Below are 57,671 nucleotides of genomic sequence, written 5' to 3'. Positions count from 1 at the left end.
GACACGAAGCGGGTTACCCAAATCTTTATCTTAGAGAATTTCAAAGACCCCAGCTGCACCCATCCCACCCCCAACGCACATAGTTACGACGACGCGTTTCGCCCCGCGACGCTTACCTTCGATCAAGGCATGCCCTGCAAGACGTTGCCCGCTTACACCATACGGATGCCCAACGGCGATTGCGCCGCCATCGACATTAAGCCGGTCAGCAGGGATGCCCAGTCGGTCTCGACAGTAAAGCACTTGCACCGCAAACGCCTCATTAAGCTCCCACAGGTCAATGTCATCAACAGACAAACCCAGACGTTTGAGAACCTTCGGCACCGCGAACACCGGACCGATGCCCATCTCAGCGGGCTCACAACCTGCAACAGCGAACCCCAAGAAGCGACCGAGCGGCTCAAGGCCATGACTGCTCGCGTACGATTCAGAAGTTACCACGCACGCGCCGGCGCCATCCGAAAACTGGCTGGCGTTGCCCGCACTGACCAAACCCCCAGGAAGAGCCGAACGGATACCGGCAATGCCTTCTTTTGTGGTCCCTTCACGCAAACCCTCATCCTGCGAACTCGTGACGACCTTGGTACGGAAGCCAAGCTTAGGGTCGGCAACGCCCATTCGGACAGTGATGGGGGCAATCTCCGCCTCAAAACGTCCAGCAGCCTGCGCAGCGCACGCTCTTTGCTGACTTGCTGCGCCATATTCGTCCATTGCATCACGACTGATGCCATAGCGACGCGCAACTTCCTCCGCTGTCTGGAGCATCGACCAGTAGATCTCAGGCTTCATCTTAGCCAAGTCCGGATCCATCAGCATGTGACTGTTCGACTCATTCTGAACGCACGAAATGCTCTCGACCCCTCCAGCGACATAGACGTCACCTTCGCCTGCCACAATTCTTTGTGATGCAAGAGCAATCGACTGCAAACCCGATGAGCAGAAGCGATTGACTGTCATCCCTGCAACCGATACCGGGAGGCCCGCCTTCAGCGCAACCTGTCGTGCAACGTTGAAACCCGTGGTGCCTTCGGGAGCGGAGCATCCCATCAGGACGTCTTCTACGTCCTCACCGGGAACACCTGCTCGCTTCAGTGCCTCTGAAACGACATGGCCACCGAGTGTTGCACCGTGAGTCATGTTAAATGCGCCCTTCCAGCTTTTGGTCAGAGGCGTTCTTGCCGTGGATACGATGACTGCGTTTGTCATGAGTAGTTCTCGACGTTGTCTGCGTTAAGGATTAAACGAGTTGGCGACGTTCGCCGATGAGCCGCTCAATCAGCGGCGAAGGCGTCCAGAATTCACGGTCAACGCGAACGCTGTTTTGCAGTGCCTTCATGGTTTGCGCTACCTGATAAAGTCCCCGTTCGTTCGCATACTGCATCGGGCCACCGCGCCACGCCGGGAATCCATAGCCGGTGAGGTAAACCACATCAATGTCTCCAGAGCGAGATGCAATACCCTCTTCAAGAATCTTGGCGCCTTCGTTAACCAAAGCCAGTATCAGTCGGTCAACGATCTCCTGATTGGTTACTTTACGCGGCGTGATACCGTGCTTTTCACGGTGCTCTTTGAGCATTTTTTCGACAGCAGGGCTCGCAACGGGAGCGCGTTTTCCGGGAACGTAGTCGTACCAACCCGCGTCGACCTTCTGACCATATCGTCCCGCCTCGTACAGAAGATCCGGGAATTTGCTATAGACCAGTTCTGGACGCTCAACCGCCCGACGCTGACGAATCGCAAAGCCGATATCATTGCCCGCCATGTCACTCATTGCGAACGGGCCCATTGCCATCCCGAACTCGACCAACGCGCGATCGACCTGCTGAGGAGTTGCACCCTCCTCCACAAGGAAATACGCCTGACGGATATACTCTTCGACCATCCGGTTTCCGATGAAGCCGTCGCACACACCCGAGACCACAGCCGCCTTGCGAATACGTCGCGAGAACGCCATTACTGTCGCAAGCACTTCAGCGCTGGTTTCCGCTCCGCGGACCACCTCGAGCAGTCGCATCACATTTGCCGGGCTGAAGAAATGCATACCAACAACGTCTTCGGGTCGCTTCGTAAATCCCGCGATCTGATCGAGGTTCATCGTTGACGTATTGCTGGCGAGAATCGCCCCCTTATGCATCACTTCGTCAAGTTTCTCGAAAACTGCCTGCTTGACCGACATCTCTTCAAAAACTGCTTCGATGACGAGGTCACATTCTGCAAGGTCTTTGTAGTCGAGCGTCGTCTTCAGCGCTCCGAGGCGCTTCTCTATAGACGCTGCATCAATCCGCTTCTTCTTCAACTGTCCATCATAGTGCGAGCGGAGTGACTCGACTGCGCGCTCCACTTGGGCAGCCGCCGTCTCGAGAAGAGTCACAGGCAAGCCAGCGTCGAGCAAGCAGATGGCGATGCCGCGCCCCATCGTGCCGCCGCCAATGACCGCAACCGAGCGGATGTCTCGGGTCGCAGTGCCGTCGGGAACCCCAGGAATCTTCGAGGCTGCACGTTCGGCCAGAAACGCATGGCGTAGCGCTCGGCCTTCTGGAGATTCGACCAGATGCATGAACAGTTCCCGCTCGCGCGCAAGCCCCTTATCGATGGGAGTCGTTGAAGACGCTTCGACTGCCTCGATACACGCCTTCGGAGCCGGCAGTTTTTGAACCGACGCGGGCAGCATGTTGCGAACGAATTGGAAGTAGCCGGCGCCCTTTTCATGCGAGCTCTGACGGTCACGGAGCAGCGGGTGTCCGCCTGGCGCTACGCGCTTGGCTACAGTCCTGGCAAATGCAAGCGCCTCTGCCTCGAGGGACTCTTTCGATTCCGCAACCACATCGATAAGCGCTTGTTCTGGAATCGCAGCGAGGGTTTGACTCTTGACGCTCTTGCCGTCCAGGATCATATTCAGCGCGTTTTCAACGCCAATCGCGCGTGGCATCCGCTGCGTGCCGCCCGCTCCAGGCAGCAAACCAAGATTGATCTCGGGGAAGGCCATCGCACAATCGGGCGCTACCACACGATAGTTGCAGCCGAGGGCTAACTCAAGCCCGCCGCCCATGCAAACCGAGTGGATCGCAGCAACCACCGGTTTGCCGGACTTTTCCAGATTCTCAATGACGGTCCAGAGATTCGGTTCGGTAACGGCGTCCGGTGTGCCAAATTCTCGAATATCCGCACCACCGCTGAATCCGCGGGCATTACCCTGCAAGACAATTGCGCTAACGGCAGGATCAGCGCTGGCCTTCATTAAGCCCTCGACAACTCCCTGTCGGACCGATAGAGATAGCCCATTTACCGGCGGGTTATCCATGGAAATAATGGCAACGTCGTTGTCCACTCGATAAGTTGCGGTCATACGCTTCTAGGCTCCTAAAATTACACAACTAGACTATATGGTCTAGTTTAATTGGTCAAGAACGAAACCAGAACCTCTTAAATTATCCGGGTTAACCCAATACGGTGAACCGTCAACCCTGTTTACTGCGGCCTAACAGGGGCGGTCGTGCTGGATTCGTTGGAGCGAAGTGTCCCGGCACCGGCAGTCTGAAAAGCCTTGCACTGTCGAGCGGAAATGCATTTGGTCTTCAACAAATCAATCTCTCAACACCGCGGACCGCGTCGCCTGTTTCAGTACGAGGTGATGTTCCAGGCCATTTCTCCTGCGTCGCAACATCTGAGGCGATGCACATGAGATTGTGAGCGGCATCCGATTAGACTATTCAGTCTAGCAATGTCTGACTCAACTATGCAATAGGGGAAAGTAACCTGTTTTGCGCTCGCGCGGTTACGTCTAGACTGCTTGGTCCATACATCTAGTGCGGCGCCCTTTAGTGTGCGAACACTTATCGCGTTTGATAGCTCACCCAATCGCAACCTTGCAGCGCAACAAACTCGCGGTACCCACCCGTCGTTCCGCTATAACGCAAAGCCAGCCGCTGAAAGGTGCGTGTTTTCTCCCGCGGAGCAAATTCGTTTTACCAATGGAAACGATGAGAATGCGCCTTTCGAGTACCGAAACAACTTCGCCTACCCGTCGAAAATCAGCCCTTCAGGGATCTTTACTCTCAATGATCTGAAAATTGACTCAACGGGATGATCGAGGCAAATGTTGAGATACAACCAAATCGAGAAAAGAACAAAATTGACAAGCTGGCCACCGTCGCCCTGATGATGTCGGTCCGCCAGATTGGCGTAGCGATCGACTCGAAAAATCGAATGGTCACCAGCGCGTAGGATCGCGGAAAAATTTCCTTTCAACCGGCTCGTTTCATCGTACGCGCCGGATCAGTTCGCCTTCGGTCGTTTCATGCAACCTCACTCATACCGTCACTCCCATAGACGAAGTGTCTTTCACTCCCCGATACATGTGTCTGGTATGAAGGTGATCGGTATCGTGGTTTCCTAAGCGTACATACGAACTGTGATGGTGATGCGCACCTTCGCGCTTTCCCTGTTTGACTTCGCGTTCTAGACCATATAGTCTAGTTCAATCAGAATCGTGCTCGATTTCAATCGGCATACGAACCGGAGACGAACCCTTGAAGAACGCAGAGACTGGTGGTTCCACAAAGATCACAAAATTGAACAAGAAATCCGATTGGACTCTTTGCACAGCGCTGGAGACAGCAGCCCATCTCCACGGTCAGGAGCCCGCATTATCTTGGACATCGCAGTCTAAGCGGCATACGATCAACTGGACGGAGTACCGAAACCGCATCCTGCAGACAGCTAGCTCGATTATTGATTCTGGAGGCCAATTCGGAGAGACAGTTGCGATCCTTGGGGGCAATTTCCCGGAGCATCTCGTCATAGATCTCGCAACAATTCATTGCGGCATGGTTTCACTAAGTCTGTATCCGACTTTGGCTCCTGAGCAGATGGAGCAAATCCTGTCAGACAGTAAAGTACGAATCATTTTCGTCGAGGGCGTTCAGGCCCTCCAGCGTGTAGCAGCTTTGGATACGGTGAAGCAACAAAAGCCGATTCTTGTGTTGGTTCCGCTTGAGGGCGAGGTTGCTGTAGATCCCCGATGTGAATTTATCGAATGGGATCGATTCGTCGCACCGCGAAAAAATGATGCAGATCTCAAAACGCGTGTTGCTGAGCGCGTGTCATCGATCACTACCAATACCCCCGCGATCTACATTTACACGTCGGGGACGACCGGGAAATCAAAAGGAGTCGCTCTTACCCACGCCAACCTTCTAGGCGAAGGTGAGATGATGGTGGATGCAATTGGTCTCGATGGCAACTTCAGATACGTTTGCTATTTGCCACTTGCTCACATCGGTGAACGCCTTCCGGCGCTCTACATGGCGATTCTCTTGTGTGGTCACGTCTCATTCTGCCCGACACAGCCACAACTCGTTCCGAGCGCACGAGAACATCGCCCTACCTTCTTTTTCGGAGTTCCACGCGTTTGGGAGAAACTTCGGAGCGCAATCGAGCAAAGTATCAATGCCATGAGCCAGGATGCTCGCGCGCATCTGACGGCTGCGCAGAAACAGCTTGACGAAAGTAGAAACGCGACACACGACCCAAAATCAACGCTCGAATCTCGCCCGGCCGCAATTACTGACTTGTTAAAGCAATTCGGGCTGGACCAGCTAAGAGTCGCCGTCGCATCGGCCGCCCCCCTTCATCCCGAAGTCTCCCGATTCTTCAGCTCCGTCGGGCTCGACATCCTTCAGATGTATGGCCTGACCGAGACGTGCGGTCCGGCCATAAGTGAACGTCCAGGCAAAACGAAATTCGGATCGGTGGGCACCGTAATGCTCGGTGCGGAGATGAAACTCGATACTGACGGCGAGATCCTGATTAAAAGTCCAGGAAACTGTGCTGGATATCGCAATTCCGCTCAGGCTACCGCTGACCTCTTTACATCCGACGGCTGGCTCCGCACGGGAGACATCGGAATGATTGATGACGAAGGTTTCCTGTTTGTCACGGACCGAAAGAAAGAACTCATCGTTTCGTCGGCCGGGAAAAAGATTGCTCCCACTGCTGTAGAGTCTCTCCTTGTGGGCCGCTCATTTATCAGTCAGGCACTCGCGTTCGGTGATGATAGGTCCTACGTCGTCGCCCTACTGGTCCCAGATATCGCCAAACTCACCCAGTTTTCTAAAAAACATGGTCTTGCCACGGAGTCCGTCGCTGACCTGATCGAGCATCCGGTGATATTGCAGGAATTGCAAGCGACCATTGACATAGCGAACTCGCATTTGTCACGCCCGGAACAAATCAAGAAATTTAAGCTTCTGGCCAACGAATGGGACAGCAAGACGGGAGAGCTGACACCCACGTTTAAACTGCGCCGCAAGGTTATTCACGAAAAATACGCCGCACAAATTGATCAACTTTATGAGGAATCATGACGCGCGGCGGAAGTTCAACTTTCCGTCGTTCGATTCGAATTCGCTCCAAAAATTATCATCCAGATATGACAGTTAACGATTTCCAGTTCACCACGGTGCCTTCAATCGTGATGGCATCCGGCGCCTCAAGTCGGCTTGGCGAGTTGTTAACCACGCGATATTCGATAAAGAATGTCTGCGTAGTAACGGACAAATTCCTTGCGAGCAGCGGCTTGCTCAAGCCCATGCTCGACGATCTGGAGAAACACGGCCTTGCGTCGATCGTTATCGACGACGTGATTGCCGATCCGCCGGACCATGTCGTCCTGTCCGCAGCGCAGCGCGCGAAGGACGGAGGTGCCGAGCTTGTTTTGGGAATCGGTGGCGGATCATCAATGGACGTCGCAAAGCTCGTTGCCGTTCTTGCGGTTTCGACGCAGCCGCTACATGAAATGTACGGCGTTAATAACGTCATGGGCCCCCGGCTTCCTCTCGTTCTCGCGCCAACGACGTCCGGGACTGGATCTGAGGTCACGGCTGTCTCCATTGTAACCACGGGCGAGACAACCAAGAGTGGTATCGTCTCCCCGCGGTTGGTGGCCGATATTGCCCTGCTCGATGCTGACCTGACATTTGGACTCCCCCGAGACATCACTGCGGCGACTGGGATTGATGCGATGGTCCACGCGATTGAAGCGTACACTTCCGCCAGATTGAAGAATCCGGTGTCGGACCTCTATGCGAAGAAGGCGTTGAAGTTGTTGTCGTCATCGTTACTCACCGCATGTAACGATGGCTCAAACCGTGCAGCCCGCGAATCTATGATGTTAGGTTCGACGATGGCAGGCCTTGCATTTTCCAACGCTCCAGTCGCTGCTGTCCATGCCTTGGCATATCCGCTAGGAGGACATTTCCACGTTCCTCATGGACTTTCCAACGCCCTCGTACTGATGCATGTACTGCGTTTCAATGCGCCGAAGGCCGCGCATCTCTACGCAGAACTGGCGGAAGATGTACTCGAGTCGGCCGCTATTTCCGGCATGACGATCCCCGAACGGTGCGATGCATTCATCGAACAACTCGATACGTTGATTCGACAGACTGGCCTGCCCACCATGTTGAGACACGTGGGAGTCGGGGTGCAAGATTTGCCTCGATTAGCAGCCGATGCGATGCTTCAGCAAAGACTCCTTATCAATAATCCTCGTGAAGTGACAGAGGCAGATGCACTGAGAATCTATCAAGATGCGCTATAGGACTCTGTGAATCCGATCTGATGACTACTAGGCGCACGATAATCGCGTAATTTGTCTCAACGAGCAGGTGCTCAACGAAGCGTCAGTCACTATGACGCTTTCAGTTTTATTCTGTATGCGGACACATATACGATGAACAAACCTATCCTTGTCTCGCGCTCAGACTACCGCTACTTCCAGTCCATAACTACACGCTGGATGGACAACGATGTATACGGTCATGTCAACAACGTGGTCTATTACAGCTACTTCGACACTGTTGTGAACGAGTATCTTATTCGTGCCGGGCTTCTGGACATCGAAGAGAGCAGCATTATTGGACTTGTGGTCGCAACACAATGCAACTACTTTGCGTCGTTGAAATATCCGCAGCGCGTGGAGGGTGGACTTCGGGTAGCACATCTCGGTTCCTCGAGCGTGCGATACGAAATTGGTCTTTTTTCCGACGGCGAAACGGAGCCAGTTGCACAGGGACAGCTAGTACACGTCTACGTGGATAGAGAATCCCGCCGCCCGGTCGAGTTGTCTGGCGCGATGCGCAGCGCGCTCACCGAACTCGTCGTAACAACCAGCTAAATCATACCAGGCGCCGCAACCTTGAAGTGCCGCGCCTGTATGATTCTGACGAATACTCCCCTCTATCGTACAAACGATTCATCGTCTTGTGTCAACATCGAGGCGAGCGATTCGCCGTTGACTGCAGCACTGAACAGGAAGCCCTGAGCGACCTTGCAGCCGTTCTCGATCAGAAATTCGCGATGTGCTTCAGACTCGACTCCTTCCGCGAGGACCTCAAACTTGAGCGAGTGGGCGATGCTGATAATTGCCCGAGCGAGCGCCTCGGACTCTTCGTTGAGTCCGATTTCCCTTACAAATGCTCGATCGATTTTGATCCGGTCAACACTAAAGCAGGTCAGATAGCTAAGGCTGGAGTATCCCGTTCCGAAGTCATCAATCGCAATTTTTACACCCAGCTCTCTAATCTCACGCAACGTTCTGGCAACATCGTCCGGGTTCCGCATCAGCGCCCCTTCCGTCACTTCGAGCTCCAGTCGATCAGCTGGAAGTCCTGTTCGCGCCAACGTATCTCTGACGATGGCAACAACGTCTGAGCGTTCCAGTTGAACTGGTGACACATTCACTGACATGCGGATCTGCGGCAGACCCATGTTAATCCACACCTTCGCCTGCCGGCAAGCCGTTTCCAGCACCCATTCACCTATGGTGCCAATCAGTCCAGTTTCCTCGGCGACTGGGATGAATGTAGATGGTGAAACCATTCCCAATTCATCATCCTCCCACCGAATCAAGGCTTCAACGCCGATGATTCTCCCGCTCAGCATGTCGATCTGAGGCTGATAAGCAAGCTGAAGGTGTTGACCCTTAACCGCTTTCCGGAGCTGTGTCGAAAGGCGCAATCTTTCCGCTGCGGCGAGATTTTGCGCGGCCTGAAAATGCTGATATCCGTTCCGACCGTTGGCCTTTACGACATACATGGCCGTGTCGGCGTTCCTAATCAGAGTATCGGCGTCTGGGCCGTCTTGCGGATATGTGCTTACACCAATGCTGACTTCTACGTAAAGTTCGTGCTCATCCAATCTGAATGGTTCAGACATCGCGTATACAATCTTTTTGAGCAAAATATTCACCGATTCTTCTTCAGAATCCTGGACAACTACGATAAATTCGTCTCCACCATAACGAACGATAAGATCGGTCGAGGGGATAAGACGCTGAAGGCGCCTTGCCACTTGCAACAGCAATGCATCACCGATCCGATGTCCAAGAGAATCGTTGACCTCTTTAAACCTATCAAGGTCGAGGAAAAGCAGCGATACGCGCTTGCCCGATTGCTTAGCGTCTGAAATGGCTGCGCTGAGTCGTTCTTCCAGCTGCGTGCGATTGGGAAGTTTCGTCAACGAATCGTATCGGGCCTGATGTTCGAGCTTACGTTGATATTCGAGCAGTGAGCTGACATCAGTCACGACTCCAACATGGTGACTTACTGTGCCCTCATCATCTCGAACTGGGGCCATGAGCACGTTAATCCAGAAGCGCTCCCCATTTCGCCGGGCGCATAGCAGAGTTGCATTTGCCTCGGAGTTCCTGTGTAGGGCTGTTTGTATAGCCGTCCACTTTTCCGGTTCGTTGGCCAAGGAAAAAAGATCAAGGTAGTTCAGACCGACAACATCTTCTCGCGCGTATCCGGTGATGCGTTCAAAAGCCTGATTTACGAATGTGACGACATGCAGATCATCCTGACGCTCCAGAATCACGATTCCGTTAACACTCGCTTCTAGCGCTCGCCCCCGGATACGCAATTCAATCTCTGCACTTCGCCGCGCAGTAATGTCTTCGTATGCCCGAAGTACTCCGATAAGATTTCCATCGTGGTCTTCAAGCGGCAGCTTGGTCTCGGAAATCCATACATTTCGTCCGTCTGCCGAAATCGCAGCGCGTTCGAAGTGTCGTCGGGTGATCTCGCCATTCATCACCTCGACGTCTTCTTGTTGAACCAGCGCTGCGTCATCTCCCCATTTTAGATCGTAGTCTGAGAGCCCGATCAGCGAGTCCTTCGAAGCAAGGCCCGCATCGTTCGCATAAACTTCGTTGCCGCCCACGTATCGATGACTTGCGTCCTTCCATGCGATCCCTTGAGGTACATGGTCGAGAACGTATTCCAGAGTTTGCTTGGATTTAAACAGCTCTGCACGTGCATGGTCTGCGGACCGAAGTGCAGCTCGCAATCGTCCCGCGATGCGTGCGTTGCGATAGATCAACGCCAGGAGCAAAGCCGCTGCAGTCAGAGCAGAAATAAGTGACACTCGCGACAGCCACTGGGCTTGACGTGATGCCTCATTCATGGTTGCGTCAACCGAGGCATCCGTCTGCATCCTGACGTCGACAACCTGCGCCATAACACTGTAAAAGTAGGCATCCAATGCGCTCAACTGCTCGTCGCCAAAGCTGATATTTCGGTTGCTCTTTGAGAGACGAGCGCCGAGCGCGTCCGTACGTTTCGCAAGCTGCTCGAGCATCGCATCCAGCTGGTCGAACTTGGAGATGCACGATGTTCCCAGCTGACACGCGCGTCGAGCGTCTTCAGTAAGATTCTGCAAATCTTTTAGAGGGAGTACATGCACAGATCGTCTATAAAATGGCGTCGTTCCAATGAGCGCGTAGAGGTCACCGTGCTCGTCCAGTGCAACACGCTGTAACTGGTCGAGGTCGCGTTTCAACCTTCCCGACGATCGGATCGCCCCTAGCACCGCTTCCTGTTCTTCCGTTTGCTGCATCGCTAGGGTTGCGCTGGTCGCTATGGCAGCGAATATCGACATCACTGCTATAACAGTGAGGACTTTTCTCAGCGTGGAATCTGGTGATCCCTTAGGCTTATCCGCCGATTTTGTCTCCGGAATATCGCTTCTGCAAAACCAGTTAAGACCGAGCTTCAACATACATTCCCCGAGACCCTCCGCGATCCGATGGGACACAGAGGTCGACTCACAAAAGCATTGTTGTCGCAAATAGCAGCGCGGATTTGGAGGGTAGCTTGCACCGCTTTCTAAATAGCCAGACGATTATGGCCGAAGGCGGAAGCCTAAAGACCCTTTTTTCTGAATCACAGTTATACAACGTTCAATGAGCTATCCGGAAGCCCCCAATTGCATTTGATAGTTGTTCAGTTTGCAACTGAAGGGCCGAAGCGGCGGCCGCCGATTGTTCGACAAGTGCGGCATTTTGCTGAACCATCTCGTCAAGCTGCGCGACCGCACGGTTGACCTCCTGAATTCCACGAGTCTGTTCGCCTGCGGCATTAGCAATCTCTGACATGATGGTCGTAACTCCAGAGACACGCCCGACAATATCGGTCATTGTGTCTCCAGCCTCAGCGACTAAAGCTGCTCCAGCTGAGATGCTCTCGACGCTTGATCCAATCAGCTCTTTGATCTCCTTGGCAGCCTGCGCGCTACGCTGCGCAAGTGAACGGACTTCGCCAGCTACGACGGCGAACCCCCTGCCGTCTTCACCGGCTCTAGCTGCCTCGACCGCAGCGTTAAGTGCGAGTATGTTTGTCTGGAAGGCAATCCCTTCAATCACGCCAATGATTTCACTCATTCGCTCGGAGTCGCCTTCGATTTTTCTCATGGTCGCCACTACATCCTCGACGACAGCACCACCTCGGGATGCCGCGGCAGCAGTCGTCCCTGCATTGTCGTTTGCTTGATGCGCGGCAGCGGCGGACTGCGCAACGGTCGCGGTAATCTGTTCGATTGCGGCAGCAGTCTGCTCAAGGCTCGCCGCTGCCGATTCGGTACGCCGGGACAGATCCTGGTTGCCGGCTGCGATCTCTCCAGATGCGTGACGAACCGCATCGCCTACGTCGCGCACCCGGACCATTACCTCGTTGAGCGCACCGAAAAAGCTATTGAACGAACGAGCAATCTCTGCAACTTCGTCTTTGCCGGCCGCGGGCAGTCGCTGGGTTAGATCGCCAGAACCGGAGCCGCTCGCTTCCATCGCATCGCGGACGCGCCCAAGCCCCTGAAACGCAATGCCTGTAATCAGTCCGAGAATCATTGCTGCGACAATCGCAATAATCGACGCGGAGACGAATGACGAGACCAGCAGCGAATGCATGCCAGCCGTCGCCTCCGACTTGTCGAGTGCTACTAGTGTCAACCAGCTTGTGCCCGGAACTGCTCGTGATCGCACAAGCTTGGTTACGCCAGCGACATTGATTTCGAAAGGAGCGGAAATATCATCCGAGGAAGTCGAGAGCACTTGTGAAGTCAGTTCAGGAGCAATATCCGTCGTTGGCTTCAGGGTGAGATTGGGGTCATTAGCCGCGACTATGCTCCCGCTCCTATCGACCAATGCTCCGAAGCTTGAAGGTGTAGGTCGGATAGATTTCACGTTCGATACAACGCTGTCCATTGCGACGTCGCCAGCGACAACACCCAGGGTTGCACCATCTCGCACAATCGGTGCAGCAAACGTCACCACTAGTTTGCCTGTAGCAACATCAAGATACGGCGGAGTCACAACGGGCTTTCCCGCCTGAACTGCCTGACGATACCAGGGTCGGCCAGTTGGGTCGTAGTTAGCAGGAATCCCGGTCGAATCCGAGAACCGCGCACTCTTATCCTCGAATCCAACATATACATTTGTGAACCCACCCGCGGTCGCAACCTGCTTTAGCGGCGCTGTCGGGTCAGCACCCAGCGCTGCCGCCTCGACCGAGGCGATCATTTGGGTCTTCGACGCAATCCATTCGTCTATCCCGGCTTCATGTCCCGTGAGAACCGCATTCAGACTTTGACTGACGGCAATGTTGTTGTATTTCTTCGCGACGGCATAGTTGACAGCTGTATTGACGGTAAGCGCAACAAGAACGAGAAGAAGACACGCAGTGAGGATTCGAGACTTGATTGAGGTGAACATAAAGAAAACACGTGGACGAGTCTCAAAGGTTAACGACGTTAACACCACACACTTTAATATTCCAACGACGCTCAACATTAATTCGCCTGATGCATGCTGTTTGACGCCCCTCCTGTCGAGCCTAATCCGGACCTAGTACGTCCCTCCGTTGCAACTATTGATGTTTCCAGTGACAACAAACTCATGACGCCGCAGACATCGATTCTGCCGCCAGAATTTATTACTCTGTGTCTGTGCACTCTGGATCGTATCCGGCAGGGATTGTTTCCTATGACCTCGGTGATCCGGGCGCTGTTTGCGACAGAAAGCTATCTCAAACACTACCTCTTTCCCGGCAAATATTTCTCAGCCGCCCCTCGGCAGTTCGGTCTTGATGACACACTCGTGACATGGAAACATTCTTATCCGATTCTGATGACTGTTTTGCCGTGCGTCAGGCAGCCCGACACATATCGAAACTCTACGAGCGTCATCTATCCAAGGCTGGCATAACGCCAACGCAGTTCAACATTCTGAGTGCACTCGACCAGAATCCAGAATCAACTATGGTTCAGCTCTCGGATGCTCTAGTGATGGACCGCACAACGCTGGTTCGACTTATCAAACCTCTACTGAGGTCCAACCTTTTGACCACCTCTGAAGAGCGTCCAAGCGATCGGCGCATGCGTCTCCTGCTGACCTGCGATGGAAACAAGAAGCTCGCCGAAGCCACGACTCACTGGCGGGAAGCGCAAACTGCCTTCGAACAGACGTTTGGCCGGAAACAGGCTGCGAGCCTGCGGAGCGAGTTATTCCGTATAACGCGCGAAGTCATCGACGCATAGCCGATCATTCAAATTGATACGATCTGCCTTGGCCACCGCTGGAGCACTACTATCTGGAGCAGACGCTGGTCGTGGGATCGATGCAAGTATGGTGCAGCCATGTGGGCAATCGCACAGGCCCCGAGATTGACCGATGCTGGCCGCCTCTGCGAGCGCATCGGCTGGCGATTTCGCATTTACTCCTCGGGAAAGTATCGCCAAATCTTTCGAGATGTAGCCGAAACAACGCTTGCAAGCAGCACCCAAGCGACAGCTGCGACGATAACTGCAGTTAGGCAACCACCAGAACAGACGCGGCTGCTCTCATCTATATCCAGAGGTTCATCTTACCTACAACAGGTTGGCCTTTCGCCGCTCAGATGCAAGCGTCTCAGCCAATATCTTCTCTATCGTCTTTTCGGCTAGTGTCTTTCGCACACCATCCTGTATCGATCCGTAGACACTACTCAAAGTCCCACCGATACTTCGACCAACTGGACACACCTGACTTGGCCTGGTTGCGTGGAGTGCGAACTGAGGACCCTCCTCCAGCGCGTCGAAGACGTTCAGCAAACTAATCTCGCGAGGATCTTTAGCGAGACGCCATCCGGCGTTAATTCCCCGATAGCTCTCGACAAGGCCCGCCTTAGCGAGAAGCCCCAGCGTCCGACGGATTACAACTGGGTTCGTCCTCACGCTCGCAGCGATACGATCGGAGGTCACCGGATCAGATGACTCCCGGGCAACGAGAGCCATCCAGGTCAAAATATGTGATGCCACGGTTAAGCGGCTATTCGCGCTCATGACTTATGAGTAACAGTATGTTCAATCATAACTCTATTGGTTACGCCCGAAACTGTCAAATTTCTCGTTGTGTGATTGGAAGGATGCGCACCCATTAACTGTCCGATCTGATATCCATGTGACTCACAGGATGATTGTACGACACTCCTCTTGACAAACACGACGATACGGGCCACCGCATGCATTGTGAACGGGCTGAGTTCAAAGAACAGCCAGCTAGTCCAGCATTCAGTGTTCGCCAACAAATTCGGCTTGCCTTCCACCGTCCTCCAAACTATGATGTAACTCATTAAGTTACATCTGAAGTCATTCTAGAGTCGCGCATTCATCAGCATCGCGACACTTCTCAACGAAACTCCGCATCCAAATTTACTACGAGACGAGAAATCAGCTTATGACTAGCCTCTTTGATCCCATCCAAATCGGTGCACTGACGCTTCCTAATCGCATCGTAATGGCGCCTTTGACCCGCATGCGTGCATTTGATGAGCGCGCCCCTGGCCCACTCAACGTGCATCACTATGTTCAACGTGCCTCGGCCGGCCTCATTATTACTGAAGCCACGTCGGTGACTCCGCAAGGCGTGGGCTATCCCAACACGCCAGGAATCTGGAGTGAAAAGCAGATCGAGGGCTGGAAAAGCATTACTACGGCCGTGCATGAAGCAGGTGGTCGAATCCTCTCCCAGCTATGGCACGTGGGCCGGGTTTCTGATCCGGTCTATCATGATGGTCAACCGCCGGTTGCACCGAGTGCCATTGCACCCGAGGGTCACGTCACGCTCGTGCGTCCCAAACGTGAGTACACTGTGCCTCGCGCGCTCGAAACCGAGGAAATCCCCGCCATTGTGGAAGACTTTCGGCGTGGAGCGGAAAATGCGAAACGAGCAGGTTTCGACGGTATCGAACTGCACGGCGCTAATGGGTATCTCGTCGACCAGTTCTTGCACGACGGGTCAAACAAGCGGACGGACCGATATGGCGGTTCGATTGAGAATCGCGCACGCTTCCTTCTTGAGGTCGTAGATGCTTTGCTGAGCGTTTGGCCTGCAGATCGCGTTGGCGTCCACCTCAACCTGATGTCCAGCTCATACTCCATGCAGGATTCGAACCCTCGGGCTCTGTTCCTGTACGTCGCAGAGCAATTGAATGCTCGTAAGATCGCTTTCATTTTTGCGCGCGAATCTCTTGACCAGGGAGAAGATCGTATCGGAAGCGATGTACGACGCGTATTCAAGGGGACGTACATCCTCAACGAAGGATTCACGAAGGAAACCGCGGAGCAAGCGATTAAACGTGGTGAAGGCGATGCTGTGGCATTTGGACGGCTCTACATCGCAAACCCCGATCTTGTGGAACGACTCCAGCGCGGCGCGCCGCTTAATGCTCTCAACGCCGAAACAATCTATGCTCAAAGCGAAACTGGCTACAACGATTACCCGTTGCTCGGCGAAGTCGAGGAAGCGGTTGACGAGTAACGTGGGCTAGTAATTACCATCCCAGGCGACCGATGGTCGTCTGGGCCTGTGTTTAACTGAGACACTAGATGCTATACGGGGAAAAGAGAGATCAATTGTGACGCCACGACATCGAGAATCTGACGAGACAGCTCGGAGTCCGGCACTGCTCGCGACAATCCTAATGCGCCCACATAAGCGCTGTAAATCAGAATCGCCTTTTCTCTAAACTCCCCTTCGCATGCGTCAGGCATCTGGCTCTCAAGAAGCCGAAGGCTGGCCTCAAGGCGCTCGGCGTATACCTTTCGAACATCATCGGTACTTCGTGCGGTGTCGTTCACCAGCGACGATACCAGACACCCACTGCTGATTTCATCGCGATGAGTTTCGGAAAGATATGTCTGAATACTCAACTTTAGCGTTGGCTGCTTGGTCAGAACGGAATCTTCCATCTCCTGGCAAGCAGCGGCCATCGCCTCGCAGACCAGTTCATCGCGCGACTCGAAATGCCTGTAGAAGCCACCGACAGTCATGCCGGCTTCCTTCATAATATCGGCGATGCTGATGCCTCCGAGACCCAGCTCACGGAAACGTCGCGAGGCGATCGCAACAATCCGGTGTCGTGACTGCGCTTTCTCTTCTTGTGAACGGCCCATCATCTACTCTCCATAGCAAGCAACGCCCGCAAAACCGGCCCGTTGCCTCCAAATCAACTGCAAGACTCAGCCATCGAATCAACGACGACGCCGAACGCTGCACTGTCGGACGCCCAAGTGCATAGCGTGAGTCAATAGGGAAGTAGATTGCGGAATTCTTAGGATCTGCACAAATCACTGGATATGCAGATCCCTAGCTCGCTCCCGACGTGCTGCCACTCGGACTAAAGAGATGGTTTGTATGACTCGGTCCATGCGGATTGGCTTTGCCGTTTGTCTTTGAATGCCCCCGGACGCATCCGACTCGAAGCCGCAACAGATTTTTACCGCATAACCACACAATCTAACTCAGTCCGCGCTCGGTCTCGCAGGGGTTAAAAATCCAACTGCCTTCGCGAGACCGCTGTGCCTCAGCGCACATAGGCAAAAATTTGCGGAATAAAATCTAGTTTCCCTATATTGACTCCTTGAGTAAGGAGGATGGCATAGGCAGTGACGCTATGAAAGTAGAATTGTGGCAAAACAAAATCTCGAAAATACTGCTCACCGCTCAAATCAATAACACCAGCCTCAGGAATCTGGAGCGAAATCTTTGATCTGGCATTGCCGGCAACCTGGTGGACATTATCCTCAAGAAACCACAATGCCTCGTCGATTCTCGTTTGTGCATCTTCCATGGTTCCCGGCGACTCGACTGCGTCGTGAGCCTCTATTGACAGTGCGTCCAGCCACTCAGGAGATGATTCGCCCCGAATCTTGAATATGGATTCCTGTGCGTGGAATGCGACGAGCCGTAGCTGGGAAGCCAACGGAAACATATCCGCAGTGAGCCGTCCAGACATCAAAGCATCGGCTCTCTCCGGCATTTGCCTGCGCGCCCTGTCGAGCAGGCCACCCAACATCTCTAACGTCTGCTTCAGAGTGGGTGTAACAAAGTTAGTCAGCCACATGAATCATCCTTCGTTGCTCGTCGTCAATCACATACGATGGCCAATTCCCAAGGATGGAACCCAGGTCGCGAGCAGGCCAACCGCGCGACAGATGCGCGGGCTACAAAAGACTCTTGCGTAGCATTACCTCGAACGACATGCGTGGTTCACAACGTTGCGAACAGTCACACCTAGTACTAAAAGCGATGCTCGAATCGGTAAGCGGTCAATAAGGCGACCGCACACATAGACCTGACCCGGTGACCATCAATCGACGCACGTTGAGCTACGACGCAGAGGTCCAGGGCACAGTGAGGCAAATCAGATGTCGCTACGTCGAAATTTCTTTATGTTAATGTGGTCATACCACAATTTCTTTTCATGACGAACGGAACCGTTACGCTTCGCTGAGGCGGTTCGACTGTTGCGCGCAAGCCGTCTGCAACCAACGGATCGCCTGTCAAATGGGTGGGCGGTAACTACCGATCTTAAAACCGGCCAATCTCGCGGCATCCTCAGTCACATCCTGGACCGTAACGGAGGCCAGCTCATGCTCCAGGGCAGACTGAGCTCTTGAGAACACAGGGTTCAGTACATCAAGAATGACGCGCCCGATTGGACATCGTTGCGAAGGCTCAGTCCTGTGACGAGCGAAGATTTCGGTTTCTTCGGTCGCTCTGTACACATCGATCAGCCGAATCTTTTTTGCCGGCCGCTTGAGCTGAACGCCCCCGCCAGCACCCAGTTGGGTCTGCGTTAAACCGGCTCTATTGAGCCGAACGAGCAGACTCCGAACGACGCTGGCACTGGTACTGGCGCTTCGCGCAAGATCTTCGGAGCGTAAAGGCTCCTCGCCTGCGGCGGCCAGGTTTGTTAGCAGATGAACTGCTACGGCGAAGCGGGTGCTCGTGGACATGACTGCATCATAGTGTGCAATCAACATAATTGCAATTACTTTCCGCAAGCGACCGTTTCAGACCACGCACACAGTACGGAGGGGAATCTTGAGCGCTTAAGGACCGGGCGCTGGCGCGATCTCCGACATAAGACGCGATCAGCTGTCTGACCGCGATGCACACGCCCGATCGTCTGGCACACCGCGCGTCAGGAGATTTGTAGCGCGTCGCAACCGTCGCTGAAGCGAACAGCGAGGCGAACGGCAGTCGTAGTCAACAAGCACTCACTCTTGAACTGCAAGGTCGTCGCCAACATGCTCACGCACCATATGAACGGTGTCGCGCAACGTCTTGCGAAGCAGACTCCAATGCTCAGGTCCAACTGCTTCGAGAAACGCCAATTGCGCGTCGCGCCACGCCTCTTCACTTGCGCGAAGAGCGGTGCGCCCTTTTGCTGTAACCGTCAGATTTTTCGCACGCCGATCCTCGGCGCTCTGTTCAATTTTCAGGAAACCACGAGCAATCAGCGGTTCGGTCAACCGGGTCACACTGGTGCGGTCCATCAGCATCGCATTCGCAACCTCCGTCACGCGCGCTGGAGCGAGCGCATCGATATTAATCAACAGGGTGTATTGCGAAATCGACAAGGGTACATCTTTCATTTTCGCGTTATACAAGCCGGTCAGGAGCCGCGACAGTCTGCTCACGTCGAAGAGCGCGCACTGCGACACCATTTCCTCGCCCAGCAACGGAGCGCGTTCCTTTGTCTTTTGATTCTGAGCACGTGGTTGCATTGAACAATCTCTGCGAAGTAGATGAGGGGCGTTCGCGCCGCGCGAGGGCCAAGCATTTCTCCCTTCCGGAGCAACCTTGATAACGGCACTCATAAAACGAGCAAACAGAGTGTCATATTAGGTGATAACGCACCTATTCACAAGCAATGGCTCTGTATCACCAGCGCCTGGCTCGAATACAAAGGCGGCGACCAACTCGACACCGCCGCCCTCATCTAACTCGCAACTCGCATCGATCTCCTTCGGGGAGGTATCGCAAACCTGCCCCTTGTCATCCTATCGATCTGTAATTTCTTACAATATCGATACAGTCTTTGTGCGATCAAAAAAAGTGCCGGATACCAGCCATAACTCCGAGTTGTCCGACGCCCGCGGCCGGCGTCGTACCTCCGCCGCCCGCACTGACCGAGTAGCGTGCTCGACTGCTGTTGGCAAGATAGGCGGTCTGTAGATAGACGGCAGTGCGCTTCGATAGCAGATAGGTGCCACGCACCACGCCCAATGTAGCTCGCGCATCCTGCGCGGCATTGACGATGCGGTACGCTTCACCGTCGACGATAAAGGTCGGCGTTATCGGGTACCAGGCGCCTACATAGAACAAATTCGAGTGCGCGCCAGTTGCTGTCGTTGAACTGGTGACTACATTGCGGCCAACCCACCCGGCGCCGATCTTCAAAGCACTTAGCTTCACGTAGCCATTTGCGGTAACACGGACGTCCTTGTCACCAGAGTTTGTCAAGGGAATGGTTGCTGCGCCGTCAAAAAAATTCGCCGCCGCGTTCGGCCCACCGCGCTGCTCATCGTACACGGCTGCGAGACCGAAGAGGCTCGAATCGTATCGCAGCATCGCCGACACCTGCCGACATTGCGTGAATTGACCCGGCGCGGAGCCTGCGCAGGTTCCCTGTCCGGGAGAATTCCCTGTACCCGTTGAGTCACGCCCGAACGAGTACGTAGCACCAAGCGTGAAACCGTTCCACGTTCCTTTATAACCGATCGTGTTATCGCTCCGTGCGTTCACTATGTATGCATCGAGCGACCCGATTCCATAGATGTTTGGACCGAGAATGTCAGCGTCACTGTCAACCACGAACGACATCGAGTACTGTCGGCCGAAAGTCAACATACCATATGGGCTACTGATACCAACCCACGCTTGTCGGCCAAAGAGACGGCCGCCTTGTCCCGAATCCCCGCCTCGTGTATTGAAACCACTCTCGATGACAAATTCTGCAGCATATCCGCCGCCAAGGTCCTCCTTACCGCGCAAGCCCCAACGGGAAGGCAATTCGCCCGTGATGCCTGGCATGCGGATCACGTGATCTCCGTTGGCGTTGGCATGCGAAACATACTCAATCCCAGTGTCCATCACGCCGTATAGCGTTACTGACGACTGTGCGAAAACTGCCGGACTTACCGCCGCGAGGACGCCAACACAAAAATGCTTTGTTTTCATATTGTTTTCAGACCGCGCTAAAGAAACTACCTGGAAATGAGTGTGCCTAGGCGCTCTGATGCACCTTGGGACGCAAGAACTGGTCGAAATCGTTGAGGCTTGGAAAGTCCATAGGCTGTTCACTATCAAGCGCAAGGAGACGCGCCCGATAGTTATCAAGCACAGCAGAACGAGCATCTTCGCTGATGTACGGGACGTGCCAGCCGACGAACGGTTGCAGTACGTCGAACCCCAGATACCCGAGCGTTCCACGCAACAAATGACGTAACATATCCGTGAGCGGACCGTGTATGCCATCGGCCTCAAACATGTGAGGCTGACCACCCAGCGTCAGAGCCACCAGTGCCTTCTTGCCCTTCATGCCACCACGGTCATAAAAACGCATCCCACCATAACAGCGGCCTGACACGAACACCCGGTCGACCCAGCCCTTCATGATCCCCGGCATCGAAAACCAATAAATTGGGAAGCTGAAGATAATCAGATCTGCCCATACGACCTTATCGAGTTCAGCCTTGATATCTGATGCCAGCAAACCGTTCGCATCCGCGTGACGCTGTTCGAGCGCATAGACGAGATATTCGTCATTCGCCCGCTCCAGAAAATCGTCTGCGCTTGCAATCGGGTTGAAGTGCATTTCGTAGAGGTCAGAAATGCGCACGTCGTGTCCCGCTTCAAGCAATGTCTGGGCGGCGGCGTCGCGCATCGCTGTCGTGAAAGATCCAGATTCCGGATGTGCGTGTACGATCAGAACGTTCATCTTCATTCACCTGAGCTAAAATTGATTGCGCCCCTTCTCGACCCCAACGTGCCTGCTAATGCGGAAGATAGATCGCAGGACGTCAAACTCCGCCTTGATTGATTCGAATTCAACGCATTTGATTTGTAGCCGTCAAAGGTTTATTCGATAACCTTGTCGCAAAGCTCCAACTAGCCTCACATAACAACATGTGTGGCAAAAGCCGGCAGTCGAACACATCGCCTGATAGCTACCATTACGATTGCAAACTCCGATCCCACTGCGTCAAGAATCGGCCTTCTCGCATTACCGCCTTGCACCTGCCCAGCATCGTCTCCGGACGCTTGCGGAATAACCATGGAGTCAAAGCCGACAAGTAGACACCCGCTCCGGCGCAGTCAGTGGAACCCTCCGTTTGCCCGTCATCAAGCGCAGCCGCGCAGTCTCATATTTGGCTGCCTACGACCGTTAAGCGAAATTTTTCACCCCTCATCTTTGTCAGTGTTGAAAAACTTCACAGTGGGCGTACGATACGTGTATCCACACTCATATGCAAGAAGATGGTCCCCCGTGAATACCCTCCCCTGAGCCTGTCGCCCTCACGAATATCCAGGAAGGCAGACAAGTCTCAACGGTCGATCAGTATGTGACAGGATTGGCTATGAATATCCCGGATATGTTTGAAGATGAGACATCACCTACGAAGCGCGCAAGAGTGTCTCGAGAAAACGCCCGCGTGGCTCTGCTTGACGCTGCGCACGTTCTTTTTTGCAAGCGCGGCATTGATGCGGTGTCAGTTGACGATATCGTCTGCAAGGCCGGCCTGCAGAAGGTCACGCTCTATCGTGCATTCGGTTCACGGCAGGCTCTCGTCATGGAATACGTTCGAATCCAGTGTGAAGCTGAACGATGCATCTGGGACGCGCCAGCCTCTGAAAACATTTCAGAGGATCCTCAAGTCCAGCTAGTGAACCTCTTCGGTCGTCTTTCCGAGGGAGCCGCCAGCGGCACCATCGGTCAAATCCAGGCGTTGCATGCGCAGTGTGCACAACGGTGCGACGAGGTTGAGATTCTATTGCGTTGCCAGTCGCGGCAGTTGCGATGTCATCTCAACGCTCTATGCACGAAGCTCAAGACACCGAACCCTCATGCGTTAAGCGTCGCGCTTTTCTCGCTCTGGCAAGGCATTGCGCTAAACGCGTGGACCGGTGCCGAAATTCCTTCGCCGGCCGAGCTGGAAAGGATCGTTAGCAACATGCTGGCGCATTTTTGACGCAAAGTGTCTTCATCGCACAGTTGATCACACGCTCGACATACAGCGCCTCGACGAACTCCAAAGATACTTCTTCCGCGTGAAATATGCCGAGATCGTGACGCATTCCAACTTGCAACCGGGAACCACCGGACTATACTACGTGTAAATACACCTATTATGCGATTTACCAACCATCAGCCCAATACGGCGGTGACTGGAGACAAGGATGGTCGAAAAGCGCACGCTCTGTTCCGGATGCGATATCTATTGCCAGGTACGCGCGGTCGTGCCAGCCTCAGGCAATGTGGCCGACGTTCGCGTGAAAGCCACGGATCCCCGACCGCTGTATGCCAACCTGTGTATGAAGGGCGTGCACGCACCTCAAGGATTCTCCCATCCCGACCGCCTGCTCACACCGCTGAAGCGGAAAGGTGCACGAGGCGGCGGGAAATGGCAGCCGATCGACTGGGAAACTGCGCTTGATGAAATCGCCCTCAAACTGGAACAGATTGTCGCTCGCTATGGACCTGAAGCCCTCGCGGTTTCAACATCCCAGTGGAACACTCAGACTGATGGTGGCGCAGCTCGGCGCTTCATGAATTTCCTCGGCTCACCGAACTGGATAAGCGGTGTCGCCATCTGCGCGGGCAACACCGCCGCAGTCAATCGCCTCGTCTACGGCTGGTTTCCCTATCCGGATTACACGAAGACACAATGCATCGTTCTGTTCGGACACAATCCGAAGCTGCATTCATGGACTCCCGTCTACAACTCGATACGGCGTGCCCAGGCTCGGGGGGCAAAGCTTATCGTGCTCGATCCTCGAAAAAGTGAGAATGCTGAGCTCGCCGATTTGTGGCTGCCGTTGAAGCCAGGTACAGACGCTGCGATGTGCTTCGGTTGGCTCCATGTCATCCTCGAAGAGGGGCTGTACGACCATGCTTTCGTCGAACGTTGGACAACCGGCTTCGACGAGTTGCACGCGCGCGTAAAAGAGTTTCCGCTAACGAGAGTTGCAGAGCTAACTGGCGTTCCTGCAGAACTGATAGCGCAGGCAGCACGCATGTACGCGACGTGTGGTCCCTCCGTGATTCCATGGACACCTATCACTGATCAACAGCGCAACTCCACCTCCGCCATACGTCTGATGTGCATCATGCGGGCGATCTGTGGTTACCTCGATGTGCCTGGCGGCGAATTGCTGCATGGCTTCCATCCAGACATCGTTCACGAATCGGAGATCGAATGTCACCCCGCGCTCAGCGACTCGCAGAAGCGAAAGCAACTGGGTAGCGACACGCACCCGCTTTTTACCTACCGCGGCATGCAAGCGTTAAACGCGCCGGCCGAACGTGTGTGGGGCCACGCCTGGCCGAATCTGATAAACGGCTGCTACATGGCGACGCCATCGGCAGTTTTTCGCGCCATGGCTGACGGTGACCCATATCCTGTGAAGGCGTTCGTTACGCTCGGAAACAACACATTGATGAGTTTCGCCAACATGCAGCTGATTGAGCGGGCGCTCCTCAATCAAGATCTGGTGGTCGCAGTTGAACATTTCCGTACACCGACCGCGCAGCTTGCGGACTATATCCTCCCAGGCGACGCATGGCTCGAACGAAATGCACTTGCTGACGGTTTCGGCTGGACTGCGATCTATCGGCCGTCGCAGAAAGTAGTCGAGCCACCTGGTGAATGCCGGGGCGTGTACGATTTCTGGCGTGGCCTCGCCATCCGCATGGGTCTCGGTCAACATTTCCCGTGGCCAACAAACGAGGCGTTGCTTGATGCGCGCGTGGAGCGTCTGGGTGTCAGCTTTGAGGCATTTGCTGAGGAACATGCCTACCACGCTCCCTAGTATCGTTTCAGAAAGTACGAAGAAACTGGGTTCGCCACGCCGTCTGGACGGGTGGAACTCTCGTCATCGGGGTTGCAGGAACTCGGCTTCGATCCCCTGCCATATTGGCGCGATGCCCCGCCAGCTGACGCCCGCTACCCGCTGACAATGTTTATGGGTGTGCGCGATGACGAGTTCTTTCAGACGGGACACCGCCATATCACCGCGTTGCGCTCCCGCAAACCTGAACCTTTGATGTTCGTAACTTCGGCTGACGCAGCCGAAATTGGCGTCGCAGAGGGAGACTGGGCCGAAGTCATCACGTCACAAGGCCGCGTCAAGTTAAAGACATCAATTCGCAACGATATGCAGCAAGGGACTGTGCGCGTCCCCCACGGCTGGTGGTTGCCCGAACGTGAAGAAGGTGACGGTACGCTGTCGGGGGCCTGGGAATTTGCCGATGCCCAAATTTGTCCAGACGACGAGGATCATCTTGACAGGGAACAAGGGATTCCCCATATGAAAGGCATCGCGTGTCGCGTGCAAAAGCTCACGTGACAAAAACATTACCGACACTGAAGGCGTTCGTGAAGATGACGACATCGCTTCGGTCCGAAGCGATGTCGCTGAAGCGGAATGAGGTTCACATCTTCTTCATGAAGCGCGGGCACCTGCTTTTCGACATAGGCTGGAATGCGGTATCGCCCGGGATCGTCGACATCACGCGATAGACATCCCAACGACTTTTCGAGTCGGCCGGTGCCTTCACCTGCATAAGGTAGATGTCGTGCACCATCCGTCCGTCCTCCCGGATCTTGCCGTTGGTCGCAAAAAAATCATTGATCGGTGTCTCGCGCATTTTTCGCATCACAGCAGCGGCCTCAACCGTATTGGCGGCCTTTACAGCATTCAGATAGTGTAACGTCGCTGAATAGTCACCTGCCTGCATGGCGCTAGGCATCTTGCCAGTCATTTTGAAGAAGCGTTGTGACCTATTGCGGGTGGCATCGTTAAAATCCCAATAGAATGCCTCGGTTACGTAGATCCCTTGCGTAGCCTGTAATCCGATTGCCGATACGTCTGTATTGAATAGTGATAGCGCAACGAGCCGCTGCCCTCCCTTCTTCGTCAATCCAAACTCGGCCGCTGACTTGACCGAATTCTGCGCATCCTGACCACCGTTCGCCAGAGCGACTACTTGCGCGCCGGAGCTTTGCGCACGGAGCATGAAAGAAGAGAAATCCGAAGCGGCGAGCGGATGACGCACTGAGCCGATCACCTTACCACCCGATTGCTTCACAACATTCATCGCGTTGTCTTCCAGTGATTTCCCGAAAGAATAATCGGCGGTGATGAAATACCACGACTTCCCGTCCTGCTTGAGCACAGCGCTCGCGGTGCCAGTCGCCATTGCATACGCATCCCACGCGTAGTGCACAGTGACAGGCGTGCAATCTTCATTAGTCAGTGTGTCCGTTCCTGCGCCATGCACAATTACAATTCGCGACTTCTCCGCAGCGACCTTCGACACCGCGATGGCAACCGAAGAATTCATCAGGTCGGTGATCATCGTGACCTGGCCCACATCAAACCATTCGCGAGCCTTACCCGCACCGATATCAGCCTTGTTGTGATGGTCAGCCGATATCACTTCGATGGGTTTTCCGAACATCTGGCCGCCAAAGTCGGCAACTGCCATCTTTACCGCGGCGAGAGAACCACTACCAGTGAGATCTGCGTAGTTACCCGACATGTCGGTCAACACCCCAATCTTCACCTGTTGCGATGCAGGGCTCTGGGCAAACACAGGTAATGCTGCGATCGCAAGCGACGCGACTAGTGCTCCACTTTTCATGAGTGTCTCCTCAAATGCTGAACTTCGGCCCCGTACTCACAGCTCACGCTGCGAAAAAATGTATTTATCAGGCTGGTCTATGACGAGACCAACTGGCCCGGCTTTCCTCGACGGTCATGCGGCGGCATTCGTCGCGAGCCACTCTTTTGCAAGCTCCCTTAGCCGGAACTTCTGCACCTTGCCCGTTGCCGTGCGCTCGATAGGCCCGAATACCACCCGTTTCGGGATCTTGTAACGCGCCATGCGCTCCGAGCAATGTTGCACCAGCTCGTCCACGCTCAGTTCCGCTCCGTCGACCAGACGGACGAATGCGAATGGTACCTCCCCCCACTTCGGATCGGGCGCGGCTACCACGGCCGCCTCAAATACTGCCGGGTGAGCAAGTAGAACCTCTTCGACTTCGAGCGAAGACATCTTCTCGCCGCCGGAGTTGATCATGTCCTTCGAGCGGTCACGAATCGATATGTAGCCGTCGGGGTCACGTACGCCAAGATCCCCTGTGTGGAACCATCCGCCTTGGAACGCCTCGTTCGTCGCATCGGGGTTTTTCAGATACCCACGCATGACGGTATTGCCACGCACGACAACCTCGCCAATCGTCTCACCATCACGTGGTACTGGTTCACCGTTCGGCCCAAACACATCAAGCGCTTCGCAGGCGGGATACTGTATGCCAGCGCGCGATTTGAGCCGGAAGCGCTCGTCAGGCGGATACACGTTCCATGGCGCCTGCCATGCACTTACCACTGTCGACGCGTACGTTTCGGTAAGGCCATACACCTGTGTGACGACAGCGCCTAGTCGCTCGACATCTTCGATAACGCGCGGAGCGGGTGCGGCACCCGCGGTAAGTATGTTGACTGGGCCGTTAAACCCGAGTCCCTCACGCGCGCACTCCGCTAACGACGAAAGGACCACTGGTGCCGCACAAAAATTGCTCACTCCGTGAACATTGGTTAGCCGGATGATTTCCTCTGCATCGACCTTTCGCAGGCAGACGTGCGTTCCACCGAGGAGTGTGACGGTCCAAGGGAAACACCAGCCGTTACAATGAAACAACGGCAAAACCCAAAGATATACGGGATGGGCACGCATCGACCATGCAATGACGTTTGCCATCGCGTTCAGATACGCGCCGCGATGATGCGTCACTACCCCCTTAGGGTTCCCAGTGGTTCCTGATGTGTAGGAAATCGCGATTGCATCCCATTCATCGCTTGGGCTTATGAGACTCGACCGTGATGCACCGCTCTCAAGCGCCCGCTCGTAACTGAATGCGCTGTTGATCTCGCTAGGCGGAAAGCTTGCGTGGACGTCATGTACCTCTACGAGCCGGGGAGGATTCTTCATCTTTGCAAGAGCTGTCGCTACGACTCGTGCGTATTCGCTATCGAACACCAATACCTTCGTTTCGGCGTGCTCCATCTGAAAGCGAATTGCATCAGCGTCAAGCCGCGTATTGACCGCATGCAGCACGCGCCCACCGCTGATCGCGCCGAACTGCAATTCAACCATTTGGGGAATATTCGGAAGCATGACCGATACCGTATCTCCACGTACCAGGCCCAGTCCGTCCAGGAAGCCTGCGAACGCCATGCTTCGTTCGAGCAGCTGTCTGTATGTGATCTGACGATTGCGATAGATGATCGCCGTCATCCCGGGATAGACGTCCGCAGTACGGCGCAGGAACGAAAGCGGGGTCAAGCACTCGTAGTTTGCTGCACACTTCTGAAGCCCATAATCGAATATCGACGACATTGTTGAGAGTCTCCATTTCTTTCTGGCGGGCCTGATGCTGCTCGAATGTTCTTCGAATCAGAATATTATGTGTATTCACACCTATATTCAAGGATGCACCCATCAAGAAAAACCCGAAGCAACGTCCCGTGATGGTGCGTCGTTTTAGGTACGAGTCGTTTCTGCACCGCCGCAAGAACCGACGTCAGGAAGGTCACACGGACATCGCGTTCGTACCGACTTGCAAATCTACCGCAACGGAACTACGATAGGTGTGTTCACACGTATATTTGATTGGAGACGTCTGATTATGGTGATCCACCCACGTACTGCACTCGTCATGGGTGCTGGGGACAGCCTGGGAGCGGCGCTAGCACGTCGCTTCGCCGCAGAAGGCCTAGCGGTGTGTGTTGCGCGGCGAAATGCCGAACACCTCGCGCCTCTTGTCGACGAGATCCGCGCGGCCGGCGGCGTTGCCCATGCGTTTGGTTGCGACGCACGAAAGGAAGATCAGATCACGGGACTTTTTGAGCAGATCGAGAAGGAAATCGGTCCTCTCGAGATTGTCGTATTCAATATCGGTGCGAATGTGCAGTTCAATTTGCGGGAGACAACTGCGCAGAAGTATTACAAGGTCTGGGAAATGGCATGTTTCTCCGGCTTTCTAACAGGCCGCGAAGCCGCTCGCTATATGGCACCGCGTGGACACGGCACCATCTTTTTCACGGGCGCGACGGCCAGCATTCGCGGTGCTGAAGGATATAGCGCGTTCGCCGGCGCCAAACACGGCCTGCGCTCGCTTGCCCAGTCGATGGCCCGCGAGTTCGGCAAGCAAGGCCTGCATATCGTGCATCCTGTCATCGACGGCCCAATCGATACGCCCTTTGTGCGGCAACGATTTCCTGAACTCGTTGCGCAACGCCCCGCAGACGGGCTGCTCGCACCAGCCGATATCGCCGATACGTACTGGTTTTTACATACGCAGAAACGCAGCGCATGGACGTTCGAAATTGCCATCCGTCCGTGGCTCGAACCAATCACAAACTTCTGATTTCGCGAAATCGTGGGAGCTTAAATGTCCAAAAGCATCGACTTTTATTTCGACTACGGTAGTCCAACAAGCTATCTGGCGTATAAGCAGATGCCCGGTCTGAGTCAACGGACGGGAGCAACGATAAATTATCTTCCGATCCTGCTCGGCGGCGTCCTCCAGGCGACATCCAACAGATCGCCGATGGAACTCCCTACCAAACGCGTATGGATGGTCAGAGACATGAAGTTCTTTGCCGACCGCTATGGTGTGCCGTTTGAACACAACCCGGCCTTCCCGATCAACACTCTCGTCTTGATGCGCGGCGCAACCTATGCGGCTCAGGAGGGCTTTCTCGACAGATATTCCGATGCGGTGTTTGACGCGATGTGGGGTCACCCAAAGAACATGTCCGACCCCAATGTTATCGGTGCGGTGTTAGCAAACGCCGACCTTGACGTAAAGCGGATTGTCGCTGCCACCCAGGAACCGCAGATCAAGGAGAAGCTCAAAGCAGACACTCAGGTAGCTATCGATCGCGGCGCGTTCGGAGCCCCAACGTTTTTCGTTGATGACCACATGTTTTTCGGTCAGGACCGGATTCAATATCTCGAAGAATATCTCGTAGGATTGTAATCCCCTTCTCCGGTCACAGATGAAACCGATTCAGACTCGATTGCAGGTGACACACAATGAATGCCTTGAACGAAGTATTCGTCGTCAGCGCAGCGCGGACCGCCGTAGGCACATTCGGCGGAAGCCTAAAAGACACGCCGCTTGCCGAACTTGCCACACTCGTCGTCAAGGAAGCACTTACTCGTGCAAAACTTGGCGCCGATAGCGTTGGCCACCTCGTGGTAGGCAACGTCATCCCGACCGAACCCAGGGATGCGTATCTGAGCCGGGTTGCCGCGCTATCGGCGGGAATGCCCGTCACGACGCCAGCATTTAATGTGAACCGGCTCTGCGGATCCGGTTTGCAGGCAATCGTGTCTGCCGCACAAAGCGTGACGCTTGGCAATTGTGAGATTGCCGTTGCGGCGGGTGCCGAGTCCATGTCGCGTGGACCATATCTCATGCAGGCAGCACGCTGGGGTGCACGCATGGGTGACACGCAGTTGCTCGACTATATGGTTGGTGTACTCCATGATCCGATTCACAATATCCACATGGGGATTACCGCTGAGAACGTCGCCGCCGAGTTCAAGGTGTCCCGCGATGATATGGACGCGCTTTCCGCGGAAAGTCACCGGCGAGCCGCCGCAGCGACTGAAGCAGGATATTTCCGAAGCCAGATTGTACCCGTCCCAGTGATGCACAAGCGGCAACCGTTGAATTTCGAAATCGACGAGCATGTGAAAGCCCAGACAACCGTCGAAACGCTCCAGAAAATGAAGCCGGCATTCAAGAAGGATGGCCTTGTGACTGCGGGAAACTCATCCGGGGTCAATGACGGCGCCGCGGCACTGGTCCTCGCATCGGGGGATGCTGTCAAAAAACACGGACTAACCCCACTCGCACGTCTCGTGAGCTATGGCCACGCAGGTGTGGAGCCGAAAATCATGGGTATCGGTTCAGTTCCTGCAGCGCGACAAGCATTATTCCGCGCAGGGCTTTCCGCGTCTGACCTGACTACCGTCGAAGCGAATGAGGCATTTGCCGCACAAGCCTGTGCAGTGCCCCAACAGCTCGAACTTGATCCCGCGATAGTCAATCCTCACGGTTCCGGGATTTCCATCGGACATCCGATCGGGGCAACAGGCGCAATCATTTCCACGAAAGCAATCCATGAGCTGCTCCGGACCGGCGGGAGATATGCACTTGTGACGATGTGCATCGGAGGTGGTCAGGGCATAGCAGCCGTGTACGAACGCGTATAGAACTGATTAGTTTGGCCAAGCGCTCTACCACAAGAAGACGTGACTCTCCAAGATTCGGTCGTCTTCGATGAATTCATTTGGCGTAGACGGCTTCCTCCGGGAACGCAGGACGCAACGAGATCACTCGCTCCACGAGCTGTACAAATAAAAAATCAAAAAGTGATTTCACCGGGTTGGGCGCCCTTCCTTGGCCGCTCCGCCTCCAGTCGATTTTTTGCGTTTCTCTGGATGTCAGCTGTCCGGAAATGCCTCACGTAGGGAAGGCGGCGCCCCTTACTCAGGCGCGCCCAGTTTCGGCTGATGTACGGTGGCCCACGTCCGAGGCCCGGTACCGGGCAAAGCTGACATCGTCTGTCTCGTCCCAACATCACCGGTAAAAGGATCTTTCTACAACCAGCATGCTGGTATCGCATTTATCTTGACATGCATGTCAAGTTTGACTAACCTGTTAATCATGACAATGCCAGATGACTAAGCCGTTCACGGAAGCAACCGACAAGATTGATCGGAGGTCTTGTTGTTGCTTAGGTGAAGGCAATTCGGACGTGAACGTTCTTCGTCCCTGTTCCCCCGGGAAGGTATGTAAGAAGCAGTTGCTTGGTTTGCAGAGTGGTGGACAAGGAAAATAGCCCGCGAGGAGATAGCGCAGTGGATGAATCTAAAGATCTTGACGAGGTTTGCAACTGCTCCGCGCTTCGAAAAGCCACCCGCTACCTGACTGCGGTCTACGATCAAGCGCTAGAACCAACCGGGTTGAAGAGCACGCAGTTCATCGTGCTTAGCAAAATATCGCGGCTCGGCGGCTCAAGCGTGAAGCGATTGGCTGCTTTAATGGCGATGGATCGCACTACTCTTGCCGCCAATTTTAAGCCACTCGAACGAGATGGTTTTCTGAAAATTTGTCCTGGGGAAGATAAAAGGGAAAAGATTGTTCAGATAACTGAAAAGGGATTGACGCTATTAACGGAAGCAACCCCACTCTGGGCGTCCGCACAGTCCAGTTTTGAAAGCCGCTTCGGGGTCGGAAATGCCGAAGACATGCGCACAAAACTTCGAAGAGTCTTAAACATGGGATTCGATCCATGGGCAGAGTAAAGAAATCTTTGAATAACAATATCTGCCAAAAAAATTTTCAATAAAGGAGCATGTGCTCCTATATCTGGAGGAGTGAAGAGATGTCGAATGAAAAGCTGGTAAATGCCCTGAAGGCTGCCTTCGTTGGCTACGAGAGCAATGACAAGGAGCCGTTGTTCGCGCTTCTGCCGAGCGATTTCGTGTTCGAACAAACCGACTGCGTACCCTACGGCGGCCGCTACGAAGGTCCGGATGAGTTCCGCGGATACTGGCGTGAGGTGGGGAAAAAGTGGAAATACTTTCGCTACAACGCCGACGACATTATCGATGCAGGAGATACGCTGATTGTCGTGGTCAAGACCGATGCACTGTCCGTTGACGATATTGTGATGCGCAATGACCACCTGTTCCTGTTCAAGGCCAAAGATGGCGTTCCCACCTACTGCCGTCTGTACGCAGACACTGGCCGCGCGCGCGATGTGCTTGAAGGACGTGAGCCGCGCAAATATCCGAAGCCGGACCTTTCCAAGGTTTAAAGGCCTAAACACGCCCTCTCGCCTCTCGCTTTAACCATCGGCCCAACCCGCAACGCGGGTTGCGGCCGCATCTAACGCCCGTTTTCAGGAGGATGAAGTCATGATCATTGACTCAGCCGACCTCAACCCCGTATCGGCATATAAACTTCTCATCGGTAGCATCCTTCCACGACCAATCGCATGGGTAAGTACCCTTTCGAAAGCTGGCGTCGCTAATATCGCTCCAATCTCGTTCTTCTCCGCGGCGGGTCGCCTTCCTCCGATGGTGACGCTACTATTGCAGCCGCGTTCGGACGGAAAGACGTTGAAGGATACCTTCGTCAACATCCGGGATACGGGTGAATTCACGACTAATCTTGTCAGCCTGCCGCATGCGCATCATATGCATCAGACTGCCACGGAATTTCCTTCAGATGTTGACGAATTCGACGCCGTGGGGCTAGAAAAGGCACCCAGTGTAGTCGTCAAACCTGCGCGTATCGCCGGAGCGCCCATCTCCTTCGAATGCAAGGTCGAGCGCATTTTCTCGGTTGGCGACGTCGGCGATCACGTCGTGTGGGGGAAGGTATTGCGTTTCCATATTCGAGACGACCTTTATCTCGAAAACGGACGCATTGACACAGGAGCTTTGGGCGCCGTCGGACGCCTTGCGGCCGAATACACCCTTGTCAACAATATTTTCACTACGCCTCTCGATCCCGATTTTCTCTCAAGCCGCGAAGGTCAGCGTGCATCGCGGCTGGACGGAAAAGCAGAAGACTTCTCACCGATTGACACGAAGGCCTGGTCTGCGTCTGGAGCGACGCTATCCGAATCCCGCGAGTCTAAAGAAGATCAACCGAACCGATAAGGTCGCGGTACCGGAGAGCGCTTCAACGAGCAACCGATCCACGCTCCCCTCAAGCTTGTAGTGGGAAACGGAGCCCAAGCGTCACTCCCTGCTCACCATTTCCAGGTCGATGACGCAATCCCGGTCTCGACCCGCTCACCGGTCTCAGTCTGCATCTTGCACGGTGGGACCCAATCTAACGTCTAGTCCAGAGGATTACACCATGAGCATTGATGCTGCCACCCCTCTATCTACATCCAAGTCGTCGAACTTTGACACAATCGCAGCACCAACAAGTGAAAAAGCCGCTGCGGCGCCCACAACCACGTCCGCTCTAAAACAAAATCCAAAGATTGTTTTTATCCACGGTTTTCTGGACCGTGGCTCAGTATGGTGGCGCGTGCGGGACCAGCTCAGGGCTTTGGGTCTGATAAGCGAAACGATTGACTTGCCTGGAATGGGCGGCGTGAAAGCGGCGGTTTCTGACATTTCGCTTGAACGTTACGCCGATGCCGTATCCGCACTTATCGAGCAGGTCGGGGCACCTGTGGTTCTCGTTGGACAGAGCATGGGATCTCAGGTCGCCGATCTTATCGCCACACGTAGCCCCGATCAGGTCGCAGGCCTCGTTCTTCTGGCGCCAGTCCCACTTGGCGGCACCGCGCTGCCAGACGAGGTAGTCGGCCCCCTTCGACGTCTGGGCGGCGACCGGGATGGGCTGAGCGGGCTTCGTAATATGTTCTCGTTTTCCCTCGACGAAGAACAGTCCGCTGAACTCCTTTCCTCAGCATTGCTGGTTGAACCGCAAAACGTGGTCCGTATTGTCGACACCTGGAACGTCGGCCATCCGTCAGGCAGGGAACCAGCCCGCTACAACGGACCGGTACTTGTTATTCGGGGTCAGGCGGATGGTTTCACCACGTCAGAGTTGGCTGGCGTGACACTAGCCCGATATCCGCAAGCCAGGTTGCTGGAAATTGAGCATGCTGGTCACTGGCCTCACGTCGAACAATCAACAAAGGTCGCAGAAGCGGTTGCTGATTTCGCATCGAACATTTGATCATCGAACAAACAAAATTGCATCTCAAATTTATGTTTGCCATATATGTCAATCATGACTATAGTGTCAAACATTGAACGCGTTTATGTTCAATAGATCCAGGTGACACTTCTACCCCACTTGCATAACGTTTTTACCAAGGACAACACGATGAGCGAAGTGATATCAAAGCGGGACGAGCTGGCAATTCCGTACCAATTGCCCCAGCCTGCGGACATGGTGGCCGATATCGTCCATCCGGGCGTACTCGACGAATGGCTCAAGGATGACAATCTCTGGGTTCCGAGCACCAAAACCGTGTCGTTCAAACCTCTTCTGTTCTGTGCGAGCCAAGGTTACTACGTAAACCTTCTACGCGTCCGTCAGACCGGCGTGCTTTCGCGACATCGCCACACGGGCCCTGTCCACGCAATGGTGTTACGCGGACGCTGGTACTACCTGGAGCATGACTGGGTGGCCGAACTCGGCTCGTACGCACACGAACCGGCAGGAGAAACGCATACGCTGTTCGTGCCTGAAGGAGTTGACGAAATGATCACCTGGTTCCACGTCACAGGTGGTTACACGTATGTCGATCCGCAAGGCAATGCGACGGGTTACGAGGATGTGTTCACGAAAATCGATGCCGCCCGCAAGCATTATGAATCGATCGGACTGGGTGCGGATTACGTCAAACGGTTTATCCGCTAACTAACTGGCAATACAACTGAGTTATCAGGAGATTTACATCGTGCAACGAAAGACCGTAAATGTCGACGGCGTCGCAACCAGTTATCTGACTTCCGGCGAGCGTGGTCCGTACGTGCTAATGCTACACGGAACGTACTGGAGCCGCGTCTGGCAACCCGTCATCGATGACATGGCTGCTGCCGGGTTACGCCCCATTGCGGTCGATCTGCCAGGTTTTGGGCGCTCCGATGGCGAATTGACTGTGGAGACGGCCACCATCCCTGCTCTGGCTGACTGGGTGGTGCGTTTCGCGCAGGCACTCGATATCAACGGACCTGTCGGCCTCGCAGGTCACGACATCGGTGGCGGCATCGCGCAGAAAGTGTTGGTCGACGGCAAGCTCAAGATTAGCCGCCTCGCTCTTATGAACGCTGTGATGTTCGACTCGTGGCCTGTTCCGGGAGTTATGCGATTTCGCGATCCGGCAGTGGCCGCCGCGACGACGCCCGAAGAAGTGCTTGCTGCACGCCGCAAGTCCGTACTCACCGCCCTCGCGCGCGAAGCTTCCGAGGCTGAGATCGCAGACTATCTCGATCCGTGGACCGAACCGCGCGTAACGCGGTCATGGCTGGCAATGGCCGGCGCTGCATATAGCCACTACACGATGGATCTCGTTCCGGCATTGCAAGCCTCCAGCGTCCCGAAGCTTCTCGTTTGGGGAGAGGACGATTCTTTCCAACTGGTCAAGCACGCCGAGCACTTTGTCAAGGAAATACCGAATTCCTCGCTCCTTCGCATCCCGAAGGCGGGCCATATTCCGACAGAGAACGATCCGAAGACAATTGCGCAGGCGCTCTCCAAGTTCTTCGCTTAATCTTTGCTTAGTACCGTTACACTTGGAAGGCACGTCGCCAGCTAGGGCAGCGTGCCTTCATTTGCTTAATCACTTAAGCAACGTGTTGATGAAGGAGTTGCAAATCTCCTTGAGCAACTTCCGGTCACCGTGAACGCGCTCCATCACAGCAATACCGCGCGTCATGGTCACTGCGACACGTGCCGCCTCGACTGCCGAAATTTTAAGCTGCGAACGAGCACCCGGAGAAGCAAGCGCATCGAGCAAAGCGGCTTCGAGCGCATCCAGCATGCTCTTGAGCGCCTCCTGTTGACGTCCGGAATCCGAATCCAATTCGACGGCGAGCTTGGTCGAAAGACAGCCGCGCGATGGTGAACCTTTTGTTATAGATTGGACGGCGAATGCAAAGAATGCTTCAAGTGCCGCACGAAGGTCAGGCTTGTCGAGCGCCTTTCGCGCATCTGCGATAAAGCGGTCTGCATACCGCTCGAACACACGAAGGAAGATTTCTTCCTTGTCGCCGTACGCGTTGTACAGCGACCCTCTCTGCACACCGGTCTCTTTGGCGAGATCAAGCATGGAAGTCGCCCGATAACCCTTTGCCCAGAAGATATCCAGCGATTGGCTGAATACGGTGTCTTCATCAAATTGTCTGACGCCTGCCACGGTATCACTCGCAAGGTAAAGGGATAACTCAAATTTTACAGCACTGGAAAAGATGCACAAGGCGAAGAACTGCAATTTGCGAGTAATGCGCACACAATGTCGCCTTGCCGCGAGCGCCATAACCGACAGAACACCACTTCTGATCCTCGACGAACGGGACATTCCATCGGATAGGTTCCGCTCCCCCGATCCGCGCAAGCTCGCAAGCGTTTCGCCGCTTCCGGCGATGCGATTTGCCTGAATCTCATCTCTTGTCGACCTACTTCGCTTTTGCTGGTCTGGCCATTCCCTGGCTAAACCGGACGGCAAACTCATCCGAAGTTAGCGAATCCAGCAATGCCCGCAAGGTTTGCGCTTCGGCATTTCCAAGCGCTGCATCGAAAACAGACTGCGCCTGAGTCCAAAGCACGTCACTCTCTGAAAGCTTTTCGCGGCCCCGCTCTGTCAGGTTGATCAGGCGGTGCCGACGATCGGTCGGGTTGATATCCAGGCTAACCAACCCGTCACGTTCAAGCGGCTTCAAAGTATGCGCAAGCGCCCCCGAATCCATCACGAGGGACGCTGCCAGCCTCCCCACGTTAGTCGGCTCCTGACGGCCTATCTCGGCCAGGATTGCTCGCTGTGTAATCTTGAGGCCAGTCGGTGCGAGTGCCACGTCGAACAGATGCGAAATCCGCCGAGTGGCCTTCCGCAAGGCCGTACAACCGCATTGGCTGCCCCTGGAGTGCTTCGCGGCAGTCTTGGTTGTCATCGTCCCTCTCCTTACGAAAACATTCAATTTGCGACATCGAGAGTATCACATTACCAGCATATGCAGACAACCCACACATTATCAGCATATGCTGATACATTAGTGTATTCACACGTTTAACCTTGTCTGGTTTCCGGGTCGACAACCCAAGCCGCCACGGGCGCGCATCTTCGCACGAGGAGCTCGCCACGGGGCGCATCGAAGTTAGCGACTGTGACCCGACAGATCGCCTGTATCGGTCTCGCCAAACCCGCGAGCCAACTGGAGAAATTGATGGACCACGCACTGGCCAGCGATGTCGCTGCGCAACGACGCCGTCGTGAACGACTCATTCTTATCTGCACGTCAGCGCCGTCATTCATGCTTCAGCTTGATGCGAACATCGTCTCCGTCTCGCTCACATCGATCGCGCGTTCACTGCATGCAGGCTTTTCAGGGATAGAGTGGGTGATTACCGCTTACATGTTGAGTTTTGCATCCTTGCTGATGCCCGCAGGCGCACTCGCCGACCGTTTCGGCCGCAAGCAGATGCTAATGCTTGGCCTTGGCATCTTTACGCTTGCCTCGGCGCTTTGCGGCGCCGCATGGAGTTTGCCGGTGTTGATAGCCGCACGCGCTCTCCAGGGTGCCGGCGCCGCATTACAACTCAGCTCTGCTCTCGCTACCCTGTCGCACTCTTTTCAGGGGGAGGCACGCGGTCGAGCGTTTTCCTTCTGGGGATCGGTTGTCGGAATTGGAATCGCTGCAGGCCCTGTAGTCGGCGGACTCATCACGCAAACTTTCGGTTGGCAATGGGCTTTCTATGTAAATCTGCCAGTCGGAATCGTGTTGATCGCGATGATCGCGCGGGTCATCGAGTCGTCCCGTGACCCTCACGCTATGCGAATTGACCTGCCCGGAGTTGGATGCTTTGCCGGCGCGCTATTTCTGGTTACGCTCGCCCTGATTGAAGGAACCCACCGCGGCTGGCGTGACCCGTGGATCGTCGGCGAACTTGTCTGCGCCGCCCTTCTTTTCGCCCTTTTCGTCACGGTTGAGCAACGCCAGACGCGTCCGATGCTTGAACTGCAGTATTTCCGGAAGCCCACGTATCTTGGCGCCGTTCTGGCGCAGTTTTCCTTCTCGATTGGCATGCTTACCATGCTCACTTTTTTGCCAATCTTTCTGCAAAGCGGCCTTGGTTTCGGGTCTGCCATAGCCGGCTTGATGATGCTTCCGATGGTTGTGCCACTTTTTGTGGTCCCTCGGCTGGTCTCGCGCCACCTGGCGCACCGACTCTCAGGAAGGGCATTGCTGTCTCTCGGGTTGTCGCTTGTGTGCGCCGGTCTCATCGCGTTCTATCTGGTAGCGAATTTGCTCGCTTACGAACCGCTTGTCGTGGGCATGCTACTCGTGGGCGTTGGCGCGGGCATCCTGAATGGAGAAACGACAAAGGTCGGGATGACTGTGATCCCCAAGGAACGCTCTGGCATGGCATCGGGCGTGTCGGGCACCGTACGCTTCACCGGACTTGTGCTCGGCATCGCGGTGCTTGGTGCTGTGCTCTATGGCAGCATCGAACGTTCAGTATCGCGAGCACTTCCAGCAATGTCCACAAGCGACCTGCTTCATCTCGTGCAAAACATTGCGGCAGGTCATCTCGGTCAGCTGACGGTCCCGGGACTCGATGTGGCCGCTCTACACCGACTATCGGTGCACAGTCTGGCAGCAGGCTATCAGATGCTATTTCTATGTGCTGCACTCTTCATGCTCATATCCGCGATCCTGACCTGGAAGCTGGTCAACCCACTGGAGACACCCCCGGCGCGGCCTGCCTGAAAGCCGGTTCGAACAAACTGACAGCGTGCCTTCAACAGGAAGGCATCATCGGAGCACTTCGAAGCTCCGATCGTCGCTAACGTAGTTGGAGAGGCACCAGGGAGGTCGAGATCGCGAGACGCCTGACTTGCGAACTGCACCAAGGCTATGACGCAGGCCCTGTCGTGTCCCGCCGGACAAGCTGGATGGGCAAAACATCATGCACGGGCGCACCCATACCACCCGCACGAATACGTTCCACAAGGCGCCTCGCGGCCGTACGGGCCATCGCTTCAACGGGTTGACGTATCGAGGTCAGCCCCACCAGCGGCGACCCGGCCATCGGCATATCATCGAACCCGATTATTGATAACTGATTGGGCACGGGAATGCCCTGACGTTTGGCGGCCTCGAGCACGCCAAGGGCAATAGTATCGTTCCCCGCGACAATTCCCGTAACCGGTATCGATTCGCCGAGCATCGACACCGCACTCGAATATCCCGCCTCAGTTGTGTACTCGCACCACAGAATCGATACCGCGTCTGCGGGCAGTCCTGCTTCCCTGAACCAGTCCAACGCGCCTTTTGCACGGTCACGACTTGTCGACGTGTTCTGTGGCCCCATGATCAGACCGATCCTGCGGTGACCAAGCTGGTAGAGATGCTCCGCTGCAACTGCTCCTGCGTGGATGTTGTCAATTTCCACAGTATCGACCATCACGTCGTCAACTGACCTGACAACCAGCACCATCGGAATTCCCCGTCGCTGCATCTCTGCGACGACAGGTGAATCCAGCGTTGCAGTGGCGAATATTAGTCCATCCAGATACCCATCGATCAACGGGCGGAAGGCCAACACATCGAGCGAATCGTTCATCGAGTCAATCACAAGCGTGATCTGATACCCAAGTTCCTGCAGTGCATCGTGCAAATGCGTCAGCAGAAGCGTCATGAACCGGTTGTGAAGCGCCCCCACTACGACGCCTATCAGTTTTGTCGGAGGTTTTTTGGGGCGTCGCCCCGCCATCGGAATGCGATAGCCCAGTTCCGCGGCTGCCGCCTGGACCGCCGAACGTGTCTCTACGCTAATCGCAGGATGTCCCGCCAACGAGCGTGAGACGGTAGACACCGATACACCTATCCGACCGGCCACATCCTCCCGCCGCACCTTTGTTGAGCGCGACCTTCCACTCCGATTTGCATTTTTTTGCATATGCACGCTTTTCAAAGAGAATCCGAGTAAAGTTTTTTCGACACCTTAGCGAATAGCGCTTCGCGACAAATCCAGGGAAAGTTTCTATCATTTGCAGAATTTTTGCACACGGAAATGCGATAAATTTGCGTCCAACGTTGCACGCGTCGTCTGACCCATGAGACGACAATCCGCCTCCCAATACCGATAGGAACGCAAACTTATGGCAATCCAATACCTCAAGCACGGTCGAAGCGCCGAAGACTCGTCTCAAGACGCTGCGAAAGTTCGCGACACCGTCACCGGAATTCTTTCCGACATCGCAAGCCGAGGTGACGAAGCCGTCACAGAGCTTTCCCGAAAATTCGATAACTGGTCGCCCGAAAGTTTTCGCCTGACTGAGGACGAAATCGGCGCGTGCGTTCGGTCACTCTCCGCAGGTCAACTCGACGACATCAAGTTCGCGCAGGCTCAGGTCCGGAATTTTGCACAGGCGCAGCGTGACTCTATCCGGGATATCGAAGTCGAGACCCTTCCTGGCGTCGTTCTTGGTCATAAGAACATGCCGGTAGACAGTGTCGCCTGCTACGTACCGGGTGGTAAGTTTCCGCACGTGGCATCAGCTCACATGGGCGTTGTGACTGCCAAGGTCGCCGGCGTACCGCGTATCATCTCCGCCTCCCCGCCCGTTCAGGGCAAACCCAATCCTGCCGTCATCGCGGCGATGCACCTCGGTGGAGCAGATGAGATCTACACCTTTGGTGGTGTTCAGGCCATCGCAGCTATGGCACTGGGTACGCAGACTATTGCCCCTGTTTCGATGGTTGTAGGACCGGGGAACGCATTCGTTGCCGAAGCGAAGCGCCAGTTGTTCGGCCGGATTGGTATCGACCTGATTGCTGGTCCCTCGGAAACACTCATCATCGCCGATGACAGCGTCGACGCGGAAATGTGTGCGACCGATCTGCTGGGTCAGGCTGAACACGGCTTCAACACACCGGCTGTGCTTTTGACAAACTCGATGGAACTGGCGAAGGCCACGATCGCAGAAGTCGAGCGCATTCTGAAAATTCTTCCGACTGCAAACACAGCAGGGGCGTCGTGGCGTGACTATGGTGCAGTCATCGTCACCGACACGGTCGACGAGATGGTCGAGGAAGCAGACCGGATTGCTTCGGAGCACGTTCAGGTTATGACACGCGATCCGGACTATTTCCTCGCGAACATGAAAAACTATGGCGCGTTGTTCCTTGGTCCGCGTACCAACGTCGCGTTTGGTGACAAGGTTATTGGCACCAATCACACGCTTCCTACGGGTAAGGCTGCACGCTACACGGGCGGACTGTGGGTTGGAAAGTTTATCAAGACCTGTACGTATCAGAAGGTACTGACGGACGAAGCCAGCGCGATGATTGGCGCGTACTGTTCGCGACTCTGCGCGATTGAAGGGATGATCGCTCATGGTGAACAAGCGAATCTGCGCGTTCGCCGCTACGGAAATCGCGAAGTTCCCTACGGCACAGCGGTGCCTGCCTGAACAGGCAACCGGCGATTGTGAGGCTATTTGAACCGAAGCACGTCAGACGAGGATTGAAATCCTCGTCGGGGTGACGGCGAAAATCAGAGGCGGCGGTCAGCGGCCCGAACTACTCACGAAAACGTTGAGAAAGCGCCATCTGACTTTTTCTTCTGCGATATTGGTAGGCACCGCGTCGGCTCGATTTCATTGACGGACGCTATCAGCAGTCAGGCCAACGTCAAGGTTCGGACACCAGTTCACGTCGCTGAACCCAACGGTTGACTAACCAATACTCGATCGTGCTCTCTATTTTTGGCTGATTTTTCAGTCATCACAGAATCACGGTTCATTCGATTATTATTAGGATTGCATATGTTACCGAAACTCCCTAATTTTCGCCTAGACGGGAAAACTGCACTTGTGACCGGTGCTGGAAGAGGCATCGGGCTTGCAGCTGCAGCGGCGCTTGCACAATCAGGTGCAAAGGTCACACTTGCAGCTCGAACGGAAAGCGAAGTTAAAGCTGCAAGCGAGGCTATTAATGAAGCGGGCGGCAGCAGCGACTGGCTGGTTCTGGACGTATCAGACTCCAAAGCGGTCAGCGCGGTAGTAGCGACTCGCGACCCATTCAATATTCTCGTCAATAGTGCCGGCATGAATCGGCCAATGAATCTGACCGAAGTCACCGATGAAGATCTTGACGCTCTGATGAATCTGAACGTTAAGGCTGCCTTCTATCTATCGCGCGAGATTTCGAAAAAATTGCTGGGTTCTCGCCAGACGGGTTCGCTCATCAACATTTCGTCGCAAATGGGACATATCGGCAGTCCCGGCCGTACTGTCTACTGCGCAACCAAGCATGCCGTCGAGGGCATGACAAAAGCATTGGCGTGGGAACTCGGTCCCTCGGGAATCCGCGTTAATACCATCTGCCCGACGTTCATCGAGACGAAGTTCACCGAGAACATGTTCAAGCAGCCGGGCTTCCGCGAACGGGTTACGTCGAGGATTGCGCTGGGCCGCGTTGGCCAGCCCGAGGAAATGATGGGTGCCGTGGTTTTCCTCGCAAGCGATGCATCCTCCCTGATGACTGGCAGCGCGCTAATGCTCGACGGCGGCTGGACAGCAGGCTGAGCGGACCCTACGGACACCTCCAACTACACAAAGGAGACGACAGCGATGGCAACCGACGCTAATAGTCCCACGCTAAATGTATCAAATCTTCAGAAAGCGTACGGACCAACGGTCGCGCTCGGAGGTGTGAGTTTCACAATCCTGCCGGGCGAAGTTCATGCCCTGCTCGGTGAGAATGGCGCGGGCAAATCGACGCTCGTAAAGATTTTGAGCGGCGTGGTCCGCCCCGATTCCGGGTCCGCTGAGTTAATGGGCGTGAAGTACGCGCCCGATTCCATTCTCACAGCACGCAAAGAAGGCGTCGCTACCGCATTTCAGGAGCTAAGCCTTCTTCCCAACCTGACGGTAGCGGAAAATCTTGCCCTCCCGAAATTGAAAAAAGGCGCGCTTCGGCTGATCTCGCGACCCGACAACGAGAAGCATGCTGCCGACATACTAGACAGGTATGGGCTGCCGCTCAATCCACGCAAGCCAGTTTCGCAACTGACTCTCGCTGATCGCCAACGACTTGAGATCGTGCGTGCGCTTAGCCAGAGTCCGAAGCTGCTCATCCTCGATGAACCCACGGCTGTCCTTTCATCGACTGACTGGCTCTTCGATCTGATTCGCGCAGAGACAGAAAAAGGAACGTCGATTCTGTACATCTCGCATCGACTGAACGAGATCCGGGAGTTATGCGCGCGCGGCACCGTGCTTCGCAGCGGCCGCAGTATCGCCACGGCCGAACTGGACAAAACTGGCGATGCCGCTATCTTCGAAATGATGGTCGGAACCAATCTGGCCTCCTTTTCGCGTGAGCGATCAGTATCAAACCAGACAGCAGAGCCACGTTTGCAAGTGGCTGACTTGCACGCAGGCAGCGTCAATGGCGCCTCCTTTAGCGTGCCCGTCGGCGGCATAGTTGGCGTAGCGGGACTGGATGGGCAAGGACAAAGCGACCTGTTCCACGCGTTGTACGGTTTGACGCCTATCAAATCCGGGGAAGTTCGTATCGACGGCAAGTCAGTGCGTCCCCGTTCACCGGCTCATGCACTCAAGGCTGGCATCGAGATCTCGCTGCTGCCTGAAGAGCGCAAAACCCAAGGTATCTTTCCCACACTTTCCGTGCGGCACAACGTAGCACTCGGCGCGATGAGCAAGGTATCTCGCTTCGGAGTTGTAAGTCGAACTCTCGGCCGGTCTCTCGTTCGCGACGTCGCAAAGCGCGTGGATCTGGCCGACCGCTACTTCAATTTTCAAATTGGAGACCTGTCGGGTGGCAACCAGCAAAAAGCATTGCTGGCGCGGGTGCTAAGTACGGGCGCACGAACACTGCTTCTCTTCGACCCGACAAGAGGCGTCGATGTCGGGACCAAGCAGGCCATCTACGAGGCAATTCATAACTATGCGGCCGCCGGTGGTGCCGTCTTGCTGTACTCATCCGAGCTCTCGGAAATCGTGCAGCTATGCGACCAATGTCTTGTTGTGTACGACGGTCGCATCGTCGCTCACCTAGAAGGCGACGAAATCGAAGAGCGTCGCATCGTCGCGGCAGCGACCGGGCATGTCGACGGTAAAGCATTGAGGAGCGCAGCATGAGTACCACCACAAGCCCGAAACTCTCACTCGCCAACGGCCTGTTGACAAATGGTGTCTCCACCGTTGCGATCCTGTACGTGGTTCTTTACGGCATCTATTCGCGAATCGAAGCGGGCGCCCTGTCCGTTTCCGCGTTCAGCGATCTTGTCAACAACACGATTCCGCTTGCGATAGCGGCAGCTGGGGCGACGTTCGTCATTCTCCTCGGGGGGTTCGATCTTTCCGTGGCGGGAGTGCTGTCGCTTGTGAACGTCGTCCTGGCAACGCATCCGCTAGACGGCGCGGGCGGTGCTTTGGCGAGCCTGCTCCTTGCTATCGGTATCGGTGCAGCAATCGGACTGTGCAACGGCGTACTGGTGGCCTACGGTGGTTTGCAGTCGATTGCCGTCACCCTCGCGATGATGATTCTCACACACGGCCTCGCGCTCGTCGTGCTTGATGCGCCAGGCGGAGGTGTTTCTGACTGGATCAGTGACACGCTCACAAACAATCTGTGGGGCGTAGTCCCAGTGTCGGGGACCGTCGCTATAGTGGTCGCATTGCTTTGGGCGGTATTCAGACGAACGAACACTGGCGTTGCCCTCTACGCGGTAGGAAAGGACCAAACGGCCGCGGCGCTCTCGGGCATCAACGTTAAACGGACCCGATGCGTCGCATTCGTACTGGCGGGCGCGCTTTACGGCGTCGCCGGATTCATGCTTTCCGCCCAGACGGCATCGGGTGACCCGAACGCCGGGATGCCGCTACTACTGCTCGTCTTCGCCTCTGTCGCACTTGGTGGCACTGCATTCTCCGGAGGACAGGGCAGTCTGTACGGCAGCATGATCGGAGCCGCGACCCTCATGTTGCTCCAGAAGGTGCTGTTTTCTTCCGGCTTCCAGTCGTTCTACATCGGGCTATTTCAAGGCTTCGTCATGATCGCCGCAGTGATCTTCGTCAATCTTGTCACGCACTTCACACGCAGGAGCGGCTCCCATGCTTAACTCGAAAACGAGTCCCGACGCACAGCCGGGACGGCCGACCGAAAGCCTCGCACGAGGCGAAGACAAGCGTGGCGTTGTCAAATTCCAGCGCGAAACAGTGAGCACTGCAGGGGTTTACATTGTTTGTATCGTCGCATTGCTGCTCTCCCGGCTGATTAACCCTGAATTTGGTAGCCTGCATCAGCTGCTAACAATCATCACACTTGCCTCATTTCTGATTGTGGCCTCGTATGGCCAGGGCTTGGCGGTACTGATTGGCGGACTGGATCTGTCGATTCCCTCTGTCGTCACGCTCGGCGGTGTACTCACAACGGTCTGGATGAGCACACTCGCCCCTTCAGGCACCTGGTGGCAGATTCCTGTCGTTCTCGCCGTATGTGCAACCGTTGGTGTAGTCAACGGTCTGGGAATAACGCTGTTCCGGATTCCCGCGTTCATCATGACGCTAGCATCGGGAATCATCGTCTACAGCCTATGCCTCGGGGCAACCGGTGGCACCCCGAGCGGAGCGGCACCACATCCGCTCGTGACGCTCATGTCCGGTCAAAGCGCTGGGCTTCCACTTGTCACAATCTTTGTCGTCGTATTTTGCGTGGTTGCGGCATTTGTTCAGTCCCGCACCACATTCGGGCAGCGACTCTACGCGCTCGGTAGCAATCCGGTGGCAGCCCGGATCGCGGGTATTCGCATTACAGGGCTGACCGTGGCCACCTACTCGCTCTCAGCCGCATTGGCAGGGTTTGTCGGGATGATGCTGGTGGGCTATTCAAACGGTGCAACGCTGCGCATGGGAGAACCCTATCTGTTGCCGTCAATTGCCGCAGTTGTTATCGGTGGGTCATCGATTCTCGGTGGACGAGGCAATTTTATCGGCACTATCGGCGGCGCCATCCTGCTGACAATCTTCGACATGGTCATAACGTCCCTCGGACTTGCACAGGGTTGGAGAACCATGATCTCAGGGGGATTGATTCTCGCTGCCATCCTTCTGCAGCACGAAGGCGCACTGGACTGGGTACGAGCAGCTGCGCGACGTCGCAGCTAAATAGATGGAGAAAGAGATCAGCCGGGCAACGGATCGCGTGCAAGGTTTCGAAACAGGTCTCCGATGCTTGCGGGTTCTTAAAAACATTCCGGGAACGATGGTGACTCGGTAGTCACTAGATATCAGACGGGTATTTTGCCAAGGAGACATATGATGAAAAGTTTCAAATCCGTACGGCGCTGGGTGGGCGCTGGTGCATTGCTGGGAGCCATGGCGCTCGCCGCGCACTTCGGCATCAACGCGGCCAACGCGCAGTCGAAACCGAAGAAAGACAAGTATCTGATTTATCTCAGCCTGAGTTACAGCGGCAATGCGTGGCAGTCGGAAGCGGCTAACGTAGTCAAAGCGCTTGCGAAAACGCCTCCGTATGACAAGCTCGTTGAATTGCGGGAAGTCATATCCGGTACGGATGTACAGGCGCAAATCTCAGCGTACGAAAGCATGATCGCTGCGAATGCCGATGGAGTCATCAGCTTCCCGATCTCGCCCACCGCGTTAAACCGGGTAGTGAAGCGCGGTTGCGAAAAAGGCACCCTCTTTTTCATGTACGACGCCACCGTGACAGAGCCCTGCGCATATAACGTCAGCTATATCACAGCAGGGTTTGGCGAATACACTGCGCAGCAACTGGTTAATGCGCTTCACGGAAAGGGCAACATCTTTCTGAGCCGCGGCGTGCCGGGTAACTCGGTCGACAAGCGTCACACGGATGGCGCAATGAGTGTCTTCAATAAATATCCGAACATCCACGTAGTGGCCGAATATTACGGCTACTGGGATGACCGCACCACGCAGCAGGAAACAGCAAAAGCGCTTGCCGCGCATCCAGATGTCGACGGCATCTGGGCACAGGCTGGCGAAAACGGTGCTATCAAGGCGCTGCAGGCCGCAGGAAAGAAACTCGTCCCTGTGACCGGGGAAAACTCGAACGGCTTCCGCCTCGCGTTGGCGAATCCGGATATGCGTGCTCAGGGATTGCAGGGTGTCTCGTCGGGATCCCCGCCTGCGACTGCCGCTTTCGCATTCAAGCTGATGATGGAAGTCCTCCAGGGAAAGCGCAAACTTGAAACTCACAACATTGAGTATCCGCTCCCCTGGGTTCCGGGTGATCAGGTGAAGTTGTGTACCGGTGACAAGCCTGAGAACGGCTGCAACGCTTTTCCGACGGGCAAGGTGCCCGAATCGTTTGTGACCGAAGTTTTCAACCCTCGACTGCTTCCTGAGCTGTCGCTGCGGTCAGCGCTTAACGGCGAACCAACGCCCGGCCAGACCATCCAGTCGCTGCCGGGAGATGCTGTTGTTGCTGCACCTGACCAGCCCGGCATCAACTGTCAGAAGTGCGCACAGCGCGCTGATGCGTACAAGCTCACCAAGGTCTCTGCGACAGTCAAGTAACACTCTTGAAACGAAAAGAAGGGGCGGTCTGCCGCCCTTTCTCAGTATATGAGCAGGCAAACTATGACTCCCCCAATTCGATCGACCACTCTGCTGGAGAAACCGCTCGTTCATGTCGCGGGTTGTGACGTGCTGGAGCTCCCACCAGAAGAAACAGACTCGCTCGCCGACGTCACGGTCACTCAGGACGAACTGATCGCTTATGCCGTAGCCGCACGCCCACTCTACGACAGCCTTGGAAGACTGACAGCGCAGCTTGCCGGACTGTTTTTGCTGGCGCAGATACGTGGCCGTTTCGATCCCGATTTCGAAGCCGTCACTACGCCCTTGGAGCGCGCACGCGAATGCAATGACGCAATTCGCTCCATTACCGCGCCAAAGGGTGCGACACGCCGTCACTGGGCATTGTGCCGTGCAATAACAATTGTGTGTGATGTGACAGACCAGTTTGCAAACACCAAAAGCGGTACGGAACAGGTGCGTGAACAGGTAGCCGTTTGGGTTGACCATCTGAAGAAAGCGAATGCGCTGGTGCGTTGGGCAGCTGATGCATCTCTCGGATTCAATCCTGTGGACTTCAGCCAGGCGTGCTGTAGTTGCAATGGTTGAAGCACCGGATACACAACCGATCATGACTATGAACAGGAGAAAAATATGAACGCAGGTTATTCAGTATGGGTACTCGAATACAGCTACGTCACAAACTATCACAAGAGTGGAGTGATCTACGGCGCGCACAATGAAGGGTTTGTGAAACTCCCCTATTGCTACGTGCTGATCAAGGGCAATGGCCATGTCGCTATGGTCGACGTGGGGTACAACAACAAGGATTATGGCGGTACGCTCGGGAACCGGTTTGGTGTTGAAAACTGGCATTCACCCAAAGACGTGCTGGCGGAGTGCGGCGTCAAACCTGAAGATGTGGACACCGTTTTCATCACGCATGCGCACTTTGATCACCTCGGCAACACCGACGATTTTCCGAATGCGACCTTTTACATCCAGGAGCGGGAACTGACGAAGTGGATCTGGTCGATGTCGCTTCCTGACCGGATGCGTTGGATGATGGGTGCAGTGGATCCTTCGGACATTCTGCGTGCGGTCGACCTCGCAAAGCAGGGCCGACTGGTGGTAGTTGACGGGGACCGCGAGAACGTCCTCCCCGGCATCGACATACACGCGGCATTCGATAGCCACACATTCGGGAGCCAATGGATACACGTTCGGAACGACAACCAGCAACCCTCGAAGGATAGCTGGGTACTCGCAGGCGATCTTGTCTACGTATTCGAGAATCTTGAATTTGATGCCTCGGCCATTGGTATCGACAAAATGTACAATCCGGTGGGCCTCGCGGTTGGAAGCCAGCTGAATCTGCTCCTCGCAACCGAAGAAATGATGAAGTCCGTTCAGTATGAAGCGCGACGCGTCATTCCTATCCATGAAGAGCGCTTGCGCGACACCTTCCCCTCGCGCATCACGAAGAACAACCTTCGCGTCAGCGAGATCTGTCTGTCAGCGGATCATGAATCGATGGTCAAGTGAATATGAAACCCTCGACCGACTCGAATAAGCTAGTATCGATTGTCGGCGCCGGTCTGGTTGGCGCCGGCTGGGCAATCGCCTTCGCTCGCGCCGGCTTCACGGTACGAATCTTCGACGCCGATCCACGCATATCCGAACAGGCCATTCCGTGGGCCGCGGAGCAGTTGCAGGAACTCAAGAAGCACGGACTGCTGGAGGAGTCGCCGCGCGACGTTTCTGCCCGCCTCACCCGCGTTGCCACCCTTGAGGAGGCCATCTCGGGGGTCTCCTACGTGCAGGAATCGGTTCTTGAGCGGACGGACGTCAAACGTCAGCTAATGGAAGCGATCAACCACATCGCCGACGAAAAGGTCATCATCGGGAGTTCCAGCTCGGGCATTCCTGCATCTGCGTTCGCCCATGATTTGCGGATCTCGCCCCGAGTGCTGATCGCTCACCCGGTCAATCCGCCTTATCTCGTGCCGGTAGTCGAACTCGTGCCGTCTCCGCAGACTTCGGCAGAAACCGTCGAGTGCGTTGATAGCCTTATGACTGGCATCGGACAGAGCGTTGTCCACGTACGAAAGGAAATCGAAGGATTCGTACTCAACCGCCTTCAGGCCGCTTTGCTACGTGAAGCCTGGGCGCTACATCGCGACGGCATCGCCACTTGCGAGGATATCGACAAGACCGTTCGCGATGGGCTCGGCTGGCGGTGGTCATTCATGGGTCCGTTCGAGACAATTGATCTCAACGCTCCTGGTGGCGTGGCCGACTATGCCAATCGGCTAGGCCCACTCTACTACTCGATCATGCAATCGAGGACAGAAGACGGGCCTTGGGACCCCCAGTTGATTTCGCAGGTAGAAAGCGACCGGCGGCAACACCTCGCAGTTGACGACCTCGCAAAGCGTCGCGACTGGCGCGACCAGCGTCTAATGGAATTCGCGGCGCGACGCATCAAACGGCAATAAAACCCGGACTGCCGGGGCGCCTACTGGAGAACCGGTGGGCGCAACTGGACGTTGTTCAGCGATGCCGCAACAGAAAGGTACGCTGTCTCGTCTGGTTTAGCCGGCGCCAGGATTACCTCCACAGGATTCCAGGTGCCGGGATAAAGCGTGTTCGGGACAGTCAGCTCTTTCGAATGCAATGACTTCTCCCAGTCCCCGTAGCTGAAATCAGGTTGTGAAATGTCGAGGGACTTACCCCACTTGAAATTCAATTTCGCTCCATTGTAGGTCGCCATTCCAGGATTCCCGACCAGAAGCTTCAATTTAACGCCGTTTCCATATGGCGTCATGTCCTGCACTGCAAACAGCAACTCCCCGAGATTTGTCTTTGCGATGGAATAGCCCTTGTCCGTGACGTCTAGCATGGACGTAGTGTCCTGCGCCCACTTCTGTTGAACCTCGAGCATCGAGACGCGCTGCTCCAGCTTGGCATTGTTCGCTCGCATCTGATCCATCTGCGCGACCTGAGCACGCAGCTCTTTCACCGTCTCCGATAGCGATGTGACCTCCGGGTCTTTCGCTGGTGTGCAAGCAGTGACAACAATTGTCAAAAGTAGAATCAGTCTCTTCATTTTTTCGTACGTTGATATTGAGCCAGCGACTCTGACCTCCCGATCAAGGTTAACGGCGTGTTGTGGAGTTTCTAAAGACCTTTAGAGGTCAGTGCGCCGAACAGCAGCACCATCATCTTCCAGAACTGATATTTGGCCCTAGGCGGTGCGCGACCGTCCGACGCGCATTCGTGAGTCTGCGATCCTGATCGGCCATCCCCCACGTTTGAGGACAACACCCCCTACGATTGTCCTCGCGCGAATCGCGCCTTATCTATCCTGACGTTAGTCACTATTGACGACGAGGACCACGGTCATGAAGGAATTCGAGCAGCGCAACATAAACATTCTGGGCTCTACGGAGGGCGACCATTACATCCTCCATAAAGGACGAATCGATCTAAGCAGACGCGAGATGCCGGTACGCTCCGCTACCATACCCACTGACACGCTTGATATCGAGATTGACAAGCGGAAAAGCGCGCTGGTGGTCGTTGATATGCAAAACGATTTTTGCGCAACGGGAGGCTGGCTTCACGCCGTCGGTGCCGACATTGAACGCACGCGCCGCCCCATCGAACCAATACAACGTGTGGCCCAGGCGTTTCGACTGAACGAAATGCCTGTGATATGGCTAAATTGGGGCGTCCGTCCGGATTTGCTGAATCTCCCCCCCGTGGTTCAGTTCCCGTTCAAGCAGATGGGCGGCGGGGTCGGTTTGGGGGATGTCCAGCCCGAACAACCCGGTGCCCCACAAGCTGTTGGTAGCCGTGTGCTGACGAAAGACAGTTGGGGTGCAGAACTCGTAGACGGATTACGTGTTCAGACCGGTGATGTCTGTATCGACAAGCACAGGATTAGCGGCTTCTGGGACACACCGCTCGACTCTGTCTTGCGCAATGTGGGCATTCGTACACTCATGTTTGCCGGAGTTAACGCCGACCAATGCGTGCTGGCAACTTTGATGGACGCCACGTTTCACGGCTACGACAGCGTATTGCTTTCCGATTGTGTTGGCACATCGTCGCCCGACTTCTGCCTGGAAGCGACGATTCTAAATGTGCGCTCAGTTTTCGGGTTCGTCACGGATAGCCGACGCCTCTGCGACGCGCTGCAGGACACTTGAAAAGCCCGAAAATGGACTAGATACTACGCGGCGATGCGCTTCCAGCACCGCTTCGTCGCGTGTGGTGACCCCAAGTTTCGTAAAGATCGCCTTGAGGTGATACTTGACGGTTTCCGGCGACAAAAACAACAATTTTGCTATCTGCTTTGTTGATTGGTCACGCGCAAGTTGCATCAGAACCTCGCTTTCGCGGCCAGTCAAAAAGTCCAGTGAACGAATCGCTGCGCGAAACTCTCGCTCCCAGACCTGCACTATCATTCTGGCGGCAGGACTCCCAGAGCCATCGCCGGCTGCCACCTCCCGTACCAGTGGCAGAAGGTCGACCCCATGATCCAGAAAAAGCTGCGCTGGTGGTACGTCCGAACACAGAGTCAGCGCGAATAGCAGTCGTTCCTGCGCTTCGTGTCTTCGTTCCGCGGCCAAAGAAATGTTGGCCAAAAATATGCTGGCAATGATCTCTGGCAAGCGACGATGTTGTCTTCGCGCATCGTCCTGAAGTTGCGCTGCGGCGCTCTCCGCCGCGCCCAGATCCGCCTGGATTACAGCGTAATAGAAACGGGCTCGTCCTGCGGCTTCCATCACACACCACGGGATGTCCAGCGCATTTCGGTTCTCGACGAACGCAGGATAGGCACCTTTCAATTCAGTGTTTTGCCTGAATGCGGCATCTGCCTCGTGCCGGGCACCTCGCCGACACAGTAATTCGATTCTGGTGGCGTTCAAAAGATGGCGATATGCGGTACGACGCTGCTCCTGACAATGGAGCAATTCCCGTCCCAGTCTTTCCAGTGCCTGCTGCCATCGCCCGGATGCTGCCTCGGCAAACGCATGACAGACGGACGCGCCTTCCGACACTTCGAGAAAGGGCGAACGCTCCAGCGCATCGAGTCGCTGAAAACAGCTTCTTGCCTCGTCGAGTTCGCCACGTGCATAGTGAATTCGTCCCAGCAGCGCATACGTCATCTGACCGAACGCATTCTGCTGGCGACGAAACAGGTCGAATTCCTTGCTCAAAACACGTCTAAGGTGGTCCTCAGCTTCGTCCAGAAGGCCCGAGTGATAGTCGTTTTGTGCCTTGTAGATAGGCATCCATATGCCGTTCGCCGTTAACCGGTGACGCGCGTTAAACCGCTCAAGAGCTTCCGTCCTCAGTTCAGCTTTGGCGAAATCATCATACCGCTGCGTCAACAACAACTCGACGATTAACACCAGTCCGAGCAGACGAGGATCCTCATTGGTGCGCTCAATGACATCTGCTTTGACGGTTTCCATTTTTTCCCAGGGAGAAAATGGAAACAGCCGCTCGCCTTTTTCGAACAGAGCAACGCATTCGGCACAATGCAGATCCGTCCAAACGGGATCCGTCGATGGCGGCGATGAAATGTCAATTTCTCGCCGAATTTCATCGAGTCTGTACTCATTTTCTACAGGGTTATCATCAACAATCGAGCCGCATACTTCCATCAACGCGATACGCGGATGACTTCGAATCGCCTTCACAGGCAGAATTTCCAATAGACTTCGCACGTAACCCATGCCTACCGTTACACCGAGACGTAGCGCTCCGGCCTTTTCGATGATCCGGCAAGCTAGTGCTGCGTCGTCCGCGCGCAATGCGTGCCCGACAGCTTCATATATCTCATCACGATTGGCAAAAAATGCTGCCGCTCTCATATGCAGACGTGTAAGCCTCGAGGCGTCATCGCGCTGGCGAGCAAGCACCAGAAACTCACGCAGAAGCGGATGAAGAGCCGCTCGCCCGCGCACTTCATCAACCGCAACGATTGGATGGAGCGAGGTCATCTTCGAAATGAATAGGGCGCTGTCCCTGCGCTCCCGCAGCGAATCGGCCGATGGTGCATCCACATACTGCAGAATCGCAACATCCAGCATGAACTGCTTGAGTTCATCATCAACGTTGCGCCACACCTCACTAGCGAAATATGAGAAAACTGGCCCCGCAGGCACAAGGTCGTTGATCTCTCCGAGCCACGTCTCACTGTCGCGGATGCCAGAACCAAGCCGGATCAGTTGAAGAACGAAGGCCCATCCCTCCGTCAGTTCCTGAACACGCTCAATCACATCTTCCCGGGTATCCTGAGGCAACAGACTGCGCGTCTCCTCAAAACTGAACCGGAGTTCTCGTGCGTCGACCAGTCTGACCCTCCCTTGTAAGACCAGCGCGGTCAGATCGAGATGCGGAAGCTCCCTGCATGCAAGGACGAGATGAACACCTGCGGGCAACGACAGCAAAATTTCGCGCAAAAGCTGTGTAGTTGGTTGCGACGCGGCTACCTCGTATTCGTCGACCAGCAATAGAACATCATGCTCGCCATGCTCCACTCCGGACAGTACATCTGCAATCTTTAACGACGCCCCCTTCCCTGCGGCGGCCAGTGCCCTTTCAAGCGATGCAAGGAATATCTCTGGTTGACGGTCCTGCTCATCGCAATTCAGCCAGGCGGTTACAGACTCGCTGCCTGTACGACGCACCGCGAGCTGCGCAAGCAATGTGGTCTTTCCGAATCCTGCTGGCGCAACAAGCACAGTCGCCCGGGCCGTGCTTGGCGGGCTGCACATGATTCTGTCAATTAATCGCGCCCTTTGAACGGCGTCCTCGACGTGGACGTGCGAACGAAATTTGGATGCGCGATTCACTTTGCTCTCAGATGCCACGATTCTGTGCTGACCTTGTCGCTCTCGTGCGTGATGTCGTCCAGTTTAAAAGGAGCCAGACAAGCGCTGAAATCAGTAGCGAGTCGAGCGGGGCAATCGAAGTGATCACGATTTGCAGCCGCCCTGCGGCGAACGCGAATCCACTTCCAGCCAGCCATGCAACGAACGCCTCGGGGTGCCACGCCACTGGGGCATTGCTTTTACCGAAGCGATCGCCCAGATAGAAGTTGATCAGATAAACGCCCCCGACGGGTGGAATGCAAACGCTAAGTACTACCAGAAACGGTGTCACTTTCTCGCTGATACCCGCAATGCCGGCCAAAGCGCCAATGACACAAATCGCAATTGCAAGTTGCCAATGAGGCCGCCTCGGCGCAATCGTGGCGGCAATCAACGATCCAGCATAAAGATTGTACGCGTTGGTTGTTACCGCAATGAGCAGAACCGCAACCATTGCCGGGATGCCAAGACCGAGCGTCAGCATCAGCTTCACGAGATCCTGCTCCCCGGTCGCAACAGCAGGCAAGCCAGACAACATCAACACTAGAGGGAACAACACCCCGTACGCCAATCCGCACGCGACGGCAGCCTGCGCTGGAGTCTTGGCAAATCTCGACAGGTCGGGCGCCAGAATTGCCCCGGTCATGATACCACCAGCAACCATTGCAATACCCGTCGTCATCGAGAAAGCACCCGAAGGGGCCACCGTCAGCACGCTCCCGATATGGGTCACTCTCAACGCAGCGACGAGCGTCCAGAACAGTACCAGGAGCTTGAACGGAGATGCGATCATCGAAAGCAGGTCCAGCGCCCTGAATCCAACAATCGTGACCGCAGCCATCAGAATACATCCGGCAAGTGCCAACACACGCACCGGTAAGTCAGCCATGAAATCGGGCAAGGTCGGCCGAACCGCTTCACCGAACATCATGGCTACTACACCGAACCAGCCAACTACCGCAATGATAATGACTAGATTGACGAGCGCCCCGCCGCGGGTACCAAATGCTCGCTGGATAAGTACGTAGGTTGTTTGCCGAGACCGCGCGCCCGCAATCGCCGCCGGGAGGGCAACGAGCGCCAGCAGCAGACCACCCGCAAGACTTGCCGTCAACGCACCCTTCACACCCAATGCATGCGAAAGACTGGCGCCCATCACGAACGCTGGCAAGGCGATCATGACCCCCAACAGGACCATTGTGATCCGGAATCCGCTAACAAGCTGTGTGCTACGGATAGATAGCCCTTCTGATATTGCTTCTGAAGCATGCGTTCGATCAATCTGGGGCATGGCTGCACTCCGTCAGTGAAGGAGTCCAATCTCGACTATCGTGTCCGTCGAAATCGGGTGGAAGAATCGCTTTAGTTGAATGCTTTCGAGAAGATCAGATACACGACGTTCTGTGCCAACGAGTTTCTTGTGTAGATCGGTATCGAAGCCTTCAACTTGATGTTGCTTTTCCACTGTGGAATCGTATAAGACAGCACAGGGCCAATCCCTGCTGACGCGAACCTGTTCCCACCGGGAACAGCCTGCCCGTTCTGATGGTCGTCGGATAGTTGCGTTGCGTAGTAGCCCGCCAGCCCGAACTGCCACAATCCCAATTTTTCGCTGATCGCATAGTCGAAATCGATCACCGGTCCATTGTGGTATTTCGTGGCTGAATTCGTTGCTGCAATATCGAGAAATACGTGCAGGCTAAATTCCGTACCATCACCAAACACGTTGGGACCAGTCAGATAACTAAACGCCGCATTCGGTATGTAGTAGATCGTGTTCCGGCCAGTCGATACGATGGCATTCTGGTCGTAGTGACCTGTTGGGAAAATCATCGAATACGCAAGCTTCACTGTGAGACCAGTTGGTGCGCTTCCAGTCGAGTTCCCAAGATATCGACTCCACACCAGGAGGTCCGAATAGATGTCACCAGTACCGTCATAGGTGTCACTTCGATTATTCAGTTCGATATGACCTGTCGCCAGACTGCCTTGAACCGAAGTACCCAAAGTCCCGCCAAAGAGCTTGAACGGATAAATATAGAGTGCGCCGACGGCTGCAACGCCACTGCTGTTGGCCGCTGATATCGTGCTGCTGCGATGATGATTATTGTCGTAGTACTGTGATCCGTTAGCATACCCACCCACGACCGCGCCGTAGAAGCCCGTCTCGGCAGGCAAATAGGCGTTTTCGATATCCGACCCTCCGACTGGCCCGCCGTAAGCGGGACCTTCGGCGGCAAAGCCCAGTGGCACCAAGGCCGCAAACGCAACAAGGCCGACCACGACTCGGCAGATAGCACGCTTCATTGATTATCCTTCCTTGTACTTGAGTATTGAACGTGGGGAGCGATAAGCGGCTTGCTCACCGATGCACAACATCCGGAGCTGTGATGGATTGCATCGTCAGTCGCCATAAAAGCCATTGGTCATTGCGCAAGGGGAGGAAGCGAGGCGATTTGGGGGATATGTGGTGGGGGGTGTCTGTTGTCGACGTCTGAGGCTGCCGCCGATCTTACGGGTGTAGAGCG

General features: G+C 55.1%; 48 protein-coding genes and 1 pseudogene. 28 read left to right on the top strand and 21 right to left on the bottom strand.

Annotated elements, in window-relative coordinates; genetic code table 11:
• Positions 1–30 precede the first annotated feature (30 nt).
• A complete protein-coding gene (locus DK391_RS11820; RefSeq protein WP_109478181.1) occupies positions 31–1,206 on the bottom strand; it encodes an acetyl-CoA C-acyltransferase in 1,176 nt (391 codons plus the stop codon).
• A 31-nt stretch (positions 1,207–1,237) separates the two neighbouring features.
• Positions 1,238–3,346 (bottom strand): 3-hydroxyacyl-CoA dehydrogenase NAD-binding domain-containing protein, encoded by a 2,109-nt coding sequence (locus tag DK391_RS11815; protein ID WP_109478180.1) that lies wholly within the window; start codon positions 3,344–3,346, stop codon positions 1,238–1,240.
• Between the two features lie 1,183 nt (positions 3,347–4,529).
• Between DK391_RS11815 and DK391_RS11810 the strand changes: the two genes are divergently transcribed.
• The 3 genes from DK391_RS11810 to DK391_RS11800 all read left to right on the top strand — a co-directional run bounded on the left by DK391_RS11810 (position 4,530) and on the right by DK391_RS11800 (position 8,176).
• Positions 4,530–6,365 carry an AMP-dependent synthetase/ligase gene (locus DK391_RS11810; RefSeq protein WP_162600788.1) on the top strand — a complete coding sequence of 612 codons (1,836 nt, stop codon included), beginning with the start codon at positions 4,530–4,532 and terminating at the stop codon, positions 6,363–6,365.
• Between the two features lie 65 nt (positions 6,366–6,430).
• Complete coding sequence (locus DK391_RS11805) at positions 6,431–7,600, top strand: iron-containing alcohol dehydrogenase (RefSeq protein WP_109478178.1); 1,170 nt, start codon at positions 6,431–6,433, stop codon at positions 7,598–7,600.
• 132 nt (positions 7,601–7,732) lie between these two features.
• The gene (locus DK391_RS11800; protein ID WP_109478177.1) at positions 7,733–8,176 is read left to right on the top strand and encodes a thioesterase family protein; all 444 of its coding nucleotides are present in this window, start codon (positions 7,733–7,735) and stop codon (positions 8,174–8,176) included.
• Between the two features lie 62 nt (positions 8,177–8,238).
• Here the strand turns inward: DK391_RS11800 and DK391_RS11795 are convergent, their stop codons facing one another.
• Entirely contained in the window at positions 8,239–11,058 is a 2,820-nt protein-coding gene (locus DK391_RS11795; protein ID WP_109478176.1) for a GGDEF and EAL domain-containing protein, read from the bottom strand.
• A gap of 181 nt (positions 11,059–11,239) precedes the next feature.
• A complete protein-coding gene (locus DK391_RS11790; RefSeq protein ID WP_109478250.1) occupies positions 11,240–13,045 on the bottom strand; it encodes a methyl-accepting chemotaxis protein in 1,806 nt (601 codons plus the stop codon).
• A gap of 389 nt (positions 13,046–13,434) precedes the next feature.
• Between DK391_RS11790 and DK391_RS11785 the strand changes: the two genes are divergently transcribed.
• Positions 13,435–13,869 (top strand): MarR family winged helix-turn-helix transcriptional regulator, encoded by a 435-nt coding sequence (locus DK391_RS11785; RefSeq protein ID WP_109478175.1) that lies wholly within the window; start codon positions 13,435–13,437, stop codon positions 13,867–13,869.
• Positions 13,870–14,199: 330 nt separating this feature from the next.
• Here the strand turns inward: DK391_RS11785 and DK391_RS11780 are convergent, their stop codons facing one another.
• Positions 14,200–14,652 (bottom strand): Rrf2 family transcriptional regulator, encoded by a 453-nt coding sequence (locus DK391_RS11780; protein ID WP_109478174.1) that lies wholly within the window; start codon positions 14,650–14,652, stop codon positions 14,200–14,202.
• A 394-nt stretch (positions 14,653–15,046) separates the two neighbouring features.
• On the opposite strand from DK391_RS11780, the gene DK391_RS11775 reads away from it, so the two are divergent.
• The gene (locus DK391_RS11775) at positions 15,047–16,129 is read left to right on the top strand and encodes an alkene reductase (RefSeq protein ID WP_109478173.1); all 1,083 of its coding nucleotides are present in this window, start codon (positions 15,047–15,049) and stop codon (positions 16,127–16,129) included.
• Between the two features lie 71 nt (positions 16,130–16,200).
• Here the strand turns inward: DK391_RS11775 and DK391_RS11770 are convergent, their stop codons facing one another.
• The 6 genes from DK391_RS11770 to DK391_RS11740 all read right to left on the bottom strand — a co-directional run bounded on the left by DK391_RS11770 (position 16,201) and on the right by DK391_RS11740 (position 21,599).
• Entirely contained in the window at positions 16,201–16,767 is a 567-nt protein-coding gene (locus tag DK391_RS11770) for a TetR/AcrR family transcriptional regulator (protein ID WP_239482796.1), read from the bottom strand.
• 407 nt (positions 16,768–17,174) lie between these two features.
• Positions 17,175–17,714, bottom strand: a complete 540-nt coding sequence (locus tag DK391_RS11765; protein ID WP_109478172.1) for a DUF1993 family protein — start codon at positions 17,712–17,714, stop codon at positions 17,175–17,177.
• A 439-nt stretch (positions 17,715–18,153) separates the two neighbouring features.
• Entirely contained in the window at positions 18,154–18,609 is a 456-nt protein-coding gene (locus tag DK391_RS11760; protein WP_109478171.1) for an Rrf2 family transcriptional regulator, read from the bottom strand.
• Positions 18,610–18,873: 264 nt separating this feature from the next.
• On the bottom strand, positions 18,874–19,383 hold the full coding sequence (locus DK391_RS11755) for a MarR family winged helix-turn-helix transcriptional regulator (RefSeq protein ID WP_109478170.1): 510 nt from the start codon (positions 19,381–19,383) through the stop codon (positions 18,874–18,876).
• A 322-nt stretch (positions 19,384–19,705) separates the two neighbouring features.
• Positions 19,706–20,839, bottom strand: coding sequence for a porin (locus tag DK391_RS11745; protein ID WP_109478168.1), 1,134 nt, complete (start codon positions 20,837–20,839; stop codon positions 19,706–19,708).
• 46 nt (positions 20,840–20,885) lie between these two features.
• Complete coding sequence (locus DK391_RS11740) at positions 20,886–21,599, bottom strand: NAD(P)H-dependent oxidoreductase (protein WP_109478248.1); 714 nt, start codon at positions 21,597–21,599, stop codon at positions 20,886–20,888.
• A gap of 640 nt (positions 21,600–22,239) precedes the next feature.
• Between DK391_RS11740 and DK391_RS11735 the strand changes: the two genes are divergently transcribed.
• The 3 genes from DK391_RS11735 to DK391_RS44850 all read left to right on the top strand — a co-directional run bounded on the left by DK391_RS11735 (position 22,240) and on the right by DK391_RS44850 (position 25,228).
• Positions 22,240–22,851: a TetR/AcrR family transcriptional regulator gene (locus DK391_RS11735; RefSeq protein WP_239482795.1), complete on the top strand. Its 612-nt coding sequence runs from the start codon at positions 22,240–22,242 to the stop codon at positions 22,849–22,851.
• A gap of 208 nt (positions 22,852–23,059) precedes the next feature.
• On the top strand, positions 23,060–24,691 hold the full coding sequence (locus DK391_RS11730; protein ID WP_204117345.1) for a molybdopterin-dependent oxidoreductase: 1,632 nt from the start codon (positions 23,060–23,062) through the stop codon (positions 24,689–24,691).
• 51 nt (positions 24,692–24,742) lie between these two features.
• Complete coding sequence (locus DK391_RS44850; RefSeq protein WP_204117344.1) at positions 24,743–25,228, top strand: molybdopterin dinucleotide binding domain-containing protein; 486 nt, start codon at positions 24,743–24,745, stop codon at positions 25,226–25,228.
• Between the two features lie 85 nt (positions 25,229–25,313).
• Here the strand turns inward: DK391_RS44850 and DK391_RS11725 are convergent, their stop codons facing one another.
• Together DK391_RS11725 and DK391_RS11720 are read right to left on the bottom strand one after the other, a co-directional pair.
• Positions 25,314–26,525 (bottom strand): ABC transporter substrate-binding protein, encoded by a 1,212-nt coding sequence (locus DK391_RS11725; RefSeq protein WP_109478167.1) that lies wholly within the window; start codon positions 26,523–26,525, stop codon positions 25,314–25,316.
• Positions 26,526–26,639: 114 nt separating this feature from the next.
• A complete protein-coding gene (locus DK391_RS11720; RefSeq protein ID WP_109478166.1) occupies positions 26,640–28,283 on the bottom strand; it encodes an AMP-binding protein in 1,644 nt (547 codons plus the stop codon).
• A 319-nt stretch (positions 28,284–28,602) separates the two neighbouring features.
• Here DK391_RS11720 and DK391_RS11715 point away from each other — a divergent pair, with 319 nt between their 5' ends.
• From DK391_RS11715 to DK391_RS11675, 9 genes are all read left to right on the top strand, one after another.
• Positions 28,603–29,313: an SDR family oxidoreductase gene (locus tag DK391_RS11715; RefSeq protein ID WP_109478165.1), complete on the top strand. Its 711-nt coding sequence runs from the start codon at positions 28,603–28,605 to the stop codon at positions 29,311–29,313.
• Positions 29,314–29,337: 24 nt separating this feature from the next.
• Positions 29,338–29,928 carry a 2-hydroxychromene-2-carboxylate isomerase gene (locus tag DK391_RS11710; protein WP_109478164.1) on the top strand — a complete coding sequence of 197 codons (591 nt, stop codon included), beginning with the start codon at positions 29,338–29,340 and terminating at the stop codon, positions 29,926–29,928.
• A gap of 56 nt (positions 29,929–29,984) precedes the next feature.
• Positions 29,985–31,172, top strand: coding sequence for an acetyl-CoA C-acyltransferase family protein (locus DK391_RS11705; RefSeq protein WP_109478163.1), 1,188 nt, complete (start codon positions 29,985–29,987; stop codon positions 31,170–31,172).
• Positions 31,173–31,820: 648 nt separating this feature from the next.
• Positions 31,821–32,267 carry a MarR family winged helix-turn-helix transcriptional regulator gene (locus tag DK391_RS11700; RefSeq protein WP_109478162.1) on the top strand — a complete coding sequence of 149 codons (447 nt, stop codon included), beginning with the start codon at positions 31,821–31,823 and terminating at the stop codon, positions 32,265–32,267.
• Between the two features lie 80 nt (positions 32,268–32,347).
• Positions 32,348–32,782: a nuclear transport factor 2 family protein gene (locus DK391_RS11695; RefSeq protein ID WP_162600787.1), complete on the top strand. Its 435-nt coding sequence runs from the start codon at positions 32,348–32,350 to the stop codon at positions 32,780–32,782.
• Positions 32,783–32,882: 100 nt separating this feature from the next.
• Positions 32,883–33,632, top strand: coding sequence for a flavin reductase family protein (locus DK391_RS11690; protein ID WP_109478160.1), 750 nt, complete (start codon positions 32,883–32,885; stop codon positions 33,630–33,632).
• Between the two features lie 202 nt (positions 33,633–33,834).
• Positions 33,835–34,671: an alpha/beta hydrolase gene (locus tag DK391_RS11685; RefSeq protein ID WP_162600786.1), complete on the top strand. Its 837-nt coding sequence runs from the start codon at positions 33,835–33,837 to the stop codon at positions 34,669–34,671.
• A 150-nt stretch (positions 34,672–34,821) separates the two neighbouring features.
• Positions 34,822–35,361 (top strand): 2,4'-dihydroxyacetophenone dioxygenase family protein, encoded by a 540-nt coding sequence (locus DK391_RS11680; RefSeq protein ID WP_109478158.1) that lies wholly within the window; start codon positions 34,822–34,824, stop codon positions 35,359–35,361.
• A gap of 40 nt (positions 35,362–35,401) precedes the next feature.
• A complete protein-coding gene (locus tag DK391_RS11675) occupies positions 35,402–36,214 on the top strand; it encodes an alpha/beta hydrolase (RefSeq protein WP_204117343.1) in 813 nt (270 codons plus the stop codon).
• Between the two features lie 69 nt (positions 36,215–36,283).
• On the opposite strand, the gene DK391_RS11670 is transcribed toward DK391_RS11675, so the two are convergent.
• Positions 36,284–36,952, bottom strand: coding sequence for a TetR/AcrR family transcriptional regulator (locus DK391_RS11670; RefSeq protein ID WP_239482794.1), 669 nt, complete (start codon positions 36,950–36,952; stop codon positions 36,284–36,286).
• A 166-nt stretch (positions 36,953–37,118) separates the two neighbouring features.
• Positions 37,119–37,610, bottom strand: coding sequence for a MarR family transcriptional regulator (locus DK391_RS11665; RefSeq protein ID WP_109478157.1), 492 nt, complete (start codon positions 37,608–37,610; stop codon positions 37,119–37,121).
• A 273-nt stretch (positions 37,611–37,883) separates the two neighbouring features.
• Between DK391_RS11665 and DK391_RS11660 the strand changes: the two genes are divergently transcribed.
• A complete protein-coding gene (locus tag DK391_RS11660; protein WP_109478244.1) occupies positions 37,884–39,428 on the top strand; it encodes an MFS transporter in 1,545 nt (514 codons plus the stop codon).
• Positions 39,429–39,573: 145 nt separating this feature from the next.
• Here the strand turns inward: DK391_RS11660 and DK391_RS11655 are convergent, their stop codons facing one another.
• Positions 39,574–40,434: a substrate-binding domain-containing protein gene (locus DK391_RS11655; protein ID WP_275426819.1), complete on the bottom strand. Its 861-nt coding sequence runs from the start codon at positions 40,432–40,434 to the stop codon at positions 39,574–39,576.
• Positions 40,435–40,452: 18 nt separating this feature from the next.
• A pseudogene (locus DK391_RS45265) lies at positions 40,453–40,620 on the bottom strand (LacI family DNA-binding transcriptional regulator); the annotation flags it as partial.
• 202 nt (positions 40,621–40,822) lie between these two features.
• Between DK391_RS45265 and hisD the strand changes: the two are divergent.
• From hisD to DK391_RS11610, 9 genes are all read left to right on the top strand, one after another.
• Positions 40,823–42,136 carry a histidinol dehydrogenase gene (hisD, locus tag DK391_RS11650; RefSeq protein ID WP_109478155.1) on the top strand — a complete coding sequence of 438 codons (1,314 nt, stop codon included), beginning with the start codon at positions 40,823–40,825 and terminating at the stop codon, positions 42,134–42,136.
• A 354-nt stretch (positions 42,137–42,490) separates the two neighbouring features.
• Positions 42,491–43,252 (top strand): glucose 1-dehydrogenase, encoded by a 762-nt coding sequence (locus DK391_RS11645; protein ID WP_109478154.1) that lies wholly within the window; start codon positions 42,491–42,493, stop codon positions 43,250–43,252.
• Between the two features lie 45 nt (positions 43,253–43,297).
• Complete coding sequence (locus tag DK391_RS11640; RefSeq protein WP_109478153.1) at positions 43,298–44,830, top strand: sugar ABC transporter ATP-binding protein; 1,533 nt, start codon at positions 43,298–43,300, stop codon at positions 44,828–44,830.
• Positions 44,827–45,813, top strand: a complete 987-nt coding sequence (locus tag DK391_RS11635; protein ID WP_109478152.1) for an ABC transporter permease — start codon at positions 44,827–44,829, stop codon at positions 45,811–45,813. The genes DK391_RS11640 and DK391_RS11635 overlap by 4 nt, the downstream gene beginning before the upstream one ends.
• Positions 45,806–46,858 (top strand): ABC transporter permease, encoded by a 1,053-nt coding sequence (locus DK391_RS11630; RefSeq protein ID WP_109478151.1) that lies wholly within the window; start codon positions 45,806–45,808, stop codon positions 46,856–46,858. The genes DK391_RS11635 and DK391_RS11630 overlap by 8 nt, the downstream gene beginning before the upstream one ends.
• A 150-nt stretch (positions 46,859–47,008) precedes the next feature.
• The gene (locus tag DK391_RS11625) at positions 47,009–48,253 is read left to right on the top strand and encodes a sugar ABC transporter substrate-binding protein (protein WP_239482793.1); all 1,245 of its coding nucleotides are present in this window, start codon (positions 47,009–47,011) and stop codon (positions 48,251–48,253) included.
• A gap of 63 nt (positions 48,254–48,316) precedes the next feature.
• Positions 48,317–48,862 (top strand): hypothetical protein, encoded by a 546-nt coding sequence (locus tag DK391_RS11620; protein WP_162600785.1) that lies wholly within the window; start codon positions 48,317–48,319, stop codon positions 48,860–48,862.
• Between the two features lie 45 nt (positions 48,863–48,907).
• Positions 48,908–49,798, top strand: coding sequence for an N-acyl homoserine lactonase family protein (locus DK391_RS11615; protein ID WP_109478149.1), 891 nt, complete (start codon positions 48,908–48,910; stop codon positions 49,796–49,798).
• Positions 49,799–49,800: 2 nt separating this feature from the next.
• Complete coding sequence (locus DK391_RS11610; RefSeq protein WP_109478148.1) at positions 49,801–50,751, top strand: 3-hydroxyacyl-CoA dehydrogenase; 951 nt, start codon at positions 49,801–49,803, stop codon at positions 50,749–50,751.
• A gap of 20 nt (positions 50,752–50,771) precedes the next feature.
• On the opposite strand, the gene DK391_RS11605 is transcribed toward DK391_RS11610, so the two are convergent.
• The gene (locus tag DK391_RS11605; RefSeq protein WP_109478147.1) at positions 50,772–51,362 is read right to left on the bottom strand and encodes a DUF3251 domain-containing protein; all 591 of its coding nucleotides are present in this window, start codon (positions 51,360–51,362) and stop codon (positions 50,772–50,774) included.
• A gap of 295 nt (positions 51,363–51,657) precedes the next feature.
• Between DK391_RS11605 and DK391_RS11600 the strand changes: the two genes are divergently transcribed.
• Positions 51,658–52,467 (top strand): cysteine hydrolase, encoded by an 810-nt coding sequence (locus tag DK391_RS11600; protein WP_109478146.1) that lies wholly within the window; start codon positions 51,658–51,660, stop codon positions 52,465–52,467.
• On the opposite strand, the gene DK391_RS11595 is transcribed toward DK391_RS11600, so the two are convergent.
• The 3 genes from DK391_RS11595 to DK391_RS11585 form a co-directional block, all read right to left on the bottom strand.
• Positions 52,408–54,978: a LuxR C-terminal-related transcriptional regulator gene (locus DK391_RS11595; protein ID WP_162600784.1), complete on the bottom strand. Its 2,571-nt coding sequence runs from the start codon at positions 54,976–54,978 to the stop codon at positions 52,408–52,410. The two genes, DK391_RS11600 and DK391_RS11595, sit on opposite strands and share 60 nt — an antisense overlap.
• A gap of 154 nt (positions 54,979–55,132) precedes the next feature.
• Entirely contained in the window at positions 55,133–56,434 is a 1,302-nt protein-coding gene (locus DK391_RS11590) for a cytosine permease (protein WP_109478144.1), read from the bottom strand.
• Between the two features lie 71 nt (positions 56,435–56,505).
• Positions 56,506–57,450 (bottom strand): transporter, encoded by a 945-nt coding sequence (locus tag DK391_RS11585; protein ID WP_109478143.1) that lies wholly within the window; start codon positions 57,448–57,450, stop codon positions 56,506–56,508.
• Between the last annotated feature and the right edge of the window lie 221 nt (positions 57,451–57,671).

Origin of the sequence: Paraburkholderia sp. C35, assembly GCF_003121405.1 — a bacterium.
Taxonomy (GTDB): domain Bacteria; phylum Pseudomonadota; class Gammaproteobacteria; order Burkholderiales; family Burkholderiaceae; genus Paraburkholderia.
This window is presented reverse-complemented; position numbering and strand designations above follow the sequence as displayed.

Excerpts from the sequence above, each read along its gene's own strand:
- DK391_RS11585 (WP_109478143.1), bottom strand. The coding sequence starts at position 57,450 with ATGAAGCGTGCTATCTGCCGAGTCGTGGTCGGCCTTGTTGCGTTTGCG.
- DK391_RS11690 (WP_109478160.1), top strand. The coding sequence starts at position 32,883 with ATGATCATTGACTCAGCCGACCTCAACCCCGTATCGGCATATAAACTT.
- DK391_RS11640 (WP_109478153.1), top strand. The coding sequence starts at position 43,298 with ATGGCAACCGACGCTAATAGTCCCACGCTAAATGTATCAAATCTTCAG.
- DK391_RS11620 (WP_162600785.1), top strand. The coding sequence starts at position 48,317 with ATGACTCCCCCAATTCGATCGACCACTCTGCTGGAGAAACCGCTCGTT.
- DK391_RS11770 (WP_239482796.1), bottom strand. The coding sequence starts at position 16,767 with ATGATGGGCCGTTCACAAGAAGAGAAAGCGCAGTCACGACACCGGATT.
- DK391_RS11820 (WP_109478181.1), bottom strand. The coding sequence starts at position 1,206 with ATGACAAACGCAGTCATCGTATCCACGGCAAGAACGCCTCTGACCAAA.
- DK391_RS11665 (WP_109478157.1), bottom strand. The coding sequence starts at position 37,610 with ATGACAACCAAGACTGCCGCGAAGCACTCCAGGGGCAGCCAATGCGGT.
- DK391_RS11660 (WP_109478244.1), top strand. The coding sequence starts at position 37,884 with ATGGACCACGCACTGGCCAGCGATGTCGCTGCGCAACGACGCCGTCGT.
- DK391_RS11775 (WP_109478173.1), top strand. The coding sequence starts at position 15,047 with ATGACTAGCCTCTTTGATCCCATCCAAATCGGTGCACTGACGCTTCCT.
- DK391_RS11720 (WP_109478166.1), bottom strand. The coding sequence starts at position 28,283 with ATGTCGTCGATATTCGATTATGGGCTTCAGAAGTGTGCAGCAAACTAC.
- DK391_RS11715 (WP_109478165.1), top strand. The coding sequence starts at position 28,603 with ATGGGTGCTGGGGACAGCCTGGGAGCGGCGCTAGCACGTCGCTTCGCC.
- DK391_RS11795 (WP_109478176.1), bottom strand. The coding sequence starts at position 11,058 with ATGTTGAAGCTCGGTCTTAACTGGTTTTGCAGAAGCGATATTCCGGAG.
- DK391_RS11605 (WP_109478147.1), bottom strand. The coding sequence starts at position 51,362 with ATGAAGAGACTGATTCTACTTTTGACAATTGTTGTCACTGCTTGCACA.
- hisD (WP_109478155.1), top strand. The coding sequence starts at position 40,823 with ATGGCAATCCAATACCTCAAGCACGGTCGAAGCGCCGAAGACTCGTCT.
- DK391_RS11725 (WP_109478167.1), bottom strand. The coding sequence starts at position 26,525 with ATGAAAAGTGGAGCACTAGTCGCGTCGCTTGCGATCGCAGCATTACCT.
- DK391_RS11635 (WP_109478152.1), top strand. The coding sequence starts at position 44,827 with ATGAGTACCACCACAAGCCCGAAACTCTCACTCGCCAACGGCCTGTTG.
- DK391_RS11760 (WP_109478171.1), bottom strand. The coding sequence starts at position 18,609 with ATGTCCACGAGCACCCGCTTCGCCGTAGCAGTTCATCTGCTAACAAAC.
- DK391_RS11655 (WP_275426819.1), bottom strand. The coding sequence starts at position 40,434 with ATGGCGGGGCGACGCCCCAAAAAACCTCCGACAAAACTGATAGGCGTC.
- DK391_RS11685 (WP_162600786.1), top strand. The coding sequence starts at position 33,835 with ATGAGCATTGATGCTGCCACCCCTCTATCTACATCCAAGTCGTCGAAC.
- DK391_RS11705 (WP_109478163.1), top strand. The coding sequence starts at position 29,985 with ATGAATGCCTTGAACGAAGTATTCGTCGTCAGCGCAGCGCGGACCGCC.
- DK391_RS11600 (WP_109478146.1), top strand. The coding sequence starts at position 51,658 with ATGAAGGAATTCGAGCAGCGCAACATAAACATTCTGGGCTCTACGGAG.
- DK391_RS11730 (WP_204117345.1), top strand. The coding sequence starts at position 23,060 with ATGGTCGAAAAGCGCACGCTCTGTTCCGGATGCGATATCTATTGCCAG.
- DK391_RS11645 (WP_109478154.1), top strand. The coding sequence starts at position 42,491 with ATGTTACCGAAACTCCCTAATTTTCGCCTAGACGGGAAAACTGCACTT.
- DK391_RS11765 (WP_109478172.1), bottom strand. The coding sequence starts at position 17,714 with ATGTGGCTGACTAACTTTGTTACACCCACTCTGAAGCAGACGTTAGAG.
- DK391_RS11755 (WP_109478170.1), bottom strand. The coding sequence starts at position 19,383 with ATGCAACCACGTGCTCAGAATCAAAAGACAAAGGAACGCGCTCCGTTG.
- DK391_RS11630 (WP_109478151.1), top strand. The coding sequence starts at position 45,806 with ATGCTTAACTCGAAAACGAGTCCCGACGCACAGCCGGGACGGCCGACC.
- DK391_RS11815 (WP_109478180.1), bottom strand. The coding sequence starts at position 3,346 with ATGACCGCAACTTATCGAGTGGACAACGACGTTGCCATTATTTCCATG.
- DK391_RS11735 (WP_239482795.1), top strand. The coding sequence starts at position 22,240 with ATGAATATCCCGGATATGTTTGAAGATGAGACATCACCTACGAAGCGC.
- DK391_RS11710 (WP_109478164.1), top strand. The coding sequence starts at position 29,338 with ATGTCCAAAAGCATCGACTTTTATTTCGACTACGGTAGTCCAACAAGC.
- DK391_RS11740 (WP_109478248.1), bottom strand. The coding sequence starts at position 21,599 with ATGAACGTTCTGATCGTACACGCACATCCGGAATCTGGATCTTTCACG.
- DK391_RS11610 (WP_109478148.1), top strand. The coding sequence starts at position 49,801 with ATGAAACCCTCGACCGACTCGAATAAGCTAGTATCGATTGTCGGCGCC.
- DK391_RS11745 (WP_109478168.1), bottom strand. The coding sequence starts at position 20,839 with ATGAAAACAAAGCATTTTTGTGTTGGCGTCCTCGCGGCGGTAAGTCCG.
- DK391_RS11680 (WP_109478158.1), top strand. The coding sequence starts at position 34,822 with ATGAGCGAAGTGATATCAAAGCGGGACGAGCTGGCAATTCCGTACCAA.
- DK391_RS11695 (WP_162600787.1), top strand. The coding sequence starts at position 32,348 with ATGTCGAATGAAAAGCTGGTAAATGCCCTGAAGGCTGCCTTCGTTGGC.
- DK391_RS11625 (WP_239482793.1), top strand. The coding sequence starts at position 47,009 with ATGATGAAAAGTTTCAAATCCGTACGGCGCTGGGTGGGCGCTGGTGCA.
- DK391_RS11800 (WP_109478177.1), top strand. The coding sequence starts at position 7,733 with ATGAACAAACCTATCCTTGTCTCGCGCTCAGACTACCGCTACTTCCAG.
- DK391_RS11805 (WP_109478178.1), top strand. The coding sequence starts at position 6,431 with ATGACAGTTAACGATTTCCAGTTCACCACGGTGCCTTCAATCGTGATG.
- DK391_RS11790 (WP_109478250.1), bottom strand. The coding sequence starts at position 13,045 with ATGTTCACCTCAATCAAGTCTCGAATCCTCACTGCGTGTCTTCTTCTC.
- DK391_RS11780 (WP_109478174.1), bottom strand. The coding sequence starts at position 14,652 with ATGAGCGCGAATAGCCGCTTAACCGTGGCATCACATATTTTGACCTGG.
- DK391_RS11615 (WP_109478149.1), top strand. The coding sequence starts at position 48,908 with ATGAACGCAGGTTATTCAGTATGGGTACTCGAATACAGCTACGTCACA.
- DK391_RS11785 (WP_109478175.1), top strand. The coding sequence starts at position 13,435 with ATGGAAACATTCTTATCCGATTCTGATGACTGTTTTGCCGTGCGTCAG.
- DK391_RS11590 (WP_109478144.1), bottom strand. The coding sequence starts at position 56,434 with ATGCCCCAGATTGATCGAACGCATGCTTCAGAAGCAATATCAGAAGGG.